This window comes from Candidatus Xiphinematobacter sp. Idaho Grape, assembly GCF_001318295.1.
GTDB lineage: Bacteria > Verrucomicrobiota > Verrucomicrobiia > Chthoniobacterales > Xiphinematobacteraceae > Xiphinematobacter.
Genome location: NZ_CP012665.1, coordinates 57,672 through 115,342 on the forward strand (window position 1 = coordinate 57,672; position 57,671 = coordinate 115,342).

At 47.5% G+C, this 57,671-nt stretch carries 51 protein-coding genes (1 of these 51 only partly in view); 27 read left to right on the forward strand and 24 right to left on the reverse strand.

Annotated elements, in window-relative coordinates; all coding sequences use genetic code 11:
- A protein-coding gene (gene trpB / locus AMD24_RS00255) for a tryptophan synthase subunit beta (protein WP_062100152.1) crosses the window boundary here: on the reverse strand, nucleotides 1-357 show its 5' portion. The gene continues 897 nt to the left of window position 1, outside the view; the window shows 357 of its 1,254 coding nt (coding positions 1-357); the start codon lies at nucleotides 355-357; the stop codon falls past the left edge of the window.
- Complete coding sequence (locus AMD24_RS00260) at nucleotides 323-1,342, reverse strand: A/G-specific adenine glycosylase (protein ID WP_062100153.1); 1,020 nt, start codon at nucleotides 1,340-1,342, stop codon at nucleotides 323-325. Before AMD24_RS00260 ends, trpB begins: the two co-directional genes overlap by 35 nt.
- Before the next feature lie 11 nt (nucleotides 1,343-1,353).
- On the opposite strand from AMD24_RS00260, the gene rnhC reads away from it, so the two are divergent.
- The 5 genes from rnhC to groL all read left to right on the forward strand — a co-directional run bounded on the left by rnhC (nucleotide 1,354) and on the right by groL (nucleotide 8,200).
- Nucleotides 1,354-2,310 carry a ribonuclease HIII gene (gene rnhC / locus AMD24_RS00265; protein ID WP_062100154.1) on the forward strand — a complete coding sequence of 319 codons (957 nt, stop codon included), beginning with the start codon at nucleotides 1,354-1,356 and terminating at the stop codon, nucleotides 2,308-2,310.
- 435 nt (nucleotides 2,311-2,745) lie between these two features.
- Entirely contained in the window at nucleotides 2,746-3,702 is a 957-nt protein-coding gene (locus AMD24_RS00270; protein WP_062100155.1) for a hypothetical protein, read from the forward strand.
- Between the two features lie 461 nt (nucleotides 3,703-4,163).
- On the forward strand, nucleotides 4,164-6,125 hold the full coding sequence (gene dnaK / locus AMD24_RS00275; RefSeq protein ID WP_082382972.1) for a molecular chaperone DnaK: 1,962 nt from the start codon (nucleotides 4,164-4,166) through the stop codon (nucleotides 6,123-6,125).
- 99 nt (nucleotides 6,126-6,224) lie between these two features.
- Complete coding sequence (groES, locus tag AMD24_RS00280) at nucleotides 6,225-6,524, forward strand: co-chaperone GroES (protein ID WP_062100156.1); 300 nt, start codon at nucleotides 6,225-6,227, stop codon at nucleotides 6,522-6,524.
- A 44-nt stretch (nucleotides 6,525-6,568) separates the two neighbouring features.
- The gene (gene groL / locus AMD24_RS00285; protein WP_062100157.1) at nucleotides 6,569-8,200 is read left to right on the forward strand and encodes a chaperonin GroEL; all 1,632 of its coding nucleotides are present in this window, start codon (nucleotides 6,569-6,571) and stop codon (nucleotides 8,198-8,200) included.
- A gap of 103 nt (nucleotides 8,201-8,303) precedes the next feature.
- Here the strand turns inward: groL and rsfS are convergent, their stop codons facing one another.
- The 3 genes from rsfS to AMD24_RS00300 all read right to left on the reverse strand — a co-directional run bounded on the left by rsfS (nucleotide 8,304) and on the right by AMD24_RS00300 (nucleotide 10,082).
- Entirely contained in the window at nucleotides 8,304-8,663 is a 360-nt protein-coding gene (gene rsfS / locus AMD24_RS00290; RefSeq protein WP_235503190.1) for a ribosome silencing factor, read from the reverse strand.
- Between the two features lie 136 nt (nucleotides 8,664-8,799).
- The gene (gene nadD, locus AMD24_RS00295; RefSeq protein ID WP_062100158.1) at nucleotides 8,800-9,396 is read right to left on the reverse strand and encodes a nicotinate (nicotinamide) nucleotide adenylyltransferase; all 597 of its coding nucleotides are present in this window, start codon (nucleotides 9,394-9,396) and stop codon (nucleotides 8,800-8,802) included.
- A 92-nt stretch (nucleotides 9,397-9,488) separates the two neighbouring features.
- Nucleotides 9,489-10,082, reverse strand: a complete 594-nt coding sequence (locus AMD24_RS00300; RefSeq protein ID WP_062100159.1) for a ribonuclease H-like domain-containing protein — start codon at nucleotides 10,080-10,082, stop codon at nucleotides 9,489-9,491.
- A gap of 88 nt (nucleotides 10,083-10,170) precedes the next feature.
- Here AMD24_RS00300 and AMD24_RS00305 point away from each other — a divergent pair, with 88 nt between their 5' ends.
- A complete protein-coding gene (locus AMD24_RS00305) occupies nucleotides 10,171-11,112 on the forward strand; it encodes a ferritin family protein (RefSeq protein ID WP_062100160.1) in 942 nt (313 codons plus the stop codon).
- Between the two features lie 26 nt (nucleotides 11,113-11,138).
- Here AMD24_RS00305 and def read toward each other — a convergent pair whose 3' ends face one another.
- The gene (gene def, locus AMD24_RS00310; protein ID WP_062100161.1) at nucleotides 11,139-11,711 is read right to left on the reverse strand and encodes a peptide deformylase; all 573 of its coding nucleotides are present in this window, start codon (nucleotides 11,709-11,711) and stop codon (nucleotides 11,139-11,141) included.
- Nucleotides 11,712-12,306: 595 nt separating this feature from the next.
- On the opposite strand from def, the gene tyrS reads away from it, so the two are divergent.
- A complete protein-coding gene (gene tyrS, locus AMD24_RS00320) occupies nucleotides 12,307-13,482 on the forward strand; it encodes a tyrosine--tRNA ligase (RefSeq protein ID WP_062100163.1) in 1,176 nt (391 codons plus the stop codon).
- 16 nt (nucleotides 13,483-13,498) lie between these two features.
- On the opposite strand, the gene AMD24_RS00325 is transcribed toward tyrS, so the two are convergent.
- The gene (locus AMD24_RS00325) at nucleotides 13,499-14,191 is read right to left on the reverse strand and encodes a CehA/McbA family metallohydrolase (RefSeq protein ID WP_062100164.1); all 693 of its coding nucleotides are present in this window, start codon (nucleotides 14,189-14,191) and stop codon (nucleotides 13,499-13,501) included.
- Nucleotides 14,192-14,232: 41 nt separating this feature from the next.
- Between AMD24_RS00325 and AMD24_RS00330 the strand changes: the two genes are divergently transcribed.
- A complete protein-coding gene (locus AMD24_RS00330; RefSeq protein ID WP_062100165.1) occupies nucleotides 14,233-14,775 on the forward strand; it encodes a DUF1802 family protein in 543 nt (180 codons plus the stop codon).
- A 77-nt stretch (nucleotides 14,776-14,852) separates the two neighbouring features.
- On the opposite strand, the gene AMD24_RS00335 is transcribed toward AMD24_RS00330, so the two are convergent.
- Together AMD24_RS00335 and dcd are read right to left on the reverse strand one after the other, a co-directional pair.
- Nucleotides 14,853-16,454 (reverse strand): CTP synthase, encoded by a 1,602-nt coding sequence (locus tag AMD24_RS00335; RefSeq protein WP_062100166.1) that lies wholly within the window; start codon nucleotides 16,452-16,454, stop codon nucleotides 14,853-14,855.
- Nucleotides 16,455-16,649: 195 nt separating this feature from the next.
- Nucleotides 16,650-17,219, reverse strand: coding sequence for a dCTP deaminase (gene dcd, locus AMD24_RS00340; protein WP_062100167.1), 570 nt, complete (start codon nucleotides 17,217-17,219; stop codon nucleotides 16,650-16,652).
- Between the two features lie 101 nt (nucleotides 17,220-17,320).
- Here dcd and trxB point away from each other — a divergent pair, with 101 nt between their 5' ends.
- Nucleotides 17,321-18,238: a thioredoxin-disulfide reductase gene (gene trxB, locus AMD24_RS00345; RefSeq protein ID WP_062100168.1), complete on the forward strand. Its 918-nt coding sequence runs from the start codon at nucleotides 17,321-17,323 to the stop codon at nucleotides 18,236-18,238.
- On the opposite strand, the gene AMD24_RS00350 is transcribed toward trxB, so the two are convergent.
- From AMD24_RS00350 to AMD24_RS00370, 5 genes are all read right to left on the reverse strand, one after another.
- A complete protein-coding gene (locus tag AMD24_RS00350; protein ID WP_062100169.1) occupies nucleotides 18,235-20,718 on the reverse strand; it encodes an ATP-dependent Clp protease ATP-binding subunit in 2,484 nt (827 codons plus the stop codon). The genes trxB and AMD24_RS00350 overlap by 4 nt on opposite strands.
- A gap of 12 nt (nucleotides 20,719-20,730) precedes the next feature.
- The gene (locus AMD24_RS00355; protein WP_062100170.1) at nucleotides 20,731-21,825 is read right to left on the reverse strand and encodes a protein arginine kinase; all 1,095 of its coding nucleotides are present in this window, start codon (nucleotides 21,823-21,825) and stop codon (nucleotides 20,731-20,733) included.
- Nucleotide 21,826: 1 nt separating this feature from the next.
- Nucleotides 21,827-22,315, reverse strand: a complete 489-nt coding sequence (locus AMD24_RS00360; protein ID WP_062100171.1) for a UvrB/UvrC motif-containing protein — start codon at nucleotides 22,313-22,315, stop codon at nucleotides 21,827-21,829.
- Between the two features lie 4 nt (nucleotides 22,316-22,319).
- Nucleotides 22,320-23,189 carry a branched-chain-amino-acid transaminase gene (gene ilvE / locus AMD24_RS00365; protein WP_062100172.1) on the reverse strand — a complete coding sequence of 290 codons (870 nt, stop codon included), beginning with the start codon at nucleotides 23,187-23,189 and terminating at the stop codon, nucleotides 22,320-22,322.
- A 927-nt stretch (nucleotides 23,190-24,116) separates the two neighbouring features.
- Entirely contained in the window at nucleotides 24,117-24,581 is a 465-nt protein-coding gene (locus AMD24_RS00370; protein ID WP_062100173.1) for a bifunctional nuclease family protein, read from the reverse strand.
- 598 nt (nucleotides 24,582-25,179) lie between these two features.
- Between AMD24_RS00370 and AMD24_RS00375 the strand changes: the two genes are divergently transcribed.
- Nucleotides 25,180-26,166, forward strand: coding sequence for a malate dehydrogenase (locus AMD24_RS00375; protein WP_062100824.1), 987 nt, complete (start codon nucleotides 25,180-25,182; stop codon nucleotides 26,164-26,166).
- A 25-nt stretch (nucleotides 26,167-26,191) separates the two neighbouring features.
- On the opposite strand, the gene hisF is transcribed toward AMD24_RS00375, so the two are convergent.
- Entirely contained in the window at nucleotides 26,192-26,971 is a 780-nt protein-coding gene (hisF, locus tag AMD24_RS00380; protein ID WP_062100174.1) for an imidazole glycerol phosphate synthase subunit HisF, read from the reverse strand.
- A gap of 760 nt (nucleotides 26,972-27,731) precedes the next feature.
- Between hisF and AMD24_RS00385 the strand changes: the two genes are divergently transcribed.
- The 9 genes from AMD24_RS00385 (at nucleotide 27,732) to AMD24_RS00425 (ending at nucleotide 37,084) form a co-directional block, all read left to right on the forward strand.
- Nucleotides 27,732-29,036 (forward strand): bifunctional UDP-3-O-[3-hydroxymyristoyl] N-acetylglucosamine deacetylase/3-hydroxyacyl-ACP dehydratase, encoded by a 1,305-nt coding sequence (locus AMD24_RS00385; protein ID WP_062100175.1) that lies wholly within the window; start codon nucleotides 27,732-27,734, stop codon nucleotides 29,034-29,036.
- Nucleotides 29,033-29,806, forward strand: a complete 774-nt coding sequence (gene lpxA / locus AMD24_RS00390) for an acyl-ACP--UDP-N-acetylglucosamine O-acyltransferase (protein WP_062100176.1) — start codon at nucleotides 29,033-29,035, stop codon at nucleotides 29,804-29,806. Before AMD24_RS00385 ends, lpxA begins: the two co-directional genes overlap by 4 nt.
- Before the next feature lie 139 nt (nucleotides 29,807-29,945).
- Nucleotides 29,946-30,917 (forward strand): KpsF/GutQ family sugar-phosphate isomerase, encoded by a 972-nt coding sequence (locus AMD24_RS00395; RefSeq protein WP_062100177.1) that lies wholly within the window; start codon nucleotides 29,946-29,948, stop codon nucleotides 30,915-30,917.
- Nucleotides 30,918-31,013: 96 nt separating this feature from the next.
- Nucleotides 31,014-31,574, forward strand: coding sequence for an elongation factor P (gene efp, locus AMD24_RS00400; RefSeq protein ID WP_062100825.1), 561 nt, complete (start codon nucleotides 31,014-31,016; stop codon nucleotides 31,572-31,574).
- A gap of 513 nt (nucleotides 31,575-32,087) precedes the next feature.
- Nucleotides 32,088-32,363 (forward strand): preprotein translocase subunit YajC, encoded by a 276-nt coding sequence (gene yajC / locus AMD24_RS00405; protein WP_235503191.1) that lies wholly within the window; start codon nucleotides 32,088-32,090, stop codon nucleotides 32,361-32,363.
- A 54-nt stretch (nucleotides 32,364-32,417) separates the two neighbouring features.
- Nucleotides 32,418-34,724 (forward strand): protein translocase subunit SecD, encoded by a 2,307-nt coding sequence (gene secD, locus AMD24_RS00410; protein ID WP_082382974.1) that lies wholly within the window; start codon nucleotides 32,418-32,420, stop codon nucleotides 34,722-34,724.
- Nucleotides 34,725-34,814: 90 nt separating this feature from the next.
- Nucleotides 34,815-35,039 carry a 30S ribosomal protein S21 gene (gene rpsU, locus AMD24_RS00415; protein WP_235503192.1) on the forward strand — a complete coding sequence of 75 codons (225 nt, stop codon included), beginning with the start codon at nucleotides 34,815-34,817 and terminating at the stop codon, nucleotides 35,037-35,039.
- 18 nt (nucleotides 35,040-35,057) lie between these two features.
- A complete protein-coding gene (locus tag AMD24_RS00420) occupies nucleotides 35,058-35,939 on the forward strand; it encodes an NAD-dependent epimerase/dehydratase family protein (protein ID WP_062100180.1) in 882 nt (293 codons plus the stop codon).
- Between the two features lie 2 nt (nucleotides 35,940-35,941).
- Nucleotides 35,942-37,084 carry a diflavin oxidoreductase gene (locus AMD24_RS00425; RefSeq protein ID WP_062100181.1) on the forward strand — a complete coding sequence of 381 codons (1,143 nt, stop codon included), beginning with the start codon at nucleotides 35,942-35,944 and terminating at the stop codon, nucleotides 37,082-37,084.
- Between the two features lie 134 nt (nucleotides 37,085-37,218).
- Here the strand turns inward: AMD24_RS00425 and AMD24_RS00430 are convergent, their stop codons facing one another.
- The 6 genes from AMD24_RS00430 to AMD24_RS00460 form a co-directional block, all read right to left on the reverse strand.
- A complete protein-coding gene (locus AMD24_RS00430) occupies nucleotides 37,219-38,454 on the reverse strand; it encodes an LL-diaminopimelate aminotransferase (RefSeq protein ID WP_062100182.1) in 1,236 nt (411 codons plus the stop codon).
- A 136-nt stretch (nucleotides 38,455-38,590) separates the two neighbouring features.
- Entirely contained in the window at nucleotides 38,591-39,208 is a 618-nt protein-coding gene (locus tag AMD24_RS00435) for a superoxide dismutase (protein ID WP_062100183.1), read from the reverse strand.
- Between the two features lie 50 nt (nucleotides 39,209-39,258).
- On the reverse strand, nucleotides 39,259-41,559 hold the full coding sequence (locus tag AMD24_RS00440; protein ID WP_235503204.1) for a mechanosensitive ion channel family protein: 2,301 nt from the start codon (nucleotides 41,557-41,559) through the stop codon (nucleotides 39,259-39,261).
- A 306-nt stretch (nucleotides 41,560-41,865) separates the two neighbouring features.
- A complete protein-coding gene (locus tag AMD24_RS00445) occupies nucleotides 41,866-43,521 on the reverse strand; it encodes a putative manganese-dependent inorganic diphosphatase (protein ID WP_062100185.1) in 1,656 nt (551 codons plus the stop codon).
- A gap of 416 nt (nucleotides 43,522-43,937) precedes the next feature.
- Nucleotides 43,938-44,312 (reverse strand): phage holin family protein, encoded by a 375-nt coding sequence (locus tag AMD24_RS00455; RefSeq protein WP_062100187.1) that lies wholly within the window; start codon nucleotides 44,310-44,312, stop codon nucleotides 43,938-43,940.
- A 48-nt stretch (nucleotides 44,313-44,360) separates the two neighbouring features.
- Entirely contained in the window at nucleotides 44,361-44,789 is a 429-nt protein-coding gene (locus AMD24_RS00460) for a DUF883 family protein (RefSeq protein ID WP_062100188.1), read from the reverse strand.
- Nucleotides 44,790-45,400: 611 nt separating this feature from the next.
- Here AMD24_RS00460 and AMD24_RS00465 point away from each other — a divergent pair.
- A complete protein-coding gene (locus AMD24_RS00465; protein ID WP_062100189.1) occupies nucleotides 45,401-46,570 on the forward strand; it encodes a cysteine desulfurase family protein in 1,170 nt (389 codons plus the stop codon).
- Between the two features lie 452 nt (nucleotides 46,571-47,022).
- Nucleotides 47,023-48,072 carry an anthranilate phosphoribosyltransferase gene (gene trpD / locus AMD24_RS00470; RefSeq protein WP_158404296.1) on the forward strand — a complete coding sequence of 350 codons (1,050 nt, stop codon included), beginning with the start codon at nucleotides 47,023-47,025 and terminating at the stop codon, nucleotides 48,070-48,072.
- On the opposite strand, the gene kdsB is transcribed toward trpD, so the two are convergent.
- The 3 genes from kdsB to AMD24_RS00485 are packed head-to-tail and all read right to left on the reverse strand — an operon-like array spanning nucleotide 48,069 to nucleotide 50,375.
- Entirely contained in the window at nucleotides 48,069-48,821 is a 753-nt protein-coding gene (kdsB, locus tag AMD24_RS00475) for a 3-deoxy-manno-octulosonate cytidylyltransferase (RefSeq protein ID WP_062100191.1), read from the reverse strand. The genes trpD and kdsB overlap by 4 nt on opposite strands.
- The gene (locus AMD24_RS00480; RefSeq protein WP_062100192.1) at nucleotides 48,809-49,363 is read right to left on the reverse strand and encodes a D-glycero-alpha-D-manno-heptose-1,7-bisphosphate 7-phosphatase; all 555 of its coding nucleotides are present in this window, start codon (nucleotides 49,361-49,363) and stop codon (nucleotides 48,809-48,811) included. The genes kdsB and AMD24_RS00480 overlap by 13 nt, the downstream gene beginning before the upstream one ends.
- A gap of 1 nt (nucleotide 49,364) precedes the next feature.
- Nucleotides 49,365-50,375: a bifunctional heptose 7-phosphate kinase/heptose 1-phosphate adenyltransferase gene (locus AMD24_RS00485; protein ID WP_082382976.1), complete on the reverse strand. Its 1,011-nt coding sequence runs from the start codon at nucleotides 50,373-50,375 to the stop codon at nucleotides 49,365-49,367.
- A gap of 689 nt (nucleotides 50,376-51,064) precedes the next feature.
- Between AMD24_RS00485 and AMD24_RS00490 the strand changes: the two genes are divergently transcribed.
- From AMD24_RS00490 to AMD24_RS00520, 6 genes are all read left to right on the forward strand, one after another.
- Nucleotides 51,065-52,108 (forward strand): PhoH family protein, encoded by a 1,044-nt coding sequence (locus AMD24_RS00490; protein ID WP_082382977.1) that lies wholly within the window; start codon nucleotides 51,065-51,067, stop codon nucleotides 52,106-52,108.
- Nucleotides 52,109-52,953: 845 nt separating this feature from the next.
- The gene (gene ybeY / locus AMD24_RS00495) at nucleotides 52,954-53,532 is read left to right on the forward strand and encodes an rRNA maturation RNase YbeY (RefSeq protein WP_062100194.1); all 579 of its coding nucleotides are present in this window, start codon (nucleotides 52,954-52,956) and stop codon (nucleotides 53,530-53,532) included.
- A gap of 846 nt (nucleotides 53,533-54,378) precedes the next feature.
- On the forward strand, nucleotides 54,379-55,512 hold the full coding sequence (gene mnmA / locus AMD24_RS00505; protein ID WP_082382978.1) for a tRNA 2-thiouridine(34) synthase MnmA: 1,134 nt from the start codon (nucleotides 54,379-54,381) through the stop codon (nucleotides 55,510-55,512).
- The gene (cutA, locus tag AMD24_RS00510; protein ID WP_062100196.1) at nucleotides 55,509-55,835 is read left to right on the forward strand and encodes a divalent-cation tolerance protein CutA; all 327 of its coding nucleotides are present in this window, start codon (nucleotides 55,509-55,511) and stop codon (nucleotides 55,833-55,835) included. The genes mnmA and cutA overlap by 4 nt, the downstream gene beginning before the upstream one ends.
- Before the next feature lie 333 nt (nucleotides 55,836-56,168).
- Nucleotides 56,169-56,330, forward strand: coding sequence for a hypothetical protein (locus tag AMD24_RS04385; protein ID WP_158404301.1), 162 nt, complete (start codon nucleotides 56,169-56,171; stop codon nucleotides 56,328-56,330).
- 21 nt (nucleotides 56,331-56,351) lie between these two features.
- Complete coding sequence (locus tag AMD24_RS00520; protein ID WP_062100198.1) at nucleotides 56,352-57,176, forward strand: indole-3-glycerol phosphate synthase TrpC; 825 nt, start codon at nucleotides 56,352-56,354, stop codon at nucleotides 57,174-57,176.
- Nucleotides 57,177-57,671: the final 495 nt, after the last annotated feature.

Here is a 57,671-nt window from a genome sequence, read left to right on the forward strand (position 1 = left end):
AGTCTCAGCAATAACGCGGTGCTTACCCATACGCCTGGCCAACAAGATCTGTCCTATTGCATTATTAATTTTGTGCGCACCCGTATGGAGCAAATCTTCACGCTTAAAGTAGATACGAGCGCCACCCAGTTTCTCCGTTAGCCTCTCTGCAAAGTACAGCGGCGTCGGGCGCCCGCAAAAGTTGTGGAGAATACTCTTCCACTCTTTCCAAAAAGCAGGGTTTCCCTGGATCTTCTGATATTCTATTTCTAACCTCCTCAATGGATCCACTAGCGTTTCAGGGATAAATCTACCCCCATAGGAACCAAAATACCCGCGAACGTCAGGAGAATGAAGCAAGCTCTGAACTTTTGTCATATGTCCCAGTATGAAGCATTTCTACCATTGCTGCAACCCCCCGCCGATGCGGTGCTGGCATTGCCATTTGCTCTAAGTCCCTTAAGGCAACCTTCTGAAGTTTCCTCCTATCCTCTGCTAGCACTGCACACCTCCAAATCCGCATCGTTACCTCGTGACGTGTTATGGAAAACTTAACTATGCAGTCGCAAGGACCCGATGGTCTTCTCCGTAAGGTGGGTAGAATCCACAAACCAACCCACCACCGCTCAGAAGAGCGAATGAGCCAAATTGACTCCTCATCATACAGGAATGCGCGATGATCTTCTACCTTCTGAGGAAGCATGTGAGGACGTTTGACAGGCCTAGACTCCGGAGTGCGGGCCCGACACTCTACACGTAGTGGACATTGAAAGCATAAGGGTTTCCGCGGTTTGCAAATCAAAGCACCCAGCTCCATTATAGCAGAGTTGTGCAATCTCCCACCACCTTTGATAGGAAGAAGAGAAATCGCCATCTCACGCAGATCGCGAATACCGGTAACGGTGTTTACTGGACGAGAGTAATCGAACAAACGGCTGAGTACACGCGCAGTATTAGCATCTACCACCGGCACGCAGGCATCAAATGCGAAAGCAACCACTGCATGAGCAGTGTAGTCACCAACGCCTGGCAAACATTTTAACTCTGCTGGGGTTTTGGGAAACATAGGAAGCTGCGCCAGTATTTTGGCTGCTCGATGCAGATTGCGCGCGCGGCTATAGTATCCCAATCCCTGCCATAACCCAAGCACAGCATCCTCAGGAGCTTTCGCTAAGATCTCAATACCCGGAAACTTTTCCATCCAACGACTAAAATACCTCAGAACAGTTTTTACCTGCGTCTGCTGAAGCATGATTTCTGAGACCAAAATAGTGTAGGGGTCGACAGTGCGTCTCCACGGTAAATCCCTGCCGAATTTTTGAAACCAAGCACGGAGATTGCGCTCCATCTTTTGTTGGGCCATACTCGCACCGTATGCGGTCTCTAGCGTCTCAACCACTTGCTATTCACACTTACACTGCCCCACTCACCCTCCGTCAGGTTGAAAAGCTCCGCCAAATATTGACGCTCCACGGGTTTCAGCTTGCAATTCAGCCTCATACGGTCTTCTGCGCACAGAAGGATAAACTGCGCATAGTTGTCTACCAAAAGGGCCCAAAGGTACTCATCCAGGGCAAGGGTATCGAGGATTTCGTCACGTTTCAACTAGAACCTAATGTATTCGAACAGGCTTCTTTTGGCTATACTGAGGCAGTTCAATCGGAACTCCATGCACCACATTTTGGTATTGATGAAAGTGGGAAAGGCGACTTTTTTGGCCCCCTAGTCATCGCTGGGACCTACGTGGACCACAGCCTTGCGCACATCTTTTCCTCACTTGGAGTGCGAGATAGCAAGCGTATTTCTTCAGATAAACGTATCCGCGACCTCGCACGGCAAATCCGCAAATCTGGCGCCCCGTCGGAGGTCATTGCCATCTCGCCACTGAAATACAACGAACTATTTCTCCGATTTGGCAACCTAAACAAGCTTCTCGCGTGGGGCCACGCTCGCGTTCTGGAAAATCTCTGCAAAAAACAGCCGGATTGTCCATACGCCCTGTCTGACCAATTTGCAGATGTGAGCCTTCTTCAGCAAGCCTTAATGACTTATGGTAAAAAGCTTTGCCTTAAACAACGTACTAAAGCAGAATCAGATGTCGCAGTAGCTGCCGCTTCTATCCTAGCTAGGGAAAAACTTATCGACTGGCTAGATGTCGCGTCTGCACAGCATGCTCTTCGTCTTCCGCGTGGTGCCTCTCTGGCTGTTAAAAATGCTGCCGTGACTGCTGTAGAAAAGCATGGCCTGCATATTCTTCACAAAATTGCAAAGATTCACTTTAAAACTGCTACGGAAGTTTCGCTTCTTGTCCGCCGTTCTCATTTGCCCTAGGTATGAGTTCTTGTCCAGTGGATTGGAAAAATCTTGAGGCTTTCCAGGAGGTGCGGGCGGGGATTTTTCTGATCGATAAACACTCCATTTAAGAATCGAGCTCAGGAAGCTGAGCAGAACCATGTATACTATAATGCCCACAGTGGATAAGGACCGCGTATGTAGTACCCTATGCGCCGTTGCCAGACTTGCGTACATTTGCCTATATGCTCAGCTCTTCTGGTGGCACACTTTTTCTTTCTAGCCCCCTCCTACATATTCCCTTGCCCATCCCTGTTTCCTGTAACTATAAGGAGCTTCTGCCATGATTCCCGTCAGCCTTCTAAGAAAACCTTATAGGCGGAAGAATTTTTTCACAATCGTTTGACTTCAACTGAAGTATAGACTATTCAACTGGGGTATAGACTATCTGTACGGCTGGTACTCTTTTCTCTTATGAATAACATAAACAACACATCTCGTATTATTGTGCCTATAATGACACATCGTTCCAACGGAAGTGATGTAGTCAAGGGAAGTAAATGCTATGAGGAGAAGTGCAAAACTCAGGAGGAATTGGCTTTAGAGAAGAAGAGGGCTGCTTCCTCTCTCTTGAACCAGAGGGTTGCGCTCTCTAAATCCAAACTGGACAGAAAGGATGACAGAAAGGATATTAAGAAAGACGCAGACTTGGAGCGCGTAGATCTAAGATCCTCCAAACTGGACAGAAAGGATGACAGAAAGGATATTAAGAAAGACGCAGACTTGGAGCGCGTAGATCTAAGATCCTCCAAACTGGACAGAAAGGATGACAGAAAGGATATTAAGAAAGACGCAGACTTGGAGCGCGTAGATCTAAGATCCTCCAAACTGGACAGAAAGGATGACAGAAAGGATATTAAGAAAGACGCAGACTTGGAGCGCGTAGATCTAAGATCCTCCAAACTGGACAGAAAGGATGACAGAAAGGATATTAAGAAAGACGCAGACTTGGAGCGCGTAGATCTAAGATCCTCCAAACTGGACAGAAAGGATGACAGAAAGGATATTAAGAAAGACGCAGACTTGGAGCGCGTAGATCTAAGATCCTCCAAACTGGACAGAAAGGATGACAGAAAGGATATTAAGAAAGACGCAGACTTGGAGCGCGTAGATCTAAGATCCTCCAAACTGGACAGAAAGGATGACAGAAAGGATATTAAGAAAGACGCAGACTTGGAGCGCGTAGATCTAAGATCCTCCAAACTGGACAGAAAGGATGACAGAAAGGATATTAAGAAAGACGCAGACTTGGAGCGCGTAGATCTAAGAAAGGGTGGTAAGTTCTTCATTCCACTCGGCCTCTCTCGTCCCGAGATCCTTAAGGAAAAATGGAACGCCTTCAACGCATGGAAGAAGGAAGCCCTTTCCTAAATAAGGGAAGACTTGCTGAAAGTGATATAGTCAGTCCATGTTAACCTAGATGAAGAAGCTGCTTTTCGCGTGCTGCTCCGCACGCGGAGAGCAGCACGCGGGCTTCTGATTGTTGTTCCCGCCGGGGCCCTTCCCCTCCCTTCCTCAAGAAGGGAGTTTTTTTGTCTCGTCTTGCCACGTCCGCCGTTCTTCAGAGTTAAGGGGGCCCCTTTAGATCTTCTAACGACTCTCTAAACAGAACGAAAATAACGGAATACGGAATATAATAGAGTCAGTTAGTAACTTAGTATAGCTTTCTGTCCCAAGAGTTGGGTCATTGTGGCCCTTCTGTGGCCGCGAACACCTGCTATGTCCATGATGGCTTTGATATGCAGTTATTCGTTTCAAGATTCTTTACAAGAATTCTCGTTTTTGGAACAGATTATGCTGCATAGAACCCGTAAGGAGAACATTTACGAAAAATGTCTAAATCCTCTAAAATCTTAGGAATTGACTTGGGAACGACGAATTCGTGCATGGCAGTTATGGAAGGTGGAGAGCCTCTGGTATTAGAAAATTCTGAAGGCGCTAGAACCACACCCTCAGTGGTGGCCTTTTCCAAGAATGGAGAGCGTCTAGTAGGACAATCTGCCAAACGGCAAGCCGCTACCAATCCAGCTAATACCATATTCAGTGTCAAGCGGTTTATGGGTCGCAAATTCGATGAGATACAAGACGAGCTGCACCGCATTCCATATAAGGTTATTAAATCAGCTAACGGCGACGCCCACATCCAAGTCGAGGTAGAGGGTGAGATAAGAACGTTCTCCCCCCCCGAAATTTCGGCGATCATCCTAGCAAAGCTTAAAGCTGATGCCGAGGATAAACTGGGAGAAAGTATCACACAGGCAGTAATTACTGTTCCAGCCTATTTCAATGACTCACAGAGAAATGCAACCAAAGATGCTGGGCGTATTGCTGGCCTGGAAGTTTTGCGCATCATTAACGAACCTACGGCAGCCTCTTTGGCTTATGGTCTTGACAAGAAAAAAGATGAGAAAATAGCGGTTTACGATCTTGGAGGAGGCACGTTTGACATTTCCGCATTGGAAATAGGTGACGGCGTTTTTGAAGTGCGTGCCACTAACGGTGACACCCATCTTGGAGGGGATGATTGGGATAACCGCATTATGGATTGGGTTATAAAGGAATTTCAAACAGATGTAGGAATGGATCTTTCTAGGCAAAAAGATGCCATCCAGCGCATTAAAGAAGAAGCCGAAAAAGCAAAAATCGCCCTTTCTAGCACTCAAGAATATGAAATCAGCCTGCCCTTTATCACGGCAGATGCTTCTGGGCCAAAGCATATTCAGAAGAAGCTCACTCGCGCAAAATTAGAGCAGCTGACGGATGACCTATTCGAGCGTACCATTAAACCAGTGGAGAACTGTCTAAGGGACGCGAAATGGGAAAAGTCCAATATTGAAGAACTGGTCCTTGTAGGGGGTATGACCAGGATGCCGAAAGTAGTTGGAACTGCGCGGCAGCTTATCAGCAAGGAACCTCACAAGGGTGTAAATCCGGATGAAGTAGTAGCAGTAGGAGCAGCAATTCAGGGGGGTGTACTTAAGGGGGATGTGAAAGATATCCTGCTCTTGGATGTTACTCCTCTTACCCTTGCTATTGAAACTGCTGGAGGTATAGCTACAGCGATGATTCCCCGTAATACTACAATTCCTACGCGTAGGTCTCAGGTGTTTTCGACTTACTCTGATAATCAGCCTGGAGTAGAAGTTAAGGTTCTACAGGGGGAACGCCCGCTGGCCCGCGATGATAAACAGCTTGGCGTATTCCATTTGGATGGAATACCACCGGCTCCCCGTGGTGTCCCGCAAATTGAGGTGACATTTGATATCGATGCCAACGGAATTCTCAGTGTGTCTGCTAAAGATCTAGGAAGTGGGAGGGAACAGAAGATTTCTATTACAGGATCTAGTGGCCTTAGCAAGGAAGACATCGAAAAAGCCCAGCATGCTGCGGCAGCCCATGCTGAGGAAGATCGTAAGATGCGGGAGGAAATCGAAACCCGAAACAATGCTGACAACCTTGCCTATCAATGTGAGAAGCAGCTAAGAGAGCTTGATGTCAAAGCAGATAGTGAGACCAGAAAAACTGTCGAAGAGGCAATTGCCCAAGTCCGAGCGGCTCTTAAGGAAGGTGACATAAATGCCGTTACTAAAGCGTACGACAATCTGCAGCAGAAGTTTCAAGCAGTCAGTGCTGAACTTTATAAAAGGGCTGCTTCTTCTCAAACGCCAGACACATCCAGCAGCTCTGACTCTGGAGATGCGACACCTCAGACTGGAGGTAAGCAGGGTGGAAATGTCGTCGATGCAGAATTTGAAATGATGGATGAAGACAAAAAGAAACGTCCGGAAGAGTAGTTCGTAATTTTCAACACTTTAACAAGTGCTCTATCCCTGGGGTAGGAAAGTGCTCTTGTTAGAACCCAAACAACCTAACACATATACAAATCTAAAACTATGGCAGCTAGTAACTTTAAGCCTCTTGCTGACAGGGTACTTGTAAAGCCCAGCGACGAGAAGGAACAAGTGAAACACGGCATCATTATCCCGGACTCGGCCAAGGAAAAGCCACAGGAGGGAAAAGTGATGGCACTTGGAACTGGAAAAATCGATGATAACGGTAGGCGGATTGAGTTTACCGTCAAAGTTGGGGATACAGTTCTCATCTCAAAATATGGTGGTACAGAAGTACAGCTCAATGATGAAAAGTATCTCATTCTTCGTGAAGATGACATTTTGGGAGTTATTGGTATTTAGGCACCACGTGTAGTTTATAAAATTCACTCATAGTAGATATTCTTATGGCAGCGAAACAATTACTGTTTGACGAAGAAGCTAGGCAGGCTCTCCTGCGCGGTATATCAAAACTGTCCAAGGCAGTTAAGGCGACTCTTGGTCCTTCAGGTCGAAATATTATCTTGGACAAGAAATTTGGAAGCCCAACTATCACTAAAGATGGTGTAACTGTTGCGAAGGAAATTGAGCTAGAAGATCCATATGAGAATATGGGTGCTCAACTGGTACGCGAAGTAGCCTCCAAGACTTCTGATTTGGCAGGTGATGGTACCACAACTGCAACGGTGCTCGCCGAGGCAATCTATCGCGAGGGGTTGAAAAATGTAACCGCAGGTGCGAACCCTACCCAAATTCAGCGTGGCATCCAAAAGGCAGTTGATGCTCTTGTCAAGGAGATTGGCCAGATTTCTAAAAAGGTTAAAGACAGCACTGAAATCGCCCAGGTAGCGACTGTCTCTGCCAACTGGGACTCTACTATTGGACAGATCATAGCTGACGCCATGGAGAAGGTTGGTAAGGATGGCACCATTACGGTTGAAGAGAACAAATCGATTGAAACTGTCTTAGAAGTGGTAGAGGGTATGCAGTTCGATAAGGGGTATCTTTCTCCATACTTTGCAACTAACACTGAAAGCATGGAGGTAGCTTTGGAGAATGCTTATGTTCTTATCCATGAGAAGAAAATTAGCAGCTTGAAGGACTTGCTTCCCTTGCTTGAAAAGATAGCAAAAGCCGGTCGTCCGCTTCTGGTTATTGCTGAAGATGTAGAAGGAGAGGCTCTTGCTACACTGGTAGTGAATAAGTTACGTGGTACACTGCAGGTTGCTGCCGTTAAAGCCCCTGGATTTGGAGATCGCCGTAAGGCAATTCTTGAAGACATCGCTATTCTTACTGGTGGGCGTTGCCTTACAGAAGATTTGGGTATACGGCTAGAGAACGTTCAGGTCGAGGATTTAGGGCGTGCCAAGCGGATCACGATTGACAAAGAAAACACTACCATCGTGGAGGGGGAGGGTAAGAGCTCAGATATTCAAGGTCGTGTGGCCCAAATTCGTCGTCTAATTGAAGAGACTACCAGTGACTACGACCGTGAAAAACTACAAGAGCGTCTCGCTAAACTTGCAGGGGGGGTAGCTGTCATCAATGTAGGCGCCGCTACGGAGACTGAAATGAAGGAAAAGAAAGCTCGTGTTGAGGATGCGCTACACGCTACCCGTGCAGCTGTTGAGGAAGGTATCGTTCCCGGTGGTGGAGTTGCCCTCATCCGAGTACAGAGGGTCTTGGATAGCCTTCACTTCGAGGGGGATGAAAGAATCGGTTCGAATATTATTCGTCGGGCCATCGAATTTCCACTGCGTCAGCTGGCTGACAATGCTGGAAAGGAAGGCGCTTTGATTGTTGAAGAGGTGAAAAAACGTAAAGGCAATGATGGCTATAATGTAGCCGCCGATTCCTACGAAGACCTCGTGAGAGCTGGTGTGGTAGATCCTGCTAAAGTAACTCGCACTGCGCTGCAGAATGCTGCTTCTATCAGTGGGCTTCTTCTCACTACGGAGGGCCTTGTTACAGAGATTCCAGAGAAAGAGAAGCCAGTGACACCACCTGCTCCAGGCGGAATGGGAGGTATGGACTACTGAAACTAGTTCCAAGAAGGGGTTTAACTACCCCATGCCCCTTCGGGCAGCTCCGATTTTTCGGAGCTGCCTTTTAGCTCTTTTTTCCAAATTGCTGCTCTTGCCCCTAACGATCCAGCCATGGGCCCCTCAGGCGAGGAGCATCTCGCCAAAGGTTCTCAATAGCATAAAATTCCCGCTTCTCTTTTAGAAAAAGGTGTGCTACCACTCCACCGTAGTCGATCACTATCCATTGGCTAGCAGGCGAGCCACTTACTGACAATGGTTGCAGCTGCAGGCGATCCCTTAGTTGCTCGCGGATAGAAGAAGCAATCGCCTTGAGTTGTGGCTCCGAGAGCGCGCTACCAATGAGAAAGAAATCCGTCCATGAGGAGATGCCACGTAAATCTAAGAGCACTAAGTTCTCTGCCTTCTTTTCAGAAGCTGCATGGGCACACATTTCTATCACACCAAATCTCTCTCTCATAAAATCTCCTAGAGGATAACCAAAATGGCTGGTGTAGAAATAGTAAAATCCTTCAACTTAGCCCCACCAAATAGGGAGTAGAATCCAGAGTAGTGTTACGCCATGTCCTTTTTTGCCCTAGCAAAAGGAATAGGGACTACAGGTCCTTCCATCCATCTTCCAGATGAAAGCAAGTCCGATACCACCTAGAGCTAAGCAGCAGCTCATGAACAGGCTCTGGGAGTAGGTATCGGATCGAGTAGCCTCGAGAAAGTCGGTTCCGTATCTCTGAGGAGGAAATGTCCAGTCTCCTCCTAATGGTAGGAAAAGTGGTAGTCCCCGATGTAACCGCTCCCCTGCTCAAGACGACAAAATGGATCTGACGACACAATGTCTTATACTCTTTCCACTTGGAAAGAGTAGGGAGATGGTCGTCCCCAATGAAGTAAAAAAATTCTGCAGTAGGATAACGTCTTCGCATCTGACGGACTGTATCAATGGCATAGGAGGGACCGTCGCGTCCCAACTCACAATCGTCCCATTCCAATTCAGGCTCTCCTTTAAGAGCGACTTCAAGTAGGTGAGCACGAAACTTACCTGGAACAGGAGAAGGCAAGGAGAGTTTGAATGGGGAAACTTTGGCAAGGATAAAAACCACTTTGTCTAGGCTTAATTGCTCTAGGGCATCTCGAGCCAAAATTAAGTGACCATGATGGATGGGGTTAAAGCTCCCGCCGTAAAGACCAATCTTCATAGGGGCGAGTAGAGAGAGCAAGCCTGTAATTAAGAGGTAAAACAATCACAAAGACCTTCTAACAAGTTCCCAGAGACTTTTTTCAGATACGGTTATAAGCAGCGCCAATTGACGGAAATTTTCCGCTTACGAAAAAAACGGTCCGTATAGAACAATTCTCCATGCTGGAGAGCATATTCATGTACCAAGCGGGTTACCTTTACGTCAAAACAACAGTACTCCGCAATCTGTAGGAGTTTTCCCTCCCTCCACCATCGAATAGCATCCAATCCATCTGCTATCTTCCCAATACCCAATGTTGCCTGAGCTAGTGCATTCAATGCCAAACGGTGTCCGACTGCCCTTTCTACATCGACCATTAAATCTAACGTTGGCAGATAGTGCGGCAGGTCCAAGACCGTATATCCCATAAGAACTTCATAGTCAAAGTGGAGGATATTGTAGCCGACTACCATATCCGCCCGTTGAAGCCGTGTAACTAATTCCCCCACCTGTTTTTCTGGGTAAATAGTATAGTTTCCATCCTTGGTACTAAATATTACTGCCAAGGACACTTTCATTAACTGCTTACGATTCCATCCCCCTACATCACCTGCTGTCCTCTGCGTTTCCAAGTCAAAGTAAACTATGTCTTTTGTCACAAATTTATAATAGAATCCGCCAGCGGCTGGGTCCCCTTCTCCCATAAGACTTATTAGTGTGGCCACGGTACATATACGGGATAGACCGTTTGCCTGTCCTTTTATTTTCTACTCCTAGATAAAAAGCCTTAGAATGAGAACCTTCGAAAGCCTGAATTCCAAAGAAATTCTCGCCCTCGCAATTTCTTTGGAGGAAGAAGATGCAAGAATTTACAGAAACTTCGCAGATGCACTCCAATCTACTCACCCTAAGAAAGCTTCTGACTATGGAAAACTTGGAAGAGAAGAAAGTGGCCACCGTCGCCATCTCCTAGAAATCTATCAAACACTCTTTGGTTTCACCACTATACCCTCTATTCGCCGACGAGACATTCGAGGTTTTATATCTCGTAACCCTGTTTGGCTAATTCATCCATTCAACGCTGAAACAGCTGCACGTGAGGCGGAAACCATAGAAACAGAAACCAAGCATTTTTATGAACTCGCCGCTCGGAAGAGCGATGATATCACGATCCAGCAACTTCTAGAAGATCTTGCTGAGGCAGAACGTTCTCACGAACTTAGTGTTAAACGACTGCGGCGGGCAGAAGAAAAGAAAGCGAATAACGCACGTCTCTTCGTGTTGCAAGTAGTTCAGCCAGGGCTTGTGGGGCTAATGGACGGCTCCGTTTCTACGCTCGCTCCAGTATTTGCCGCTGCTTTAGCAACACATAGAAGCTGGGAAACGTTTCTGGTGGGGCTTGCCGCCAGTGTAGGTGCTGGAATTAGTATGGGATTTGCAGAGGCCCTTTCCGACGACGGAAGTCTCACCGGTCGCGGTCAACCATGGGCCCGTGGAGGTGTCTGCGGACTCATGACTATCCTTGGGGGAATTGGCCACACTCTCCCCTACTTGATAATCCATGAGATAACCATTGCTACTCCTGTTGCCATTGGTGTAGTCGTGGTGGAGCTTTTTACCATTGCATGGGTGCGGCACAGGTATATGGCCATCCCATGGACCTCAGCGCTTTTCCAGGTGGTTGCTGGAGGGTTGCTGGTTTTCTTCGCTGGCATGCTCATTGGAAATGCCTAGCAACAACCCTCCTCTTTAGCCACCAATTAATTCTCGGTCTTGAGCTTAAGCAACCTTTCTACAGCAGGTCTTAGCTCCTCTAGGGTACCTGGATCCATGCGGTCTATAAAAAGGACCCCTTGAAGGTGGTCAAATTCATGCTGAATAGCACGGGCTAGTAGCCCTGCGGCATGAAATTCCATCTTTTTTCCCTCCAAATTTTGCGCATGGAGAAAAACGCGAGAAGGACGAGGTACCAGCCCTTGAATGGGATAGGATCCCTCTGCAATCGGAAAACTAAGACATCCCTCCAGGGCATACACTATCCCCCCATAGGTTTCGATTTTCGGATTCACCACCACAGCTGGCATTGAGAGCTGAGAGGGAGCAGAGCCTACGGCTGGGAACATTGCGTTTAGGCATGTGTCTTGAGGTAGGTTTAACACAAAAAGCTGCAAGGGCGACCCCACTTGTTGAGCTGCTAAGCCAATCCCGTTTGCATTGATCACAGTTTCGGTCATATCTGCCACAAGTCGAAGAATACGCTTGTTTATCTGGGCGACATTTTTACCCTTCACACGAAGAGTAGGGTGTCCATAGCTGACAATTTTCAGAATCATATAGATTGTCTCGTCTCAAGTTTTCCACAATTCCTTTAATTTTGTGCTTCTGTATCACCGTCTAATCTGGTCTAGGTCATAGCTTTGTTAGAGTGAAACCCAAAACTGGATTGGAAGTGACAAGCCCTTCAACAAGCTTGCTGGTTGGCAACGGGGGGTCCCTGCCAAGGAGGGATTTTGGTTGTCCCATGCGGCAAAAGTCTCAGGGAGATAATCCATGAGTTAAGACTCTCACTAGAGCAAAACGTGGCCGTAAATTCAAAAAGAGAGTCCAGCCATCTTTTAGTTGCTAGAGATGTATGGAAGGAAAAGAATTGCTGCAACCCATTAACCTGATCCCCAATCTGAACTATATACTCGAGCTAGAGTGCACAACCTCCCGTAAAAGCAGTAGCCCAAAAGCCCTATCTCTCACACTCTACCAAGTCCAGCATGTGTTGCGCTCTCAATTCCACAAGAATCTGACCAAGATTGAGGATCAGCTATTTCCTGACAAGGGGTGATAGAAGCTAGGAAAGAAGGGATCCACACTAATTCTAGTGCAAAGCAGATCACATGGGACAGCGCAAACTGCCTTTAACTATCAATATACTCAATGAGATCCGATATTTTTACAACTCTTGCCGGTAACTGCTTGCAGATCCTTAAACCAGAGGAGTTACAGATCAGACTAGCAGCAAACCGTCCTCTTAGAGTAAAATTTGGAGTGGATCCTACTACACCGGATATTCATCTTGGCCACACTATCGCTCTCGATAAACTACGCCAGTTTCAAGAAGCAGGCCATGACAGCATCTTGATCATGGGAGATTTTACAGCCACAGTCGGGGATCCTAGTGGGCGCTCGATTTCCCGTCCCAAATTGACTTATGAGGAAATCATGTCCAATGCTCTTACCTATCAAAAACAAGTATTCAAGATTCTTGATCAAGAACAGACGCATGTTGTCTTCAACAGCAAGTGGTTCAGAACAATGTCGCTTGAAAAGATAATCCATCTGAATAGCCTTGTTACTATTCAGCAAATCCTCCGAAGGGAAGATTTTAGGGATCGCATAAATCAAGGGTTCCCTATACGCCTCCATGAAGTTCAGTATCCAATTATGCAGGGATGGGACTCCGTGCAAGTCCTGGCAGATATTGAATTGGGTGGGACGGATCAGCTCTTTAATATTATGGTGGGGAGGCATCTGCAAAAAGAAGAGGGGCTGCTTCAGCAGATTGCCATGCTTCTTCCGCTGTTGGAAGGGATGGATGGTATCCAAAAAATGAGTAAGAGTCTTAACAATGCCATAGGTATCGCAGAAACTCCGGAGGTGATGTTTGGAAAGCTCATGAGTATTCCAGACGCCATAACGGGGCGCTATTACGAATTATTACTTCGCGACTCCATCCCCTCATCCAGCATCCATCCTATGGATGCCAAGAGGGAACTCGCTCGTCGGATAGTCAGTAAATACCACTCATGGGAAGCGGCGAGAGTAGCTCTGGAAAGCTTTAACCTTAGATTCAGTAAGAGAAACCTTGAGGGCCTTAACCTCCCCCCCTACTCCCTTGCAAAAGGGAAATATGATCCGACATCGATTGTTATCTCGGTCTATTCCAGGTGTTTTGGCATACATAAATCTCGCGGAGCAGTACGGCGTCTCATCGAGCAAGGTAGTGTACGATGGAGAGGGGAAAAAATTTCTGATCCGCATGTACAATTTACCTTTGATTCCTCAGGAATTCTCAAGCTAGATAGAACGCACGCAGTCCGTTTATCCGTTTAAGGTAAAGCATTTCTCCTTATGGCTTGCTGGTCCTTTTGAAAACACGGAACCAGTTTCCAGAATACTTCTTTAGGCCCTCCAAAAGGGGGGAGTAGTGTCCGCCAATTTGGGCAGATTTTGGGAGTTGAGACAAGACACTAGCGACGGAAAGATTCTCTAAGTCTAATACCGTCCAGCACGTTCCTACGGCTGTTTGATGATGAGCATCACTCCCGGCAACCATTCCCAGGGAACGTGTCATGGCATATATGTGAGCTTGCTGGTTATATTTTTTTCGGAGAACTGCTGCATTGAATACTTCCAATACTTCCAATTGCATCTGATCCATAATTTCAGGAGAAATGCTGGCACGCCATCGATCAAAAGGGTGGGGAGGAATAGGGACTCCTCCCCGTGCGCGAATCTCTTCTGCTACTTGAAGAGCAGAGGCTCCTCTCCGATCAGGGATGGTACTTCCAATGCACAGCAAATGTCCATCGGCAGTAGAAACCTCTACCCCTGGAAAGACTAAAAAATCATCCACTGGCAACCCATCCTCCCGCATGAGTCCATTTTGGACACAATACCGAAGAGACTGGCAATCATTATGATCAGTGATAGCGATCCCACTTAGTCCACGGGACTTAGCAACTTCTACGAGTTGCTCCGGACTACTTGAAGCATCTGTAGAAAAAAATGAATGAGTATGAAAATCAAAACGATAAAGCATCTTTACTGTGCTACGCTGCAACGCGTAACTATCTATCCAAAATGGACATGTTTCCAGCATTTAAAGAGTGGGCACTAGTATGTGAAGCCCTTGGAAGAGGGCAACAAAATATCTTAATCCGAAAGGGAGGGATTTCTGAAGGCAAGTCTGGGTTCCGGTTCAAGTATAAAGAGTTTTTTCTGTTCCCCACTTGGTTCCATGGGCAGCTAGAAAAAACAATACTACAAGACAATCTATTCCCGTTTTTTGCGGGAAATACATTGGAAATCCGCTATTTAGCCTCTGTAGAGTGGGTGCGATTTATACGGGACAAAGAAAAAATCGTCCACCTTCGAGAGTTTCACATCTTACAGGACTTTGTAATCCAGGAGCGTTTCCAGAACAGAGGGTGGGGCATCCATGTAGCTCTAGTACGAGTATTTCGCTTGAATCCTCTGCACTATATTCCATATGAGGAAAGGTACGGTGGGTGCCGCTCGTGGGTAGAAGTTCCTCCGCAACGGGAAACTCCTGTCCTGGTACCCGCAGTGGGTGACGAACTACACCAACAACGTAAGCAAGCGCTAGAAACAATCCTTAGCTAAAAAGGCGTTATACTCCTTCCAGAAGGATCGACTTCCTGAACCTGGCTGTCCGATAATAACTAGATATGGAGTCAAGCTTACGGTTGGTTTGCAATGCAGGCAGCAACGAAGCCTTGGAAGAGGGGATGTGGATCATTAGGTTTGGACTGAAATTCTGGGTGAAATTGACAGGCAAGGAACCAAGGATGGTCTCGTAATTCGACCAGCTCAACCAGATCGCCATCAGGTGATATGGCACTAATCACAAAGCCATACTTCTCCATCTGTGCCCGATAATGTACGTTGAACTCATATCTGTGTCGATGCCGTTCCTGAATTTCCGTCCGCCCGTACACCCGATAGGCGAGTGTATTTTTTTGAATGATAATTGGGCATCTTCCCAACCGCATAGAGGCCCCCTTGTTCTCAACTGTAAGTTGCTCACTGAGAATAGCAATAACAGGGTGAGGAGTTGCAGGATCAAATTCCGTGCTGTTGGCATGCTTTAATCCACATACCCCCCTGGCAAATTCAATAATTGCTACCTGCATGCCTAGACAAAGCCCAAGATATGGGATGCGAGATTCCCGCGCAAACTTAGCAGCAAGAATCTTACCCTCTACGCCTCTATCTCCAAAGCCGCCAGGCACAAGAATTCCGGCCGTCCTACGCAGATATTTCTCTGCCCCTTCATGTTCAATACGTTCTGCATCTACCAAAGTTAAATCAACTCCACAGTCATTGCTAGCGCCGGCATGCGTCAGAGATTCATAGATACTTTTATAGGCGTCTTGAAGTTCGGTATACTTCCCAACAATGGTAATACACACACGAACCTTTGGATGGATTACCCGGTACACAAACCCCTCCCAGCTGGCCATATCTGGCTCCGGTGTCTGGAGTTTTAACGCCTTACAGACAAAAGAGTCCAACCCCTCAGCCTTCAGATTAATGGGAAACTCGTAGATAGTATGCTCCACATCGCGCGCCTCGATTACCGCTTCATAAGAAACATTGCAGTAGAGGGAAAGCTTTTGGCGTACTTCCCTATCCAAGGGCTTTTCGCTACGGCAGATAAGGGCTTGAGGTTGAAGGCCAATCTCACGCAGCTTGGCCACGCTTTGCTGTGTAGGCTTGGTCTTTAACTCCCCTGCAGCCCTAATAAAAGGGATCAAAGTTACGTGAACAATGATGGCATTACCAATGCCAACTTCGAGAATGAATTGCCGGATCGCCTCAAGGAATGGTAGACCCTCAATATCTCCAGTTGTGCCTCCGATTTCCGTAATCACTACATCTACGCTAGACGTCCAACTAAGGCGACGAATACAGGCCTTAATTTCTTCAGTGATATGTGGAATTACCTGCACGGTTCTCCCAAGATATTCACCTCGCCTTTCCTTGGATAGGACTGCTTCATAGATCTGTCCGCTAGTAACGTTATTGGAACGGGAAAGAACACACTGCGTAAATCGCTCATAATGGCCAAGATCTAGGTCGGTTTCAGAGCCATCTGCTAACACATAAACTTCCCCATGTTGAAACGGATTCATGGTACCAGGATCCACATTGAGGTAAGGATCCAACTTTTGGAGGGAAATTTTCAATCCTCTCCGCTCAAGAAGAGTCCCAAGGGAAGCAGCTGCGATTCCCTTTCCAAGGGAACTTACGACACCCCCAGTCACGAAAATATATTTCACGCGGAATTAAGGAGAGTGTGGCTAACTGGAAAGCCCAATACCCCTAAGGAAAGGCTATGTTTACCGACACAGCTACTAAGCGACATGCCATACTCACACCATCTACCTTCTCCTGGCATAAAGAACGCGGAGTCCATGTACTTAGACGTCTAGACAGATAGACACATCATGGAATTCTGATTCCACAAAGCTTTTTTATATCCGGGGCACCGTAATGCCTTTTTGCCACATATACTTTCCACCACGATCTGCGTAACTCACATTGCAGGGCTCATGTGCAAGGTAAAAGATCACTTGAGCAAGTCCCTCGTTAGCATAGACCCTTGCAGGCAGTGGAGTAGTATTGGAGATCTCCAGTGTAACATATCCTTCCCACTCTGGCTCGAAAGGAGTAACGTTAACGATGATTCCGCAGCGCGCATAGGTAGATTTCCCGACGCAAATAGTGAGTATCTCCCTTGGGATCCTGAAGTATTCAACACTTCTGGCTAGTGCGAAAGAATTAGGAGGTATAATGCAGATGTCCGCTTTGATATCTACAAGAGAGCAGCAGTCAAAGTTCTTTGGGTCGACTACTGTATTGAAAACATTGGTAAAAACTTTAAACTCGTCCGACACCCGCAAGTCGTAGCCGTAGCTAGACAACCCGTAGCTAATAACCCGCTGACCATCCCGGTTAGACCGGATTTGCCTGTCTACGAACGGCTCAATCATAGAGCACTCAATGGCCATTCGGCATATCCATCGGTCCGAACAAACTGACATAGTAGGCACATTCTCCCAAAAGGGGTTGAGGAAGTAAACCCTTTATATGGGAGGTTGTGCTACAACAATGCAAAAACTTAAAAGACGTTCCCCTCCCTTCTATGGAAAATGTTATTATTGTTGGCGGTGGATGTGCTGGTCTCACCGCAGCTATTTACACCGCCAGAGCGAGCCTGTCGCCTCTAGTTATAGAGGGCACCCAACCTGGTGGGCAGTTAACTCTCACGACTAGCGTAGAAAATTTTCCTGGTTTCCCTCATGGGATTGAGGGCCCAGACTTAACGCAACGTATGCATGCGCAGGCAGACCGTTTTGGAGCAAGATTCGAGTACGGCGTACTGGAGGATTTTGAAGCTTTTGATCGAATCCAGCGGGTAAAAGTCGACGGTACTTGGCGCGAGAGTCGAGCACTAATCATTGCCAGCGGCGCCTCGGCCAGGTGGCTAGGTCTAGAACAAGAGGAACAACTAATTGGCCACGGTCTTACTTCCTGTGCGACCTGTGACGGGGCTTTTTACAAAGATGTACCAGTGACTGTCATCGGCGGAGGGGATTCTGCATGTGAAGAAGCCCTATTCCTCACTCGTTTCTGTTCTACTATATACCTAGTCCACCGCAGGGATACCCTGCGTGCCTCATGTATCATGGCAAAACGAACTCTCACACACCCGAAAATTCAGCCTGTGTGGAATTCTACTGTGCAGAGATATCTCCTGGATGCATCCGGTATGATGCGTGCCATTTGTGTTCGCAATACCATCTCTGGGGCCCAAAGGGAGCTTAAAGTTAAATGCGTCTTCATCGCTATTGGCCACACCCCGAACACGGCGCCTTTTAATAGTAAGCTGGAACTCGACAAGGCTGGCTATATTGTGCTAAAGCGCGGGACGCAAACTAGCCTACCTGGTGTCTTTGCAGCCGGTGACGTAGTCGACTCTATCTATCGCCAGGCCATTACAGCAGCAGGCCAAGGGTGCTCCGCCGCCATGGACGCGGAGCGCTGGCTAGCTGCCACTTAGTCAGTAGTAACGGCCACAGAACCCCCTTTCGCATGAAAGGAGAGGCTCTCCCCGTCCCTTCTTACATCTACCTGATCCCCGCCTTTCAGAGTCCCACGTAAAAGCTCTTCCGCCACAGGGTTTTCTAAAAAACGCTCAACAGCTCGTCGCATCGGACGAGCACCATAAGCGGGATCGTACCCCTTTTCGATTAAGAATTCAATCGCAGTTGAGTCCAAGCATAGATTGATTTTCTTGGCACGGATGCGCTCTATGACCTTCGCCACCTCCAGATCGACAATGCGTTCCAAATCCAGGCGCGTGAGTGAACGAAAGACAATAATGTCATCCAGCCGGTTTAAAAATTCTGGCTTAAAAACCTTTTTAGCTTCTTCTAGAATTTTCTCTCGCATGGATTCGTAGTTATCCTGGGGCTTGGAGACCCCAAATCCTAAGGCCGTCTGTTTCTTGATTAGCTCTGCTCCCACGTTGGATGTTAAAATGACAATCGCGTTCCGGAAATCCACCTTACGGCCAAGGCTGTCCGTAATCTTACCCTCCTCTAGGATCTGCAGAAGGAGATGCATTACATCCGGGTGAGCTTTTTCGATCTCGTCGAAGAGCACTACCGAATAAGGGCGGTGGCGTACAGCCTCTGCAAGCTGACCTCCTTCTTCATAGCCGATGAAGCCAGGAGGAGAACCAATCAGGCGTGTAGCAGTGAACTTTTCCATATACTCGGACATGTCAAGCTGGATTAAGGCGTCCGCGTCTCCGAACATAAACTCGGCTAGTGTCCGCGCAAGGAATGTCTTACCTACTCCAGTAGGGCCCAAGAAGATAAAAGAGCCGATGGGACGCTTTGGATCCTTAAGATCCGTACGAGAACGTCGCAGGGCCCTGCAGACAGTAGCCACTGCCTCGTCTTGACCAATAAGCTGCTTCTTCAAATCATTCTCCATTGCAAGAAGTTTGGAAGCCTCCTTTTGTTCCATGCGACTTAGTGGCACCCCGGTCCATTTCGAAACAATATGGAGAACATCTTCCTCTGTGACGCAAACCTCCTCTTCCTTACGTCTTTCTCCCCACTCAGTAAGAGCAACTTCTAACTTCTCTCTGGCTTGCCTTTCGCAGTCACGCAACGAGGCAGCCTTTTCAAAGTCCTGCAACTTAATAGCCGACTCTTTATTTGATCGAATAACCTCGATCTCATCTTCTATATCCTTTACGTTGGGTGGCCTGGCCATTGAGGTGAGACGAGCGCGAGCACCTGCTTCATCCATCACATCTATGGCCTTATCTGGTAGGAAGCGCCCAGTAAGGTAGCGCTCTGAGTATCTTGCCGCCGCTTCTAAGGCCCCATCAGTAATTTTAACGCCGTGGTGAGCTTCATACTTCGGACGTATACCCTTAAGAATCTGGATAGTCTGTGTGGCAGATGGCGCCTCCACCTTCACTGTTTGAAAACGGCGCTCTAGAGCAGCATCCTTTTCAACGTATTTTCGATATTCACTAAACGTAGTTGCCCCAATACACTGAAGCTCACCTCGACTTAGAGCAGGCTTGATAATGTTAGAGGCATCCATTGCTCCTTCCGCAGATCCAGCTCCGACAATAGTATGCAACTCATCAATAAATAAGATAACGTTCTTGGTTCTCCGAATTTCGTCTATCACCGCCTTAATCCGCTCCTCAAACTGGCCACGATATTTCGTTCCTGCCACCATAAGTGCGAGGTCCAAAGTGACTACTCGTTTGTCCCTCAAAATTTCCGGAACGTTTCCTTTAACTATTGCCTGGGCAAGTCCTTCAACAATAGCAGTTTTTCCAACTCCGGCCTCCCCGATAAGAACTGGATTGTTCTTTGTACGACGACAGAGAATCTGAATTGTCCGCTCAATTTCATCATTCCGTCCAACGACCAGATCTATCTCCCCCCTTTTAGCACAGTCAGTAAGGTCTCTCCCAAAAGCGCGTAGAGCTGGGGTCCTGCCACCTCCCTTCCCTCCGCCACTCCCCACCGCTTCAGCCACCATAGGCTCTCCCTCTCCTTCTACGACATTGAAATTAGGATCTAACTCCCTTACGATCTCGTTCCTGGTGCGTTCAAGATCTACTTCCAGATTCTTTAAAACCCTTGCAGCGACTCCTTCTCCCTCGCGAAGCAACCCTAGCAGCACATGTTCGGTACCAACATAGGAGTGCTGGAAGCTCTTTGCCTCTTTACCAGCCAGGGCAAGAACTTTTTTTACACGGGGAGTATAAGGAATATTTCCTACTATTTTAGCTTCCGGACCGGACCCCACTTGCTTTTCTACCTCCATACGCACCATTTCCAAATCTAAGCCCATTCTTTGGAGTACACTAACCGCCACACCCTCTCCCAATTTAATTAGTCCCAGCAGCACATGTTCGGTACCAATGTAGTTATGGTTGAAGCGATCTGCTTCTTTACGGGCAAGTGCTAACGCTTGTTGTGCACGCGGTGTAAAATTGTTCATTATAGGGGTTCCCTACCTTTTTTCCGGCATAGTGTTAATTTTGGCAACATCCGGCTGAGACATAGAATTCAACTTTGTCCGAATAATGGAAGAGCGTAATGCGTCTCGAGCTTCAACTTCCATCTTCTGTACACCTTTTTGAAGGTGCGCCGGCTGGGTTTCAATGAAAAGCTCATCCACGAGATGCCTACTGCCATCGTGAAATAAACCCAAATCTATCCCAAGTTTAATGATAGAGAGCAAATTGAGCGCTTCCTTTGAACCAATCGAGTGAGCATGGCAAAGTATACCGTAGGCACGCCCAATTTGGTCCAATAATATGACAGAACGCTGCTCCACAAGGACTTGTCGCGCGTTATGCTCATGCTCGAGGATAGTTTCAATTACCTTATTGAGTCGTTCAATAATCTCTTCCTCTGACTCACCCAGTGTGGTTTGGTTGGAAACCTGGAAAAGATTGCCAACAGCCTCAGATCCTTCACCATGGAGTCCGCGGACAGCTAACCCGATCTTGTTAACTGAATTGATAATTTTATTCACTAGATCGTTCATCACTAGTGCAGGTAGATGCAGCATAGCGGAAGCTCGTATACCGGTACCGATATTGGTAGGGCACGCCGTGAGATATCCAAGTTGATCGTGAAAGGCAAAGTCAAGCGTCATTTCTAGCTTACTGTCCGCCTGGTTAATCATATTGAACACTTTGGTTAGCTGGAGACCGGAACAGATGGCCTGCATGCGCAAGTGGTCCTCTTCATTGATCATAAAACTGAGGGTTTGAGCAGTGTTCATCACAATGGCACTTCCCACTCCCTTAGCTGCATGTTCCCTACTAATGAGATGACGTTCTACTAAAATTTGTTTTTCCAGCGAAGAAAGCGATTCCAGGTTCTCCGTAAAGGCATCTTGCATTTCTGGGAGAGATTCAACAACAGGCTTGATTGTCTGCACCACTCCCAAGCGCTCCGATTTTTTAGCCCAACCAGGGAAAGGCTTGCCACGCAAGTTCCTAGCCAAGCGCACCCTGCTACTGATGACGATGTTCCGATGAGGTCCTTCCCCCTTCAGCCATTCACCTGTATTGGCAATGATGTTAGAGAACTTCATCTCATGTACACTCCGACTCTAGCTGATGAATCTTATCCCGAATTGCTGCTGCTTTTTCATACTCCTCAGCCTCTACAGCCTGTTGCAGTGTATCGTTTAACGCTTTCAGACGCTCTTGATAGGAGCGAAGCTTGTGGTACAGAACAGGTACCTTACCGTTGTGTCGAACTCCCTTATGCATGTTTTTCAACATACCTAAAAGTAGCCTCGAAAAGGCATCATAGCAATTACTACAACCTAAGCGTCCAGTTTTCTTAAATTCTGTTTGCGTAAATCCGCAGATAGCACACTTTGGCACAGGAGGCTGCACGTCTACACTCGGAGCTGTTCCTAGCCCCACCAAAAGTTCTGCCAACTCAAAACCCACAGGATCACTTACCCCCTTGTTCTTTGAACAAGCTTCACAGAGATTGACCTTCTGCATCTTTCCCTCAACGATTTGAGTCAGAAAAACTGTTGCTTCCTTGCTTTGGCAAACGTCACATCGCATATGATCAATAAATCACAGTACCCACCCTTCGTGTCAACTGGTGGAATTCACTAGTTAAACGCTGCGTTATGGGACCAGGCACTTCCACTCCTATCCGCCGACCGTCTAACATCGCCACTGGAATGACTTCCGCAGCAGTACCAGTTAAAAAGCACTCATCTGCCACAAAGACCTCATGACGGGTAATATCAGCCTCCTTTAGGGAAATTCCAAGATCTAATGCCAGATCGAAAATGACAGAACGGGTAATTCCTGCCAACGCCCCAGCAGTTACCGGTGGGGTAACTACCCCTTCATTTCTCACGATGAAAATGTTGTCAGCCGTACACTCTGCGACGTATCCCCACTCGTTTAGCATAAGACCCTCCTCAGCCCCAGCCTGAGAAGCCTCTATCTTGGCCAAAATATTATTAAGGTAATTGAGAGACTTAACCATAGGGCTAAGCGCAGTTGGGGTGGTCCTACGAGTCGTGCAGGTCACGACCTTCAGCCCCCTCTTGTAAATTTCCGCGGGATATAGTCTGATGTAATCAACAATGATGATCACTGCGGGGAGACGGCAGTGTTCTGGGTTAAGTCCCAAGTTGCCGACTCCCCTAGTCAGAAGCAATCGGACGTATCCACTTTGCAGTTGATTAGCTCGAACAGTCTCTAACAGTGCTTGTTTCATCCCCGACTTAGTTAATGGAGGTCTTAGGCAGATAGAGTGGGCAGAGTTAAAAAGGCGATCTATGTGAGCCTCCAACTGGAATATTCTACCGTCATAGAATCGGATTCCTTCAAAAACTCCATCTCCGTAGAGTAAGCCATGGTCAAACACGGAGATTTTCGCGTCTTCTTCCTCATAGAGGGTACCGTCAACATGGATCTTCATAATATGTTCAGTCGTTGCATTTAGTCTTGTTTGGTGCTTTGTCCTCTTTCGGACAGGAAAACCTCATTCCCACTACGGGACGAAACTCTCCTGATAAGGTGTGGATTCCTGTAGATACCTTAGGGTAGAGCAATTCTTTCTTGGATAGAAAGGTAACCTCTTTTGTCGGTCGGACATGCTATGAACCTTTGTAGCCTCTTTTTCACTTGGGTTTAGCGACCTTATCCCCTTTGGGCTTCTTACCAAGTTCAGGTAAAAAGAGTGGTTCTCTTGTTGGTCAATATGTCCGTGAACGTCCTGTGCACTGGCCGAGGGCAAAGTTATGGCTTTCTTTCTGCTTTTCCCGCATGTGCCGTAGAACAGAGGAATGCTTCTGGCTATATTCTGCCTGCAGCTTCCTCTTATCCTTTTTAGCACACTGCCTTGTATAACCTCTTGAAGTTAAGGCAATTCCTTCTATTCTTTTGCATTTTTAATCCATGCAAAAGCACTAGAGAAAGATGTTCCTGCTCTAGTTAGAGCTCTCTTTATAGATCCTGTGTATCTTGATAGCTATTGGAGGAGGTCTTAGCTTGACCTTCCAGGCCTACGGTAAATATAGGAGCTAGGCTCTGCCGTCGAATTTTCTTTGGCTGAACGGATACAAGAAACCGACTGCTTTCACGAATCTGAATTCATGGCAGAAGACGTCCTATCCTAGCAGGGGTGCAAGTAAAGAAGGGGGTCACTACTTCTTCTCGAATAAGCTAGCCCCCTTCCGTCACCCCATTGAGAAGGCGATGGCTGCTCACGTCTTTTGGCAAGCCGACGGCCTTAGGGAGGGGCCCCATCCCCCCTTTAGTCGACAAGTCACAAGCCAAGCGGGTAAGTTTTATATAAGCCCATACTTCAACTGGGAACGCATGCAAGTGAAGCTATGATACTTGCTTATCCCTGATCTCCTTCCCGCCGACGTTCCTCCTCTATGCCACGGAGAACATCGGACATATCTTCTACCTCATCCCAAACCTCTTGACTGACATAAATTGGTGCGCATTGCTGCGCAGCCATCGCGATACAATCGCTGGGACGTGCGTCCAGCTCAATGATCTTCTGCTGAAGTAGCTCATTTTCTGCAGCAATAATCAAGCGTCCATAGTAGGTAGTTCCTTTTAGTTGGTTGATGATTACCCGATCTACGCGAGCACTAAAAGCGGTTAGCATAAGCCCGACAAGATCATGTGTATGCGGCCTGTCTTTCTGAATTCTACTGAGAAACATACTAATTGCACTTCCTACTCCAATGTCTACATAGATCACAAAAGTCTTTTCCTCGTTGCCAAGGAAAACCGCACAGCTACTATCAGCAGGAATCACCCCACGCACCTTCACTTCCTTCACTGGCTTGCTCATATAACCAAGATATCTACCAGCAGAGTCAAGTTAGTACAACCTCCCATGGGTTTTCCGCGCCAATGTCGCCTACATGCGCACACATCTAGTAAGCAAACACAGACGATTTTCTCTGCCAGAGAGTTGCGAGGCCGCTAGAATTGCGTTCCTTCTTCCATCGCCCGCAGCATAACCGTAACAATCCAGTAGAAGCCAGATTTGTTCTTCCGCCAAAGCCGCAGAACTGACACATATTCTGGCTCCATCTACGTGCCTGCGTAAGTCTCCATTCCCCAGAGACTTTTTGCCAAAAACGTAAGTAAAATACCATGCAGAATCTGTGACAATCTCACATGGTAACATTGGTCCTTCTCATTTATCCTTGTGTACATCTCAACCTGGAGAGGGCAGACAACAGGTAGTAGGTATGACTCGGTGAGGTAAACCCTCCATCCAGGGAGCCTAGCGCTAACGAATGGCTATAAAAATTTGCCTGATTCTTTGTTGACAAAATATAGAATGTTTAGCACCCTGAGGGCAGGTTTTGTTTGAGCAAGTGGCTCGCAAGCTGCCGCTGCGGAGGTGCTGGCTGGCTGTGCGTGAATTACCTGGGTTTATCTTGAAGACTCCTATCCACATTGCTGTCACTGGTGCTGCCGGACGTATCGGTTATTCCTTACTCCCTAGGATCGTTTCCGGGGATCTTTTTGGCCCTGATCAGCCCGTTGTTTTGCAGCTTATCGAAGTGCCGTCTGTTCTCAAGTCACTGGATGGCGTTCTTATGGAGCTTCTCGATTGTGCTTTCCCTCTGCTGGAAAATGCCATAACCACTACTGATTTAGAAGAAGGATTCCGAGGTGTCAATTGGGCGCTACTCGTTGGAAGTGTGCCAAGAAGGGCTGGCATGGAACGCAAGGATCTATTGAGTATCAACGGGAGGATCTTTGTGGATCAGGGGCGTGCTATTCAAAGGAATGCTGCATCAGACGTTCGAGTGCTAGTGGTTGGTAACCCATGTAATACGAATTGCCTAATCGCTATGAATAATGCACGGGATGTTCCTGACAATCGATGGTTTGCAATGAGTCGGCTCGATGAAAACCGTGCTAAGGTTCAACTTGCAGAAAAAACTGGTCGACATTGTCGAGAGGTTACTAATGTTGCTATCTGGGGCAATCATTCCAGCACATTGTACCCAGACTTTCTAAACGCTCGCATTGGAGGTCGTTTGGTTTGTGAAGTCATTTCGGATGTGGGGTGGCTAAGGGGTGGTTTTATTCAAAGCGTTCAACAGAGAGGTAGTGCCATCATTCATGCTACGGGGCTTTCTTCTGCACAATCTGCTGCACATGCAATTGTAGAGACTATTCGCAGTATCGCCGAGCCAACGAGTACCGGAGACTGGCATAGCGTGTCTTTATGTTCAGATGGAAGTTACGGTATAGAGAGGGGCCTTGTTGCTTCCTTCCCCGTCCTCTCTAGGGAGGGCTGTGTAGAAATCGTGCAGGGACTCCAAACAGATCCGTTTGGCCAATCAAAGATAGCGGCTAGCATAAGTGAGCTCAGGGAGGAACGTTCAGTGATTAGGGAACTACTGAAAAATTAGGCTTGTAGAGCCCTGCGGCTCACGATCACAGCGGGTGGTTTTGCACGTGGTGACGCACTGCAATTCCCTTGAGGAGAAGGAACTCCTTTACAGCCTGGAGAGTATACCTTCCAAAGTGGAAGATGCTGGCTGCTAGGACGGCGTCAGCGCTGCCCTCTGTCAGGACTTGGGCTAGGTGGACCAAATCTCCGGCACCGCCGCTGGCGATTACTGGAATCCCAATGGATTGGCTCACTGCCTTGGTAAGCTTGCAATCATAGCCGCTGCAAGTTCCATCTGTGTCCATACTGGTCAGGAGAATCTCACCCGCCCCCAAGTCCTCCACACGATGGGCCCACGCGACAGCCTCCAATGGAGTTGGCTTACTCCCCCCGTGGGTATAAACGCGCCAACCGAATCCCGGCTCATGCCGGGCATCAATTGCCACCATCATACACTGCGAACCAAAGTTCTCCGCACCCTCCCTGATCAAATAGGGAGTCTGAACGGCTGAGGTGTTAATACTTACCTTATCAGCTCCTGCCGAGAGCACAGCCCGCACATCTTCTATGCTGCGAATCCCACCTCCTACTGTAAGGGGGACAAAACACACCTCAGCCACCTCCTCTATCAGAGAAATGAGGGCCCGCCGTCCGTCGAGAGAAGCGTTAACATCTAAGAAAGCCAACTCGTCTGCCCCCTGCGTATCATACGCCTTGGCACACTCGACAGGATGGCCGACATCTTTCAGTGCTGAAAAACGCGTCCCCTTAACTACGCGGCCATCACTAACGTCAAGGCAAGGAATAATGCGCTTTGCGAGCATACTCTTTCAGGAAAGCAAGACTCCTATTCCCATATATCGAACCACCGTGCGCAGCAAGCGAAACACCCACAGCCGTCGCGATAAAGGAATAAATTATAAAACAATAAAAAACAATAAAAAGCCCAAGGCGGGAGCTTAATGGGTTAGTACTGAAACTGGTCGATAATTTACTCAGTGCAGCTCTACCCCACAATTAGGGGCTGATTTTACCAGCATCGTAAACGCCACAAGCAGCAGAGGTATTACGTGCAGTAATCTAGTAGAACCCACTTGGCTCCAATGAGTTAAATCCAGCGCCTGTGATCCTTACCTTTCTGCTGATCTTTCCCTATTTCATTTTAGGGGGTGTTTCCTGCTAATGCAGCCTATCTGACTTGCGCCTGGAGCTAAAACCCTTAGCTACAACTCGCCCCAAGCCCACCCCTAAGAGCTTCTCTCAAGGGACTACTTGGGTCCGGCGAGACCATGGCCCTTACTCCTTTCTCTCAATTCCATATCAAATGCGGAAGACCCCGTGGCATCAGACAAGCACTTCCTATGCTAATCGAACTTGCCTTTCCCTAGTTTGCATTATGATACCCACCACTACCAGCTTACTTGCGCAGAATCCGGGTAAAACGCCCATCATTGGTGGTCCTCGTGCTTTTTAAGACAAGCGATCGACAAAACAAAATCTGGGCTTCCTCTAGCTTGGACATGGACCCACTTCTCCTTTCCTGCTAGGAAAGCTGTTCCTGCATCGAATGCACTCTCTTAAAGCGTGGAAAAACAACGGACGCTTGCACAATCAGCTACCCTAACTGGTATCTCCCTCCACACTGGAGAAAATGTCCGCCTCACTGTCTATCCTGCCAACCCAGGCCACGGAGTAAGGTTTCGACGCAAGGATCTACCTGATCAACCTATCGTAGAAGCAAAGGCTGAAAACGTGAAAACTGTCGAGCGCGCTACTACTATCGTTAAGGGAAGTGTCCAAGTGCATACTGTTGAGCATATTCTCTCTGCACTCGCCGGTATGGGAGTTGACAATGCACTTGTAGAAATGGATGCAAATGAACCCCCTATTGGGGATGGTAGCGCTCAACCCTTTGTACAACTCATCCGTAAAGCAGGCATTCTTGAACAAGAAGCAGTGCTTTCTCAGTTTGAAGTTCCAGAGCCCATCCATGTGGAGAGCCGAGAGGGTTCTTTGTTAACTGTTGTGCCTGATAGTAAGTTTCGGATTTCTTGCACACAGGTAGGCCCTGGGGGACGGTTCACTCAGTTTCTATCTTCCATTATTACCCCAGAAACATATGAGAAAGAAATCGCCCCCGCACGCACGTTCGTCTTCTACGAAGACGTGAGAGCGCTGATGCAAAATGGATTGATAAAGGGGGGAAGTTTGGAAAACGCGATAGTGGCCCGTGGGGATTCTATCCTTAGTAAAGAGCCGCTTCGTTTTCCAGATGAGTTTGTGCGACATAAGATTCTGGATATTGTTGGTGATCTTGCCTTGCTGGGACGTCGACTTTGTGGTCATGTGATTGCCGTTCGTCCGGGACATGGACCTAACACAGAGCTAGCTAAACTACTTGTGAAACGACACGTGCAACTGCTAGCCACAGCCACAATTCCAGTTATTTCCAGATCGCCAGTGCTGGACGTTAACGAGGTGATGAGAACGCTGCCTCACCGATACCCCTTCTTAATGGTTGATCGTGTTGTAGAGCTTAGAGATGACATGACAGCTGTAGGAGTTAAATCCGTTACCATCAACGAACCATATTTTCAGGGGCACTTTCCAGGACATCCAGTCATGCCGGGCGTTCTTCAGTTGGAAGCCATGGCTCAGGTGGCGAGCATTCTTATGATGAGAAAAACGGAAAATTCAGGAAAAATTGGGTACTTCATGAGCGCTGATGATGTCAAATTTCGCAAACCAGTAATGCCAGGAGATACCCTATTCATCCATGCGAAGATGGTGCATGCTACCAAACGCTTGGGAAGAGCGTATTGTAAATGCTTTGTCAACAATACAGTGGTTTCCGAAGCCAGTTTGTTATTCGGCCTCGTTGCATCATGACAAAAATCCACCATACTGCCATCGTGGACCCTACGGCAGTTCTGGACGAGGGATGCTGTATTGGCCCTTATTGCAATGTAGGTCCTAAGGTTTTTCTTGGAAAAAGCTGCTTACTTTACAGTCACGTGGTTCTTCATGGTCCCTGTGCAATAGGAGCACGAAATACCTTCTATCCTTTCTGTTCTATCGGTCAGCGCACGCAAGATCTTAAATATGAGGGCGAACCCACCCTTCTAGAAATCGGGGAGCGCAACACCTTCCGGGAGGGCGTTACTGTTAACCGAGGTACCACTCCAAAATCGAAGACTGTAATTGGAAACTACAGCAACTTCCTGGCGTATAGCCATGTGGCCCATAACTGCAAAGTTGGCAATCATATTGTTTTTTCAAACAGCGCCACACTCGCTGGACATGTTTGTGTGGGGGACTACGCGATTATCGGCGGCCTAACTGCGGCACACCAATTTTGTCGCATTGGTCAACATGCTATCGTAGGAGGGTGTTCTAAAATCGTACAAGACGTTCCCCCCTTCATGATTGCCGATGGAAACCCAGCAGAAATCCACGGAGTTAATGTTATAGGGTTAAAGCGCTTTGGATTCGGAGAAGGTGAGCTTCTAACATTAAAGGAAGCTTATCGCCTTCTCTACCGTTCTAACCTTAATGTGCAACAGGCCCTAGAAAGGATCCGACAGGAGATGGAACCTAATAGGAATATCAATGCTCTTATCTCTTTTGTTACCTCTAGCAATCGAGGTATCATACGATAGTGTGCGTGTTTTCCCCTTTTGATGTAACTCGATTACGTAGTAGTCAACACTTAAGTGGGCTTCATTCTTACAGCAAAAGAGGAGAAATCAGGAGAAAACGGTGTTGAATCCCTCTTAATTCGGATTATAAGAATCCGGCATGGATTACTTGGAACGGGCCAGGCATGTTATCTCTATCGAGATAGAAGAAGTACATCGCATCGGGCAACGCTTGGGCGCCAATTTTTTAGGTGCAGTAAATTTGATTAAGGATACACTCCAAAAAAAAGGGAAGATCGTTGTAGTTGGTGTGGGGAAATCAGGTCATATTGGAAAAAAAATTGCAGCCACCCTTACCAGTACGGGCAGTATGGCTGTTGTTTTAAGTTCTCTGAATGCGCTGCATGGTGACCTCGGCATTATCGCCAACGGGGATGTGGTTCTTTTCTTGAGTTACAGCGGCGAAACGGAAGAGATAGTTAGTATTCTCCGAGCCATCATGCACTTTGATGTCAATCTGATTGCAATGACTGGTAGTACCAATTCTAGCCTAGCTAGGGCTAGTGATATCGTATTGGACGTAGCCGTTTCGCAGGAAGCATGCCCGCTCAATCTTTCTCCTACCTCTAGTACAACAGCAATGCTGGTAGTTGGAGATGCGCTAGCAATGGTACTTCTGGAAACAAACTGCTTCAGCGCAGAAGACTTTGCCAAGTTTCATCCCGGTGGCCGCTTGGGGCGTTCTCTTTTGTTAACGGTAAGAGACATCATGCGCACTCGTGAAGAAATGGCTCTTGTCTTACCTTCAGCTACCGTCTTGGAGGCCGTTCAAAAGATGACATGTAAGCGATGTGGTTGCGTCACAGTTGTGGATTCCTCTGGCCATCTTGCCGGAATTTTTACCCAAGGTGATTTTGCCAGACATTTTCCTAGTTCTCCTGATATTGGGAGTCAAATGGTCCATAAGTTTGTTACGCGGCATCCTGTAACGATTGCTGATAACGAACCTGCCGCTGAGGTTCTCCATGTTCTACAGAAACATCGGATTGATGATCTAGTAGTTGTGGATGCTTCCAACCGGCCAATTGGATTAATTGACTCGCAAGACCTAACGCGCTTAAAGTTAGCCTAGGTGTTGTAACTGAAATACCCAATGCGGAACATCTCTTGGGAGTGAGGGAGTTTCTCCATTTGACTGTAAGGACCGGACCTATTGATCTCACACACTATGGCTCTCGCGAATGATCTACGTAAGGGAATGGCTATTCGTTACAACAAACACCCGGCCATTATATTGGAGGTGCAACACCGAACTCCAGGTAATCTAAGAGCTTTTGTTCAGGCACTAATTCGCTATATCAGCACTGGAAAGTCGGCCGAGGTAAGGTTCTCTTCTACCGAAAAAGTAGAGCTTGTAGAGATAACGCGCCAAATCCTTGAGTTTAGCTATACCGATTATCATGGATATCATTTTTTGGAACCAAAAACTTACGAGACAGTTAGTCTACAGGAAGATCTAGTGGTTTCTATCAAAGAGTACCTTACAGAAAACCTTTTAGTGACTGTCTTAAAAATAGAGGGAAGTCCGGTTCAAATCGAATTACCTTCTTCGGTTAATCTGAAAGTCATAGAATCCCCAGAGGGAGTCCGTGGGGATTCGACTAATAATGTGCTGAAGCCCGCAACTTTGGAGACTGGAAAAGTAGTCCATGTACCCCTCTTTATTAAGGAGGGGCAAGCAGTAAAAATAGATACCCGTACGGGTGCCTATCTAGGCCGAGCTGATTAGGAAAATTAGAAATCCGGAGATTAAAAGAATGAAAGCTCCTGTAGAATCTCAATGGTATAAAGGCGCAGACGAGAGATAGGAGGACAGTGTGTGATCGCCTAATAGAAATGGGGGGTTCTGCTTTATAGAATTTCACATTATCGCCGCCACGTTGCTCGTAACCGAGTCTATCCCAATACAATTGGGAAGGAAAGCATCTGAGCAAATGGTTCCAATCACTACGGTTGCTCTGCGAGACACACTCCTCCATTCGCAAGTAGTTGAACTCCTATTTGGTTCACACCTAGATCTAGAGATCTTATAAAGCCGCCTAAAGCTTTTGCTCCTTAGCAAGCCTAGGTGTCTTACAAACAATCCATGCCAGAAAACCCCTCCATTTAGTCAACGCAAACACACCCTGTACGGCAACATCCTTCAAACAACCGCGTCTGATCTTATCAAACTTATATGATACCTTTTTGCACTTTAGCCCAAGCAGCCAGTGTAGCTTCTCAAGCAACTACTGGGCCGGCAATGCTTAACCAACTCGTCCTCTTTCTTTTTGTCGTTGTTATCTTCTATCTTCTAATGGTACGCCCACAGCAAAAGAAACACAGAGAGCATCAGCGCCTACTACGGGGTCTTAAATCAGGAAATAAGGTTATTACCAACTCAGGTATACATGGCCTTATTTCCAACGTGAAAGACAAGACAGTTATCCTGAAGGTGTCAGACAATGTAAAAATTGAGTTTGAGAAGTCGAGCATCATAGAGGTTGCACAGGCACAACCCCCAGACCAACCTAGTTAAGAGGGGGGTAATTCCCGGTTGAGAGCCAATAACTGTGGAACCTGACAAGATCCTGTGTCACCTATCCTCCTATTTGCTTTTTGGTTGATTGTTGTAGCTCTGCTTGGATGGTACTGTATAGAGGATTTTTCAGGCCGCAGGCCTATTCTTGGTCTAATCCTCAGCGGTCTTTTAATATCTTTTTGCCTACAGCAAGTATGGCCTCCGTCAGGAAAAATTCCATTGGGTCTGGATTTGCAGGGAGGTAGTTCGTTCCTAATCAAACTAGTCTGTCAACCTGGCGAAAAAATTACACGGGAGATGTTGTGGCAGGCGGTGGAAGTTGTCCGTCAACGCATCGACTTGCTTGGGGTAAACGAGCCTATTATTGCCCCACAGGGAGAGAATTGCATCCTTGTTCAGGTTCCGGGAATAGAAACTCCACAGCAGATAGAGGAAACGAAGACCCAACTGCAGCGGATGGCGAAGCTAGAGTTCGCATCTATTCACCCTGAAAGTCAGCGTCTCATCCTGCTAATTGAGTCCGGCCAGGGAATAATTCCACCAGGCTACATCGTTAAGACGGAACAATTTAGAAACTCTGAGGGGAACGTCCACACAGTTAGACACCTTGTCAGAAAGCGTCCTGAAGTTACGGGAAACCACGTTGCTTCTGCTCATATTTTCTTCGATCAACAGGGGTATGGAGTAAGTCTTCGCTTAGATAGCGAGGGAGCTAAGCTTTTCGATGGATTGGCAGAAACTCACTTGGGGCAACCTCTTGCAATACTCTTAGATGGACAGATCCAATCCACTCCTATTCTGAAGGCACGCCATTACGGTGGAGCAGCTCAGATCACCGGTAATTTTACGGAGCAACAGGCAAGATATTTAGCAAATATCTTACAGAATCCACTCCGTATACCCGTAGAAATTGAGGAAATTCGCAGTGTATCGGCCACTTTGGGACGAGATTCGGTGCATCAGGGACTAATTGCTGGGTCAATGGGAGTAACACTGGTAATGGTGTTCACGGGAATATATTACCGTTTAGCTGGCCTGATTGCTCTCTTTGGGTTAGCTGTAAATATGCTTCTCCTTCTGGGTATGATGGCCATGTTTCGCTTTGTTTTTACGCTACCCGGAATTGCTGGCGTCATCTTAACAATTGGTATGTCTGTGGATGCTAGCGTGCTTATCTATGAGCGTCTTCGGGAAGAGCTAAGAACTAGAAAGGCACTGGATGCTGCGCTCCACGGGGCGTATGAGAAGGCATTCAGCGCCATTTTAGACGCCAACGCTACGACACTTTTGGCAGCAATCATCCTCTTTTGGCAAGCAACTGGGACGGTGCGAGGATTTGCGATAACACTTACGCTAGGAATTATAACATCGCTCTTTTCATCACTGATCGTTACCCGTACCCTTCTCCATTGGGTTGTCACCAAAGGATACCTCCGGAAACTACACCTACTGGACTGGATTCCTAAATGGCAATTTGACTTTCTGGGGAAGCAGAAACTAGCTGTTGGAATTTCGCTGTTGCTCCTGATCGGTACCGTGGTATTCCTTACCCTGCGAGGGAGGGGGAACTTTGGTATTGACTTCCTTGGGGGAGATCTCCTCGTCATGCAGTGCCGGCAACCTTTTTCTATAAAAGAAGTGCATCGTGAATTGGAACAGCTAGGTTTTGGAGAAACTATTTCCGTTCAACTCGCACATGGTATTGGTCCTGAAAAACTCGTCATCCAAGGCCCCAAAGGTTCTTCCAAAGCAATTATCGCCGCTCTCTCTGACACATTTTCAAACCGAGGGCTACAGGTGGTACAACAGGACACTGTTGGCGCTCGGGTTGGGAGGGAATTCGCCAAAAAGTCGACCTTTGCTCTAGGACTGAGCATAGCAGCCATTCTCTGCTACGTTGCCATGCGCTTTGAATTTGCATTTGCTCTAGGAGCAGTTGTTGCAGTAGTGCATGATGTTCTCATTACGATCGGTCTCTTCGCTTTTACAGGCGGCGTTTTCTCTCTTATCCTGGTGGGAGCCGTCCTAATTGTTGCTGGGTACTCCGTCAATGACACAATAGTGGTCTTTGATCGCATCCGAGAGAAATGGAGTGGTAGTAAATCCCTAAGAGTCGTCGAGGCATTGGTAAATCAAAGTATTAACGAAACCCTTGGGAGGACTGTTTTAACTGGTGGTACCACTTTACTTTCTGTGGCAGCCCTTTATTTTATTGGAGGAGAAATTCTTCGAGACTTCGCTTTTACAATCCTAGTTGGTGTGTTTGTAGGGACCTATTCCTCAGTGTTTGTGGCATCACCAGTCGCCGTTTGGTATGCACGCCGCAAAAGGAAAATTTTTGGGGCCAGCTATAAGTAAAGGTTGCCATGGGAATAGAGCTTCACTCCGCCTTCCTTTAGAAGGAATCATTGACGTTTCAGAGGGCTTCCACTAAGGTGGCGCCTCCTGTTGCAAAAAAAGAAAGTAGGTGAAATTGTGGCTGAAGTAGTTGTTCGTAAAGGAGAACCCATCGATCGGGCGCTGAAGCGCTTGAAGGGCAAGATCGATGCGGATGGGATATTAGATGAAGTGCGGCGTCTGCGTGCCTTCGAAACTCCAACCCAAAAAGCTAGGCGGAAGGCCAAAAACAATGCCAAGCGGAGTAAGATGAAGCTCCGCTTCCATATGCATTGAAATTGTTGGGTTGACTGTATGCCTAGAGCTTTGGTCATTGGATGTGGGTTCGTTGGGGAGGTCATAGCCGATTTGCTTTTTCGGAGTGGTTGGGATGTTTACGCAACCTGTAGAACCGAGCAAGCAACTGAGCGGCTTGCTCGTAAACCTTATCCAGTAAAAGCTTGTGATGTCATACAGAGTACAAGCCTCCAGTCACTCTCTGATTTGCAATTGGATGCAGTTTTTTTCTGTGCTAGCTCTCGAGGAGGGAATGCGGAATCCTATCGGGCGCTATACCTCCGAGGAAGCTACAATATTTCTAGAATTCTTCACCCCAAAAAAGTCCTTTTTACCAGCAGTACTTCTCTTTATGCCCAGGAGAGTGGGGAGCTTGTGGATGAGCAAAGCCTCACAGAACCTAAGCACTCGGCGGGTAAGATTCTGCTGGAGGCAGAAAGCGTGATACTGGGATCTGGTGGAACCGTTGCGCGACTAGCTGGGATCTACGGCCCAACACGTAGTGTGCTCATGAAGAAATTTCTTACAGGGGAGGCTCGATTGGAAGGCGATGGGCAGCGTTGGATAAACCAAATTCACCGGGAGGATGCAGCGCGGGCTTTAGTGTATCTCCTATACGCTCCAGCAGGTATTTACAATGTCTGTGACAACAGGCCAGCTATGCAGTGTGAGATATATCAGTGGCTGGCAAACTTTTTTCAAATGCCATTGCCTCGGCAAGGTCAAACAAATCCAGAACGTAAGCGGGGATGTACCAACAAGCGTGTTAGCAATCAGAAACTACGCGACAGGCAATGGGCTCCACACTGGGTGTCGTATCGAGAAGCTATTTCTAGTATCGCCCCCACACTCGTTGAAGCCCCAAAGAGAGGTGGTAGACCTGGGAAGGAAGTGCTTTAGTATTGAGAAAGGCCGCTACAATATCTCCCCTTTCTAAGGGGAACTCCTCCTTTGGACACTTGACTGTCAATAGAAGATTGACCGATAAAAGTTTTGGGAAGGAAGCACGCCATTTTGAGATTTCTCTTGAAGAGGAGGGTTTACAGTATGAGGTTGGGGATTCAGTCGGAATTCTTCCGACGAATGATCCACAGTTGGTAGAAAGAATTTTAAGAGTACTTCAATTCTCTGGTACAGAGTCCGTCCAGACGTCCGGTGGGAGTGTGGTCTCATTGCAGCAGGCACTGCTCGGTGGGTGCGCCCTTACCAGACCCTCTAAACAGCTTTTATCGGCAATTGCTAAAAGAGATCCCTCAGCTGCTTTTCTTAAAGACTTGCTAGACCCCAGTGCGATGAAAAAGTTGGGCCAATATCTCTTCGGGAAAGACATACTGGATTTTCTGGAGAAATTTAGATCTATCCGCTTTACGCCAGAAGAATTTGTCGGGCTTTTGAGAAAAATGCAGCCACGCCTCTATTCAATTGCCTCTTCTCAGAAGGTCTATCCATGTTCTATTCATCTTACTGTAGCTGTAGTCCGTTACATGAGCTATGACCGCCTGCGCCGTGGGGTATGTTCTACTTTTCTTGCTGAGCGTGCCGCAGTAACTCCTTTGTTTATACACTCAGCCAGGCATTTTCGTCTGCCGAAGGATCCAGATGTTCCCATAATCATGGTGGGACCAGGGACTGGCATTGCGCCCTTCCGGGCGTTTTTACAGGAACGTAGGGCTATTGGAGCTAGGGGAAAAAATTGGCTATTCTTTGGGGGGAGAAGGTACGCTTCGGATTTTTTTTACCGGAATGAACTAGAAGCTTACTGTACAGAGGGAATGCTCCATCGCCTGGATGCTGTTTTTTCCAGGGATCAAGAGCTTAAAACCTATGTTCAACACCGCATGCTAGAAAAAGCCAAAGAGTTTTACCATTGGCTAGAATCTGGTGCTTATTTGTACGTCTGCGGGGATGCTGCACATATGGCGAAAGAGGTCGAAAACACCTTACATGCAATTGTAGAAAAGGTTGGGAATAAAACTAGCGACCAGTCGGGAGAATACGTCAAAAAACTGAAAAGTGAAAGGCGTTACCGATGCGATGTCTATTGAAATCTATCCCTCGTTCTCCGCAGAAGCTTTGCAATGAGATAGGAGTCATGGGAGTAGGAAAGGATACCCGTAGCGGAGAAGATGCCTTTGGGCTTCCAGGGTCTCAACTCCAGGATGGCAGGGTTCGTACGCTCTTACCATTTTAGGCTTTTGAAACGTTGAGCAGCCTCTAGAGCATTCAGGCGACTGCCGAAAGCAGAAACTCGGAAATATCCTTCGCCATGTTTCCCAAAGCCACTACCGGGAGTAACCACAATGTTTGCCTCCTTAAGAATATGATCGAATGCCTGCCAGGAGGAAACCCCATGCGGACCGCGTACCCAAATATAGGGAGCATTAACACCACCAAAAACGGCCAGTTGAGAGCTATGCAATGCCTCTCGGAGTATACGCGCGTTACCCATATAATGACTCACCAATTCGTGGACTTGAACCTTACCTGCAGAGGAGTACAAAGCCTCAGCAGCCCGCTGAACGGCATATCCTACACCGTTGAATTTCGTGCTAAAACGCCGATTCCAAAGAGGATGTAGCGCTTTGCATTCGCCTGTTCCTGTATCTGCCTCCAATTCCTTAGGAAGGACAGTAAATGCACATCGTACCCCCGTAAACCCGCCATTCTTAGAAAAGCTACGGAATTCTACAGCACACTTCTTCGCACCCGGAATCTCATAGATTGAATGGGGGAGTGTAGAGTCAGTAATGAAAGCCTCGTAAGCTGCATCAAAAAAAATAATAGCGCGGTGCCGAACTGCGTATTCTACCCATATAGCAAGCTGCTGGTAGGTGGCCGCAGCGCCTGTTGGGTTGTTGGGGCAGCAAAGATAGATGAGATCTACTGGCTTAGTAGGAATATCTGGAATAAACCCATTTGCCTCAGTGCAGGGTAAATAGACGAGACCTTCGTAACGCATTCCCAAGGCATCTACTGCTCCAGTATGACCAGCCATGACGTTGGTATCTACGTAAACAGGATAAACAGGATCCGCTATTGCAATACGGTTTTGATCCCCAAAAATATCAAGAATGTTGGCACAATCACATTTAGAGCCATCTGAGATGAAAATCTCGTCCTCATCTAAACGTATGCCACGGCTGCGATAGTCATTCTCCACAATGGCATGGCGGAGGAATCGATAACCCTGTTCCGGCCCATATCCACGGAAGGCTTTCCCACTCCCTAATTCATCTACTGCCCTATGAAATGCAGCACAAGCAGCAAGTGGCAGAGATTCGGTAACATCTCCAATTCCACACCGGATAAGACAAACGTCCGGACAGGAATCACAAAACTCCCTTACGCGACGGCTAATCTCGGGGAAGAGATACCCTCCTTTGAGTTTCAAGTAATTGGAGTTCAGGAAAGCCATATGCAAAAGGTACGGCCCCACTTCACCTTTCGGAAGAAAGCCTCTCAGGAGAGAGTAACCCTCGAATGGTAGGCCAAAACGAGACACCAACGAGCAAAAGAGCTACGCCGCACCCTCCTTTTGTACCTAAAAAAACTCAAGAAACCTTGGCTGCTAAATAATATCTCTCTGCCTGATCCCAATCCATAACATTCCACATAGCCTTCACATAGTCAGCACGACGGTTCTGGTATTTCAGGTAGTAGGCATGCTCCCAGACGTCGAGACCAAGGATTGGGGAAAACCCCTGAGAAATCGGACTATCTTGGTTGGAGGTAGAGATGATCTCGAGCTTGCAGGATTTGTTCACTACTAGCCAAACCCAGCCACTACCAAAGTGAGCGATACCTACCGCTTCAAATCGAGTTTTAAATTCTCCGAACCCATGAAACTGACTAGCGACAGCGGATGCTAGCTCCCCCACAGGAACGGGGCTAGAATCCGGGCTGATGATTGTCCAAAAGAAAGTATGGTTAGCATGTCCTCCACCGTTATTTCGAACAACTGTGCGAATCTCCTCAGGGAGGCTCAGGAGATGCGAGATAAGCTTCTCAACGGGCCGGTCCTGCAGTTCAGGAAAGCCTTCCAGTGCCTTATTCAGATTCGCTACGTAGGCACCATGATGCTTATCATGGTGAATCTCCATGGTCGCAGCGTCGACGTACGGTTCTAAAGCCTCAAATGGATATCCAAGAAGTGGTACAGTATATGCCATAGTTCGAAATGAGTGAATGGCCGCCGTTGTAGCCTACCTCCCCACTTTAATCAAGTAAGATTGTGATTTTGTAAACTACTCTCGATATGCACACGGACTGGAGAAGTACTATCTAGGTGGATATCCCGTTGAGCAAAAGGCATTTGAATCCCTTCTGTCCGAAACAGTTGGTCGATTCGGAGGCGAAGATCGCTTCCTGGCTGTCGTGGATCCACCTCGATGCCTAATTTTACCCAGTAGTAAACGCCGAATATAAGACCGTCACTTCCAAATTGCTCAAAAAACACGCAATGTGGCGGCTGTTTTAGAAGGTACGGAGTTTCGTTCAGGGCCTGAGTGACCAACTGCATAACTCTTTCTACAGAAACACCGTAGGCCACAGTAAAAGTGAAACTGAACCGATGGTTAGGCTCTGTGAGCGTCCAATTGACGACATTTTTTTCTAGCAAGAGGCTGTTTGGGATTAAGACCTCTACCCCATCTCCGCGACGCATGCGAGAGCAGCGACTACCAAGAGCTGTGATTGCTCCTGTATGAGCATCTACTTCCACAATGTCACCTACATTTACCTGACGTTCAAAAAGTAAAATAATCCCACTGATAAAGTTATTGATAAGATTCTGGGCTCCAAAGCCTACACCGATAGCAAGCGCTCCGCCCAAGTAGGCAAAAACTGTAAGAGGAATCCTGACCCAGCTTAGTACGCAAAGGGCCAGGAGAAGAATCATAGGATAGAGCACGAGTTTCTCCAACAAAGCGATGCGTGCAGCAGGAAGTTGAAAGCGAATTTGAGCAGCCCTTACAGAGGAGTGAGCAACTTTTCCCAGAAGGGAGTAACCTACTAAAAAGAGGGTTAGGGCGATAATAATATGTCCCACAGTAACGGAGTGTTCTTCGACGACTACCTGGGTCCCGCCGACCATTTTAGTTTCTCTGGAATGCAAAACCTCGTAATTGAAAGTACCAGCAACCGTTGCATACAAGGCACCCCATATTTCCTTGAACCCAGTAGGCAATGGCAGCGGTGGAGCCATTTGCTGCAGTTGGCGTAGCCAATCTGAAAGTCTCCACTGAAGGGTTTCTACCCTCCAGAGAAGCCGCTGTTGCATCTCATTTTGTTCCTGAAACAACTTAAGCTTTTTAGTAAGAAACTCACGGTCCGAACCTTTTAGTCTCCGCTCATCAATATGCCTTTTGATGCCTTCAATGGTAAGCTGCTTGGAACGTACTTCTTGCTCCAGATGTGGTTTCCATTTTTGGATTAGCTCCAACTTTGGTTTGAGAGCAGAAGCTTCCCTCTGTGCATCTGCAGTAGAAATCTTATCGCCCAGTTTTGTGAGGGACTTCCAGTAAGCCGTCTCGGTGTCTAATATGTGAAGGTAGCTGCGTCCATCCTCGATTATTTCCTCAACTGTTTCGATCTCTGCTTGCGCGAGCTCATATTGTTGGCGGGCCGAGATAACTTCTGTGCTGTCGGAAATTCGATCTGATCGGATTCTGAGATAGTTTTCTCGCGCTTTGTTCAAAGCAGCTTGTGAAGATTGGTCGCGTTTATGCGCTTCCTGAATGTAGTGGTTGATATCTGCACGCTCCTTTTCTAACTGATTTAGAGCTTCTTTCCCTTGCTGGGGACGGATGGCAGTAATATTTGCTTGAATCAACTTTTTATCGGCGGTTGCCTCTTGCTTGAGTGCACCTATTCGCAAAGTCAGAGTGTTTTTCCTGGCAAGATCAGCCAAAACTAATAGCTCTACCCCCCTTTTTTGCAATTTAACTAGTTCCCGCCTCCAATTGTTGTTTCTACTGGGATGAGGGCCAAATTGCCGGATCGTTTGGTCCAACTTAGACAAGTGACCCACAGATTGTTGAGTTCTATCTAACAAGAATTGCATTTCACCTTGAGCTGCCTCTAGGGCTTGCTGAGTAGCATAAAAGCGCTCTCGAATTAACTCAACGTCTGTGCTAGAAGACCCAGGTTCTGTACCTAGCTTTACCAAAAATTGACGTGCTTCAGCATTCTTTTGAGTATGATGAAGCGTCTCCAGGTTTTCCAAGTAACGCTGTGCGTTTCGCAAAACATTTCCAGCGGCAGTAACAAGATCTAGTTGTAACGTTGAGGGAAGACTTGCGTCGGAGAGAGCACTAGCCGTCTCTTCACCCTGCATGCGTGTCAACGTAGATTGGGCTTCATCGATTTCCCGTTTGGCGTCCTGCAATTGTTCGGTGAGAGTTTTTTCGGATGATGTCGAAGCAGCAGATGGGAGAGAACCAGAAAGGCCTGGGAATTCTGGAAGTGCTGATGCAGGTACAGGAAACACATACAGGGAGGCGAGAAGGAGTAGTCGTAACATAGACACATTTCCTAAAATTTTTTCTGGAAAGACCACAGGGAAATTTATGTGAGAGGCCGAAGAGATCCTTTTGACACGTAGGTCAAGTTAAACAGTCCTCTCTCGGAGAGGGTTGGATCAATTTGTAACCTATCAGAGAAGCTGTAACGAAATGTAATTCGTGCCCATGAAAGAAGGACATGGTGATGAGAGTTCCGTAATGCAAATACTCGCTCCTTTACAGGCATGTGGACGGCGTTGCCGAAGATAAGACCGAGCGAGCAGAAATTGGGAACGAGGATGAACTTTTTTCCTTTCAACTTTTAGCTAAGCAATCTTGTTAAACAACCCGCTCAAGTAGGGCAACAGCTGTTTCTTTCTAGAAACAATTCCATCTAATTGCCAAATGAAGGGACTATTCATCGGATAGTCAATTTGGTGTAGGTAATCTTCTCGACCACGCAAGACGAGAAGAGAGTTTTGTGTATTAATATCCGTAACGAGGAGGGCGGAGAAGAGGTAGCCATGCTTAAGGCGGTAAGCTTCCAGCGCATTCGCTAGACTTTCCTGTTTTCCGGGTAAATGAGAAAAGTTTAATTCTTCAATTTGAGAAACTGTAAAAGTGTAGCCTTGCTCACAATACTCCTTACAGTCTGCGACAATGGCCTGCTGCGCGCTTGTAGTCAGCAGAGGCGATCCCGTAGAAAAGATGTCATCTGCAAGTTGGGAAGGATTTATTCCTGTAGCCTTCGCGAGATTACCTAAGATTTCGCGGTCCTCGGTGGTAGCAGTGGGCGAGGTAAGGTTGAGCGTATCAGAAACGATACCTGCCATCAAGATTCCCGCTACGTTTTTTGGGATCGATAGTCCTGCCATCTGGTAGCAGCTGGCCACGACAGTGCAAGTAGAGCCCACAGGGCGATTGATAAAGAGGATGGGTGTCTCGGTATTGATGGATCCCAAGCGATGGTGATCCAGAATTTCTATGATCGGCACCTCACTAGCTCCTGTAACTGCCTGACTTAGCTCATTGTGATCTACTAAAATTAACTGCCTGGGGACAGGCTTCAGAAAATCGCTCTTGGAGAAGACCCCTAGCACTGTCCCCCCTCCCTGTTCAAGCACAGGAAAGATAAATTGAGGGGAAAATGCCAGAGATCTACGTGCTTCTTCTAAAGAAAGGTTAGCACGGAGAAACTGGGAATTCTTATGGAGCATTTGTCGAGCACGAACAGCACAGCGCATGTGGATAATGGCACTGGAAGTATCCAACTGGGTTAGAAGGAGGACAGTTGCATTTTTCTTACAAATCCCCACTAATTTTTTTGTAGGGACGGCACCTTCCACAAGGAGAATAGCTCCGATCCCCAGTTCAGCTGCCATTTCCAGAACAGGAGGACGGTCCCCTACAATGACAATAGTACTTTTGAGATCGGCAGATTGAAGCGTAGCGGAGAAAGAATTTTCCGCCCCTGCTCCCACCAAAAGCGAATAGGTCTCTGGCTTGGAGGGGGGAGACGATCCAACATTCTTGGCATTAAGGCTCTCACGAATATCAGCAAGGCTAGCATATACAGTACAGCCTGCATGGACTGTTTTCCTATCACCATTGAGGAGTAAGTAATCAGTGAGTTTGGGAGTGGAAAGCATACCGACATAGCAACCAGTTTTATCTACCACTGGTAAACTACGCACATGGCGTGCCACCATCCGAGAGAGTGCGTGTAGGATAGGTTCATCCAGTTGTGCTGTCACTACTGCTCTCTCCATAACATCTTCGACACGGGGAGAGACATCACTTAGAAAAAGGGGAGCAGAGAAGCCAAACCTTCTTAGAACGTAGTCTATCCTCTGGTTGGTGTTTCCACAGCGCGCCGCTGTGATCCCAGTTTCTCCATGGGCACGTTTGAACGCCGCGTACGCTAAGGCCGAGCAAATAGCATCCACATCTGGATTCCTATGTCCGACAATGAAGGTTCTCATTGTGAATAACTAAACCCCCCATTGTCTGTGCGCCCCTCCTAGCTATGAACCTGCTGAACGCACTACTTCGCGAACTTTTTTACCGACATATGCCAGAACTGTTGGCTTAACTAAAGGAACCAGAAACCTAAAGGTTGTCAACAGAACTCCCCACAAGGTGAAGGACTTCAGTGGTGCCAGCGAATGGTCACCCCTCTCTTGAGAGTAGAGGTTTTTCTTCCTTCTCCCAAGAAACCGAGCGAGAAGGAAGCCAGTTATACTGGCTAGCCCAAGGAAGAGATTTAAGTGGATGCGCACTGACCTTCGAATTTTTTTTGCGACATTTAGCTCTTGGGCCAATGTAAAAAGACTGTTTCCTACAGCTAGTCGGCTTTGTCTGATTTCCGCCAAAATGAGTTGTTTGGTGGGAAAAGAGTTCACTTGGTGAAGAGCCTTAGAGTCTTCAGGTCTTCCTTCACCTCTGCGAGGGTGGCCGTAAAAATTGGTTTGTGCTTGCACCTGGTAAAGATGCTTACACATGCTACAGCGCCCATCCCATGGACCACAGCAAGCACCAGCAGCAACCATTCCCATGCCTCTCCAGCCAGCCTGGCTAGGGACAATATCAAGAACGAAAGTAGAAGCAAATAGCTGATCAGAAAGAGGAGGGTTGCGATCACGAAGGTAACGACCAAGCGAAAACAGCGCCTACCTGCCTCGCGGCCCTCCCACGCCGCCAGAAACAACCGCGCAGTAAAATGTCGAACCACCCCCCTCGCTAGAGCCCTTAGCTCACCAAAACTTCCTCCCATTCCTCAACTCTCCCGAGATGGTAAACCGGGCATGGATGCGTTTAAAAATTAGCGTCGCCAAAGGACGAATCCTAAGACAAAGCCAATTCCTGCTGCGATTCCGACGGACTTCAACGGATGAGAATGAACATAATCCTCAACATTAGATTGGAGAGTTTTCGCCTTAGCGGAAACCTCTTCAAGGGCAGCCTCGGTTTGCTCTCGGCAAGTATGGATCTTCTGAGAAGCCTGGCCACGCAGGGTTCCGCAAGCGTCAGAAGCAGCCTCGCTGAGATTTTGGGCTGCTTTTCCAAGGTGATCCTTGCCACTGGAAAGTACAGCCTGAGCCTCTTTTTTCACTGTATCACCTACGTGTTTCGCGGCCTGGGCAGTGGCTTCCCATGCCCTACGGGCATGCTCTGAACTGCTTTCTAATTTCTTTTTTGCCGATGCTGAGATAGCTTCCGAGGTTGATATGGTTTCAGTTGGATCTGACATAGGAATTGTTTCAACGTTCCCCGGACTCTACTCCCCATATCAGGTAGTTGGCAAGCATGATCGAGACTTGGTACCAATATTGGATTCGCCCTTTTATTCTAGCAGAACTAGCGAGCAATCATACTTCCCTTCATGGGGTGTCCCCATCAAGATGTTTTGTACACTGGCCTCAGTTGCTTCGCGCACTGTCTGTGTATGCCACAACCAGGGGTCTGGGCAGCTGAATGGTGGCGTAGTCCAACGTAACGGATTTACCTTACATGTTGGCTTACACATTGGACGAGAGAAGCATTAACAAGGAAATTGACGGCCGCCTTTTTGGTAACCTTCTCTCCAAAGAGCTGAACCCGTTCCTTACTTGATATATTGCTTTTTTGGAGAAACTTGCCATATCACGACAATTACTATACGGTGGCTAGCTTCTCTCCCTGAATGAAAAAGAGGCAGGGGGCCGCTCTCATTTCAACCAGAACAGCAATACCTATCCTCCAAGGCGGGATATGCTAGGGATATGCTAGCTAAGCATGTCCCTTGATTCTCTCTTCAGAGTGCATCGAAATTATGAAAAACGCAGCTAAGAGTAATACCAAAACGCAAAAAATAGGAGGACAATGGTTTATTTAGACTACAATGCGACTACCCCTCTGGCTGAAGAAGCGCTTAATGCTATGATGCCTTATCTGGCCAATAAGGATACTTATGGTAATCCTTCTAGTCAACATAGAGTAGGAAGGCGAGCTAGGGCAGCTATCGACAATGCTCGCGAGGTACTTTCTTCCTTGCTAAAAGTGCACCCGCATGAAATCATCTTTACAGGCGGGGGTACGGAGGCTAATAACCTGGCTGTTCTTGGTCTGGCTCGTGCCAGGCTTCCAGGGAGGGGAACTCACCTTATTACTTGTGCCACAGAACACCATGCGGTACTGCACTCCTTCGAGTACCTTCGTCGTGAGGGTTTTGAGGTTACTATCCTTCCGGTGGACCGTTTTGGGCAGGTAGATCCTAATCAGCTTAGTGCTGCGATTCGTCCAGAGACTGCGCTAGTGTCTATTATGTCAGCAAACAATGAGACAGGGACTCTGCAACCCATTTCAGTTTTAGCGGAGATCTGTCGGGAACAAGGGGTGTTCTTCCATAGCGATATGGTACAAAGCTTCGGCAAGCAGCCGATCTCTCCTCACGAAGTTGGCGTAGATGCACTCTCAATTGCTGCCCATAAGTTCTATGGCCCCAAGGGGGTTGGAGCGCTTTTTCTCCGCTCAGGAGTTTCCATGGAGGCGATTCATTTTGGAGGCTCCCAAGAAGGTCGACATAGACCAGGTACTGAAAATGTAGCCGGTATTGTCGGACTTTCCTCAGCAGCAGCTATGGCTACAGGGTTTATGCCTGGGGAGGCTTCTAGACTAATGGCATTGCGCGAACGTCTGTGGGGAGGCCTGAGCGATATTTACCCGGAGGCGGTGTGTAACGGACATCCTAAGGATATTCTGCCAAATACACTCAACGTCAGCTTTCCTAATGTGCAAGGGGGCGAGACCTTGCTTATTGCTCTCGACCTGGAAGGGATCTGTGTCTCCAGTAGCTCGGCGTGTATGGTAGGTTCTATGCAGCCTTCTCATGTTCTCCTTGCCATGGGAGTTCCTACAAGTCTCGCACAATCGACCATTCGTTTTTCCCTGGGGCATTTTACTACGGAAAAAGAAATAGAAACTACCGTACATGCTATGCAACGTGTTCTACACCGTGTCGCAGGGTTGCGGATGGATAAAATGTGCAAATAGGCTCTAGACACTTTTGTTCCTTTGGTTGAGTCTTGTTCACTTTATTCAAAGCAATGACTGAGGGTTGTGGTGCTTCCTGCCACCTTTTACTCATTAGGAGATTCTAAAGGTCAAGGACCCCGCGATATTAGACCCTAAATAGTCAGCATCCCTAGGTTAAGAATAATCTCATTAGTCTCATATGAGATACTCATACTAGTCTTGTTTCCTTGATTTCTCCCATGCAACTCTATCCTATCGGACCATTGAGGGTATATTTTATGTATACCTGTGTTAAGGGATGCAGATGCAACTGGTAGCTACAAGGATGAAACAAGAGGGGGCGGTATGCTACCAGGAAGATGAACGATAATCTAGACTAATATAGGAGCTAGGAATTGTGGTGTAGCTGTGTCGTATCTGATTAGCATTGGGACATTCCAGTTTGGAGTGGTTATTAGTCAGCAAATATCGTGAATGACATATGGATAAGGAGAGTCTTATCTGGAGAAGAGTTAAGTCGGCAAGAGATACAAGAGGCGTGCTGTATGCTTCTCGACGAGAAAGGTGCTCCTGAAATGAAGGCAGGGTTTTTGCGCGGACTGCATCGCCGTGGAGAAACGCCAAGCGAAATAGCCTCATTCGCAGAAGTATTACTGGAGCAGAGCATTAATCCTGTGCCAGCCGCTCTCCGCCATTCTGGCGTTCTTCTAGATGTCTGCGGGACAGGTGGAGACGGGCTCGGACTTTTTAATGTTTCAACCGCAGTGATGTTTGTTGCTGCGGCATGTGGAGCTCTAGTGGTGAAGATTGGCAACCGGGGCTTTACCTCGCGTAGTGGTGGTGCGGACGTGCTAGAGGCTCTTGGAGTCAACATATCTATGCCTATCGAGAGGGTCCCCATAGTGCTTGAATCTACCGGTTGTGTATTTCTCTTTGCAGCAACCTATTATCCGGCGTTTCAAGCAGTTGCCGCAGTACGTCACCTTCTTTCCAGAGAAAATATCCCCACCGTTTTCAACCTTTTGGGTCCTCTCCTTAACCCTGTTCGTCCCAACTACCAGTTAGTGGGGGTCTGTGACCCACTGTTAATGGAGAGCTACGCCTACATTTTAGGTCTGCTTGGAAGAAAAGCGGCATGGGTAGTTTGCGGCAATGTTGAATCGTCGGATAAAGTCATGGATGAAGTTTCTATAGCAGGGCAAACAACAGTGTGCACTCTTCAGCAAGACGGTAGAAAAAGGATTTTTCAGATCTCTCCCCGCTATTTTGGGATTGCCGCGGCTCGCCTGAGCGATCTTCTAGGTGGAGATGCTGGGGAGAACGCACGTATACTTCTGAACATCCTGAAGGGATCAGACTGTGGTCCCCGAAGGAACATGGTCTTAGCAAATGCTGCTGCTGCTCTCTGCGCCTGTAAAATTGCAACTAATCTTCTCCATGGTGTAGAACTTGCTTCTGAAGCTATCAATTCTGGGGAAGCATTCCTCCGACTACAGAAGCTAATCAAGTTCAGCTACTAAACAAAGTTGTTGTGTTCTGCCTGAAGAATTGCTTCTACTTTCCCAATGTCATTGGGGGTATCTACACCTATGGAGGCACGCTGCGTAAGGAGCACTTGAATCCGGACGCCATTTTCTAGTGCTCTGAGTTGTTCCAGCTTTTCCCACCGTTCTAGTGGAGAGGGTTTCCAAGAAACGAATTTTAAAAGAAACGCTTTTTCAAAGCCGTACATCCCTACATGCAGTAGCCGACAAGGGTAATCCTCTTCATGCTGGACAAAGGGGATTGCACTGCGAGAAAAATAGAGTGCATGCCCTTGACTATTGATTACTACCTTGACCATGTGAGGATTGTTCGGATCGGCCCACTTTGGGAACGGAGTTGCTGCTGTGAGCATTTCCAAGTGCTTGGAGTTGTCAATGGTCTGTACAAGGCGCTGTAGGAGATATGGATCCAAAATTGGTTCATCACCCTGAACATTGATGATGTGGGTAACCCCCCCTGGTAGCCTGGCAGCCACTTCAGCAACACGATCGGTTCCGGTAAGGTGCGTATGGGAAGTGCGGACGACTTGTGCACCAAAGTTCTTTGCCGCTTGAAAGATCCGCTCATCATCTGTGGCAATGTAGACATCATCTACTTGCATACAACAGCAACACCGCTCCCACACATGTTGTAATACGGGCTTCCCAGCAAGAAGGCATAAAGATTTTCCAGGAAATCGTGTGGAAGCCCATCTTGCTGGGATGATAATGACTAGACGTCCCATAGTGCTGATTTACGCAGAATAAAATCTATAGCCGCCACAGCATCCTCGAAAATTTTATCGGCTCCGCAACTCAGATGTTGTGTGCCGTATCCAGTAGTTACAAGGAGGGAGGTCATGCCAGCTCGTCTTCCACATTCGATATCAGTAGCCTTATCGCCGATGAAATAAGAGTGTGGTAAATCCACAGAAAATGCTTTTGTAGCCTCCAGGACCATTCCGATATCGGGCTTGCGACGCCGTTCTATTCCACCAGGGACTGCAGGACAGAAGTAAGTAGCATCAACCTGATAATCCAGTTGACGCATTAATTCACAGTGAACTGCCTCATACTCAGAGAGTGAAATCTTCCCATATGCAATGCCACTTTGATTGGTAATGACAAAAACCAACCATCCCTGCATCCGCAATCGACGAAGCGATGCACACATCCCAGGGATGGCATGTACATTGACAGGATCATGGCAAAAATGGACTTCCTTCATTAATGTCCCATCACGATCAAAAAAAACAGCAGGTTGCTCGTTATTATTTTCCGTTGCCATCTTACTGTTCAAAGCTTCCCTTTAGTTCCTCCGCAGTCAGGGTAGCTGTACCCAACTTTCCGACTACTATACTAGCTGCATGGTTAGAAATTTCAGCAGCTTCCTCTGGTGTAGCACTAGCACATAGTGCCAAAGTATACATGGCAATAGTGGTATCTCCCGCTCCGGAAACATCAAAAACCTCCTTGGCGTGAGCGGGAATATAATGAGGGGAAAACCCAGGACGGATCAGAAGCATACCCTGCTCACCCAGCGTAATCAGCAATTGCGGAAGTTCCCAGCGTGCTTGTAGCCTTCTGCAGGCTTGTAACAATTGTCTATCTTCTACTGGATTAGCAATGTTAACGAGCGCAGACGGAACGCCTGCAAAATCGAAAACCTCACTTCGATTCGGTTTTATAACAGTCACACCGGTCCAATCTAAAAGATTTCTAGAGCTTGGATCAGCAGCTATGAAAACACCTTTCCCATTAGCCATATGACATAACTGATCTTTCAACTCTTGATTGAGAAAACCCTTGCCATAATCTTCGAAGATGATGCCGTCCAGTGAAGGCAGCAGTTGCTGGAACATCTCTAGGACCTGCTTGCTTGTTGTTCTTGTGTCAGCAGTAGAGAGACCATTGTTTTCCCTGTCAATCCGGACTATCTGCTGGTGGAGAGCAACAATGCGGGTCTTCACAACCGTAGAAAAATTCTTTTGCTTAACAAGATAGCCTGTTAGGATTCCTTCGTCCTTCAGCAGCCGAGCTAGGCAGTCTCCTGCAGAGTCCCTGCCAATGAGACCAAAGATGTATACAGTTTGGCAAAACGGCTTGAGATTTCGGGCTACATTCGCGGCTCCACCGGGGTAGTGAGTTTCACTTTGGACTTCTACCACTGGGACAGGCGCTTCTGGAGAGACCCTACACACCCTTCCCCAGACAAACTCATCTAGCATAATATCTCCGATAACAGCTAGTCGCTTGGTGGCAAATGTGCAAAGAAGTCGTTGTAACCTGTGGACATTCATTTTCTTAGCGACCTAAGGATTACCTTTTATTACAACAGCAGCATAGTTTAGTTGAGATGTCTAATATAGCCTGCTCTTCCGTGACATAATAATCGAAAATGTTTCTCGGTTCCACGTAGAAGCTCCCTTAGGGGGAATGTACGCGGAGGATCAATCACAACCTTGCGAGTGTACAGATGTCCCTGTACGATAATCATCGGACAGATTCCAAATCATATCAGGACTGCAGAAATTCCCATGATGGATAGACTCTCTCTTTTTCTCCCAAGAGCAGGGTCTAGTGGCTTGTGGTCTGCCACGCTACTTAACCGACCCCTTATGAGCCAATAAATTTCTCATAGATGACAGCGTATTACCACAAAAGTCTCAACAGAGTTGGGCCTTCCAGGCAAGAGCGTAGGAAATGTGATGCCTCACGGGATAAAAATCCCAGCCAAATGGAGGCAATCTGCATGGCAGTGTAGCTCTCAGCGCGGCATACACATCTTATGCTCCTTGTACCAGGCCCAGTTTGGGCGCACAAAAAACAGTATGCGTCCCTCTTGCTCGCTTCCCTACTTATGGGAAGTAAGGTCTCATCGTGTCAGAGGAGGTTACGCTTATACAAGCGCGCATTGGAAAAAGAGGGACCTGTGCGGGGAAGACTAAGCCAGCACTTGTACTTGTTAAGGTACACATAGTCAGATTGTATGGAATCATTAGTCCTAGAATTTGACAGCGCTCGCATGCTACGATCTCTCTATGGAAACGAGGAGCGTTTTCTGTATGACATGGAAAGTAAACTCGGCGTTCGAATAATAACTCGGGATGGGTGGATACGTATTGAGGGTAAGCGGTCTGCCGTGGAGAGGGCATGTTCCGTTTTCCGGGAGTTAGAAAATGCCAAAAAGCATGGAATTAACATCCGACAGCACGAGTTTCAGCACGCGCTTTTTTCCTCCACAAGGCTACATGGCGGGAATACTCTCTCTAACCTCGTGGAATCAAAGATACTATGCTCTCCCAATAAACCTCCGGTCGTTCCTAGGACAGCAGGGCAGAAAGCATACATAGAGGCCATTAAGAATGCTGACATTACTTTTGGGCTAGGTCCAGCCGGGACTGGAAAAACCTACCTGGCTATGGCGCTAGCCGTCGCCGCACTGAAACAAGACAAGATTGGCAGGATTATACTTACACGTCCGGCGGTTGAGGCAGGAGAAGCTCTGGGATTTTTACCGGGAGACTTGAAAGATAAAATCCTTCCATACCTACGGCCCTTCTATGATGCCTTGCATGATATGCTGGGAACTGATGAAATTCAGCGTAGCATATGCAAGGGTGTGATGGAGATTGCTCCCTTGGCCTACATGCGGGGACGGACCCTCAGTCATGCCTTCGTTGTCTTGGATGAATCTCAAAATACGACCACAGAACAGATGTTTATGTTTCTAACCCGTCTGGGAGTGGATTCGAAGTGCGTTATCACTGGGGATCGAACACAAATTGATTTACCGAGAAACAAAAGAAGTGGCCTCCTCGAGGCTGTAGCAGCCCTAAAGGGAATCCAGGGAATTGAATTCCACCACTTCTCGGAAAGGGATGTTATGCGGCATCCGCTTGTACAGCCTGTAATACGTGCTTATCAAGCCTACCGTGGGCAGGGGCCGGAGAGGCAGGGCAACAACACATCCTATAAGCGCCCCCCGCAAAAAGAAAAGAGCCCCCAGCACGACGAAGTAGGGGGGGACTGAGCCTTTAAATCCGGTCGCGGAGACCGCGAAAGAAGGGATTCCACTCCCTTCCTATTCTCCGCAAGCATCGGGATAGGGACAACCCCCACTCTACGAGGAGTCACATAGGGGGTTCTGGTGCTTTTCGCAGACGTGCAGAATAAATTATTATAAAAGGATTTCTCATCCTTCTGTGTTAGTCTAACTTTTTCCCCTGCAACCATGCCTGCGGTTAGCAGCTCTCAATTCCCTACGAACAGAAAGGCTGACGCTGGCATCTCTCTGTACAGTTTGGCAATGATAAGGTCTCTAATGGATGTGTCTAATAGGATGTATAGAAGAGAGCAACACTAACCCTCGTTTATACTGTTTTCAGCGCCTTATGCGTTTTTCTGCTAGCGTTTTGCTTCTAGGAAATAGGTGCACAACCCTACATACAGAAACTTTTCAAGACTTTAAGAGCATTTGTGTGCAGACCTGTTTCTCCTAATTTCCTTAGGTTATCAGTAGGTATAGGCTGCATATGAAATCCGGCTATCATTTTTGGCAGGATCATGGACCCAAAATTTTGTGGAGGAAAACCCTCCTGGCCGAGCAGAGTATGATCTTCTAGGAGGGGGCCCGCAGGGTATAAGTTAATCTAACAACGGGACGCTAGCAAACTGGAAAGGTAAGACCATGAACAGGTATGTCCCTGAGATGCGCGCTTTGACACACAGGAAAACGGCTCTCGTTATCCCGAAATGAGAGTCTTTCCGGCTCTCTAGAGCCTCTCCACTTCTTAAAAAATCGCTGACTCAGGGCACACTCTCCACAAGCACATTATATCTTGGAGATGGTAGAATACTCCGATTAATCTTGCAAGTATGCTCCGTTCACATATTACCTCTGCCCGCGGCGTTATGAGGAGAGGAAGAAGACCTGCTGGTGGGTCTGCGCACAGTCCATGGAAGCAAACTGGTATTCACCTGGATCTGGTCAACTATCAGCGAGAGGTGCGCGTGGATATGCCTCTTTTGAGGCAGATGGGGGTCCTGGCTCTGCCTCACTGTTCTGATAAGGTGGGTGGGTCTGGATCTGTCTTGTCGGACCTTCCTGTAGTTGAGGTAGCTATTGTGTCCGACGCTGTTATCTCGGCAGTCCATAGGCAGTTTCTCGGAGAAGACTCTGCTACAGACGTTGTAACATTCCCGTACGGAGAGGTCATTGTTAGTGCGGAGACTGCTTCTGTCAATAGTAGCTTTTACAGACATTCTCCAACGGTAGAAATCGCTTTCTGTCTGATTCATGGGCTTTTGCATCTTAATGGCTATAGCGACCATACTACACTGCAAGCTGCAAAAATGAGGAGAAGGCAGACTAAGATCTTAAAAAAGGTGCACCAAGAACTATGGCTGGGGGATCATACACGGCACTACTGGCGGATCCTTTTACATCTAACATAAAAACGGCTGCTGTAGCAGCAGACCGAATACAATCAATAGACAGGCAGAGGTGTAGAAGCTTGGTACACTAAGGAAGATAATTAAAAAAACCAGTTATGCACGCGGGCGTACTTCGTCCATATCGATGGATGAGAATGCCAGAGGCCATTAAACTCCCGTCTATAAATGGAGGGGTCCATTGTGAGGCTATTAGAGACGAAGTGTTTCGTAATCCAATCGTTTCTGGCAGAAGAATTTCCAGAACGGAACGAAGGAGCAAATTGGAATGGATTTGGGGCCTGATGTCTCTCAATGATCCCAGAGAAGTAAATACTACGCTGTTCTAGCTTCCAAAGGGTCTGCGGGTTTTTTTTGGAAAAGGCCAAATAATCAGTGTTAGTAGGAGGAATGCCCACACGATATTAGACACCTCTCATTATTCCTTAGGCTGGAAGAAAGAGGGACAGGGCTACGTCAATCCGGGATGCACGAATACATTCCTGATTCTGCTGTCATCTCCTTGGCCAATCCAATCAATAGGAATCGCCCCCCTTTAAGGAGGAGGTTATGTCCATTAACCCATAGGGATTTGAAGAGTAGCATTCAACTATAGGCTTGAGCATCAGATACTTGAGAAGAATCAGTTGAGTACTTTTAGTACCCTAGGGGTCGTCGGCACCGCTGAGGTGGCCAGCTTGAACGTGGGTCTAGTGTAAGGGGGATTTGTTGGACCTGAGCTCTGATGTTAGATTGATTCGTTTTTTCAGTCGAGCACTGCCTCCTGACCTGTACCCCGCCGGAGTCCATAGCGGGGTACAGGTCAGGAGGATGATTGACCTTACGGTCTTCTCCAGCTATTTTTCCCCCATGCATGCCAGTCAGAATTCGAAGGCTCCTTCCTATCTAGGCGTGGGAGGTGGCAAGCGTGTGCTTGTTGGCATGAGTGGTGGAGTAGATTCCAGTGTTGCCGCTTATCTGCTTAGGGAGGGAGGCTGGGACGTGATTGGGGTTACCATGAAAGTCTGGCCGCAGGACTGCTTATCTCGCACGGAAGATAAATGTTGCGGACCACAGGCGGTCGCGGATGCACGTAGGGTAGCGCATGTTCTTGACATACCTCACTATGTAGTGGACGAGGCTATGGACTTTGAGCGTTTAGTGATTGACTATTTCTCTAGGGAGTATCGCGCAGGACGTACGCCCAACCCATGTATCATATGCAATGAGAAGCTTAAGTTTGGAAATCTCTGGGAGAAAGCTAAGTTTTTAGATGCTGACTATGTTGCCACCGGACACTACGCTACTATTCGTCACACAGAAACTGGGGCTATACTGTGCAAGGGAACAGATTTATCTAAGGATCAGTCCTATTTTCTATTCAGTCTTTCCCAAGAGCAACTTACAAGAGTTTTGACCCCTCTGGGAGGGATGACTAAACCCGAGGTTCGTGATATTGCACGTCAATTGGGTATGCAAGTTGCGGACAAGAAGGATAGCCAGGAAATATGTTTTATACCTAATAATGACTATAAAACCTTCCTCCAGAGCCACCTTGGTAAGAAGGAACTCCGTACGGGGGGCATCTACAATACCTCTGGCAAATATTTGGGACCTCACGATGGGATCGAAATGTATACCGTCGGCCAACGTAAGGGCCTCCCAGGGGGGTCTCCACAGCCTCTGTATGTTGTGGATATTGATCCCGCCCACTCCCGAGTCATTGTGGGATTTGAGACAGAGTTGATTCGGGAGGAATTTGAGGTCGAAGGGATGAATTGGCTGGGAGTTCCCCTGGAGGGGAGTATAGAAGTAAGTGTTAAAATTCGCTCTACTCACCGTGGCACATTGGCTGTATTGCATCCAATGGACGGCAAGCGCGCTTTGGTACGATTGCAAGAACCACAACGTGCTATTGCTCCAGGACAAGCTGCCGTTTTCTATCATCATGATCAGGTAAGGGGTGGTGGTTGGATTTGTCGCAAAAAAACGTCGGCAGGATGATTCAGCTTGTTCTAACCACATTCCCAAGTTCTGTTCAGGCTAGACAAACTGCACGCCAGCTTGTGCAAGCTCGTCTGGCTGCCTGTGGCACCGTCCTCCCGGGAGCAATCTCTATCTATACCTGGAATGGAAATTTAGAAGAGAATCGGGAATGCCTCCTTCTACTGAAAACTACTACGGATTGTGTGGAAAGACTTCAGGTCGAAATTCAGAGAATGCACCCCTATAATGTGCCAGAAATCCTATCGTTTAAGGCAGATTCCTGCTTTGCTGCCTATGCTGTTTGGATCAGGCAGTCTTGCACACAAAGTGAAGGGGGATGAGGGGATGGCAAACCTGTCTTTTGGAAGAGCACAGAACTAGGCTTTTTCTAATTGCTGCTTTTTAGGACGCTAGTTGCCTTGGGAATAACGACCAAAAGGCAAGAGGGACGGTTTGTTTCTCCCTTAACGCAAATTCCCGTCCCGCTGCGTCCTTTCCACAGCCGCGGAAAAACTAAATTGACATCCGTAGTCTTTATTATCGCCTCCGCCCAACAACCCAGCCCTTGACATGCCAGCACGCACTCCGGAGAGTCCAAGATTAATGTCCTCTTCTTTCTGAAGAGTTCGTATCCTGGTCAGACTGGGTAACACTCCCCTTTGGTCCACTGCTTCATGAGCGTTTGGGCCGTTTCCAGAAGCAATCGCCTTCTGCAGAATTTTCGGCTGGGAGGGGAAGGACTAATTCTTGCAATGTATGAGTACTTGGAGGTAACCCTAAGTACTACTTTCCGTTTCCTGGAAGGACAAACAGATTCTCACCCGCTACACCCTTAGATCTACAAAGGCGAACTTGCTATGACTTTCCTTGAAGAAATCTTGAAGGCCGTGCGGAAAGAGCTTAGTTCGGCAAAAATACAACGCACGCCTGCAGATTTACGGTCGATGGTAGCAGATGCACCACCAGTTATTGCGTTGGATCAGAAATTGAGGAGCAGCTTTTGTCTTATTGCTGAAATTAAAGAAAAATCTCCTAGCGTGGGGCCTATGCGCGCTGAAAATGTCAAAAGTGCACCAGAGGCCTACGAGGAGGCCTCTATCGTGCAGGCTATCTCTGTGCTTACAAACTTCTCCTACTTTGGCATGTCCATCCAGAAGCTGGGAGAGATCCGCAAGAATTCCTCAAAACCGATTTTGCGCAAGGATTTTATCGTAGAAGAATACCAAATCTGGGAAGCTCGCGCCTTTGGTGCAGATGCCCTGCTGCTGATGGCAAATGTGCTAGATGTTCCCCGCCTTCGTGGTTTCTATGATCTATGCCGTGAGTTAGGTATGGAAGCTCTTTTCGAGGTCCATACCGATGAAGAAATTCATCTCCTTCCACCAGACGCAAAAATAGTGGGAATTAACAGCAGAAGGTTTAAGGATAAAGGGGGCTTTGTTGGGGTTACAGGCATGTCAAATGAAGATCTTAGCGTCAACCTAGACGCTTTTCAGCTCGTCGAAAAGCTACCGGTGGCGGCTATCCGAGTGGCGGAGAGTGGACTTTCTCCCTCGATGTTGGGCCATGTGCGTGGGAAATTTCAAGCTGCCCTGGTCGGCACTTCGTTGCTGCGTGATAACCTGGGGGTGCGGGCTGGCCTTGCAGACTTTGAAAAACAACTCTCTTGCGGTAAGTCTTAGCTCGATGCTGTAACTTTACGTGCACCTTCTCTGGTACTGGTTCCTGTTGGAAAAGACTGTAAGCTTGTAAGTTACTCTTACTTCCAGTAGGGTCTCGCCTGTCTCATCCGAGCGAGTGCTCATATGTAGGAACTGAAAGAATGGGAAATTAAAACTGCAACATTCGGGAAATCTTTCGCGTTGTTTCCTCCGTGCTTGCTCATTGAGCTGTGGTGCACCCATACCCCGCCCATTCTGCCAGATTTTTCTTGTTTTGTCCAAATGTCTCCTCCGGACGACCGTTCCATCCATTTTGCTGCTTATGCTTATTCAGGACGGACTTTTAACTCAGGGTATACCGGGTTTCGTATGGAGCAGGTAGCCTCAGCCGTTGTAGAATATCAGCTGCTGTCTCTCTGTAAGCACAAATGACCCCGCGTTGTTTTTCGGCATTTCCTTGGCGGATGCGACATTTTCAATGGTCTTGAGATGCTAGGAATGATCATCTTTTCTGCG

What these genes read in the sequence shown, in the direction of transcription:
- AMD24_RS00260 (WP_062100153.1), bottom strand. Translation starts at nt 1,342, where the DNA reads ATGGCCCAACAAAAGATGGAGCGCAATCTCCGTGCTTGGTTTCAAAAA.
- rnhC (WP_062100154.1), top strand. Translation starts at nt 1,354, where the DNA reads ATGCGGTCTCTAGCGTCTCAACCACTTGCTATTCACACTTACACTGCC.
- AMD24_RS00270 (WP_062100155.1), top strand. Translation starts at nt 2,746, where the DNA reads ATGAATAACATAAACAACACATCTCGTATTATTGTGCCTATAATGACA.
- dnaK (WP_082382972.1), top strand. Translation starts at nt 4,164, where the DNA reads ATGTCTAAATCCTCTAAAATCTTAGGAATTGACTTGGGAACGACGAAT.
- groES (WP_062100156.1), top strand. Translation starts at nt 6,225, where the DNA reads ATGGCAGCTAGTAACTTTAAGCCTCTTGCTGACAGGGTACTTGTAAAG.
- groL (WP_062100157.1), top strand. Translation starts at nt 6,569, where the DNA reads ATGGCAGCGAAACAATTACTGTTTGACGAAGAAGCTAGGCAGGCTCTC.
- rsfS (WP_235503190.1), bottom strand. Translation starts at nt 8,663, where the DNA reads ATGAGAGAGAGATTTGGTGTGATAGAAATGTGTGCCCATGCAGCTTCT.
- nadD (WP_062100158.1), bottom strand. Translation starts at nt 9,396, where the DNA reads ATGAAGATTGGTCTTTACGGCGGGAGCTTTAACCCCATCCATCATGGT.
- AMD24_RS00300 (WP_062100159.1), bottom strand. Translation starts at nt 10,082, where the DNA reads ATGGGAGAAGGGGACCCAGCCGCTGGCGGATTCTATTATAAATTTGTG.
- AMD24_RS00305 (WP_062100160.1), top strand. Translation starts at nt 10,171, where the DNA reads ATGAGAACCTTCGAAAGCCTGAATTCCAAAGAAATTCTCGCCCTCGCA.
- def (WP_062100161.1), bottom strand. Translation starts at nt 11,711, where the DNA reads ATGATTCTGAAAATTGTCAGCTATGGACACCCTACTCTTCGTGTGAAG.
- tyrS (WP_062100163.1), top strand. Translation starts at nt 12,307, where the DNA reads ATGAGATCCGATATTTTTACAACTCTTGCCGGTAACTGCTTGCAGATC.
- AMD24_RS00325 (WP_062100164.1), bottom strand. Translation starts at nt 14,191, where the DNA reads ATGCTTTATCGTTTTGATTTTCATACTCATTCATTTTTTTCTACAGAT.
- AMD24_RS00330 (WP_062100165.1), top strand. Translation starts at nt 14,233, where the DNA reads ATGGACATGTTTCCAGCATTTAAAGAGTGGGCACTAGTATGTGAAGCC.
- dcd (WP_062100167.1), bottom strand. Translation starts at nt 17,219, where the DNA reads ATGTCAGTTTGTTCGGACCGATGGATATGCCGAATGGCCATTGAGTGC.
- trxB (WP_062100168.1), top strand. Translation starts at nt 17,321, where the DNA reads ATGGAAAATGTTATTATTGTTGGCGGTGGATGTGCTGGTCTCACCGCA.
- AMD24_RS00350 (WP_062100169.1), bottom strand. Translation starts at nt 20,718, where the DNA reads ATGAACAATTTTACACCGCGTGCACAACAAGCGTTAGCACTTGCCCGT.
- AMD24_RS00355 (WP_062100170.1), bottom strand. Translation starts at nt 21,825, where the DNA reads ATGAAGTTCTCTAACATCATTGCCAATACAGGTGAATGGCTGAAGGGG.
- AMD24_RS00360 (WP_062100171.1), bottom strand. Translation starts at nt 22,315, where the DNA reads ATGCGATGTGACGTTTGCCAAAGCAAGGAAGCAACAGTTTTTCTGACT.
- ilvE (WP_062100172.1), bottom strand. Translation starts at nt 23,189, where the DNA reads ATGAAGATCCATGTTGACGGTACCCTCTATGAGGAAGAAGACGCGAAA.
- AMD24_RS00370 (WP_062100173.1), bottom strand. Translation starts at nt 24,581, where the DNA reads ATGAGCAAGCCAGTGAAGGAAGTGAAGGTGCGTGGGGTGATTCCTGCT.
- hisF (WP_062100174.1), bottom strand. Translation starts at nt 26,971, where the DNA reads ATGCTCGCAAAGCGCATTATTCCTTGCCTTGACGTTAGTGATGGCCGC.
- lpxA (WP_062100176.1), top strand. Translation starts at nt 29,033, where the DNA reads ATGACAAAAATCCACCATACTGCCATCGTGGACCCTACGGCAGTTCTG.
- AMD24_RS00395 (WP_062100177.1), top strand. Translation starts at nt 29,946, where the DNA reads ATGGATTACTTGGAACGGGCCAGGCATGTTATCTCTATCGAGATAGAA.
- efp (WP_062100825.1), top strand. Translation starts at nt 31,014, where the DNA reads ATGGCTCTCGCGAATGATCTACGTAAGGGAATGGCTATTCGTTACAAC.
- yajC (WP_235503191.1), top strand. Translation starts at nt 32,088, where the DNA reads ATGCTTAACCAACTCGTCCTCTTTCTTTTTGTCGTTGTTATCTTCTAT.
- AMD24_RS00420 (WP_062100180.1), top strand. Translation starts at nt 35,058, where the DNA reads ATGCCTAGAGCTTTGGTCATTGGATGTGGGTTCGTTGGGGAGGTCATA.
- AMD24_RS00430 (WP_062100182.1), bottom strand. Translation starts at nt 38,454, where the DNA reads ATGGCTTTCCTGAACTCCAATTACTTGAAACTCAAAGGAGGGTATCTC.
- AMD24_RS00435 (WP_062100183.1), bottom strand. Translation starts at nt 39,208, where the DNA reads ATGGCATATACTGTACCACTTCTTGGATATCCATTTGAGGCTTTAGAA.
- AMD24_RS00440 (WP_235503204.1), bottom strand. Translation starts at nt 41,559, where the DNA reads ATGTTACGACTACTCCTTCTCGCCTCCCTGTATGTGTTTCCTGTACCT.
- AMD24_RS00445 (WP_062100185.1), bottom strand. Translation starts at nt 43,521, where the DNA reads ATGAGAACCTTCATTGTCGGACATAGGAATCCAGATGTGGATGCTATT.
- AMD24_RS00455 (WP_062100187.1), bottom strand. Translation starts at nt 44,312, where the DNA reads ATGGGAGGAAGTTTTGGTGAGCTAAGGGCTCTAGCGAGGGGGGTGGTT.
- AMD24_RS00460 (WP_062100188.1), bottom strand. Translation starts at nt 44,789, where the DNA reads ATGTCAGATCCAACTGAAACCATATCAACCTCGGAAGCTATCTCAGCA.
- AMD24_RS00465 (WP_062100189.1), top strand. Translation starts at nt 45,401, where the DNA reads ATGGTTTATTTAGACTACAATGCGACTACCCCTCTGGCTGAAGAAGCG.
- kdsB (WP_062100191.1), bottom strand. Translation starts at nt 48,821, where the DNA reads ATGGGACGTCTAGTCATTATCATCCCAGCAAGATGGGCTTCCACACGA.
- AMD24_RS00480 (WP_062100192.1), bottom strand. Translation starts at nt 49,363, where the DNA reads ATGGCAACGGAAAATAATAACGAGCAACCTGCTGTTTTTTTTGATCGT.
- AMD24_RS00485 (WP_082382976.1), bottom strand. Translation starts at nt 50,375, where the DNA reads ATGAATGTCCACAGGTTACAACGACTTCTTTGCACATTTGCCACCAAG.
- AMD24_RS00490 (WP_082382977.1), top strand. Translation starts at nt 51,065, where the DNA reads ATGGAATCATTAGTCCTAGAATTTGACAGCGCTCGCATGCTACGATCT.
- ybeY (WP_062100194.1), top strand. Translation starts at nt 52,954, where the DNA reads ATGCTCCGTTCACATATTACCTCTGCCCGCGGCGTTATGAGGAGAGGA.
- mnmA (WP_082382978.1), top strand. Translation starts at nt 54,379, where the DNA reads ATGCATGCCAGTCAGAATTCGAAGGCTCCTTCCTATCTAGGCGTGGGA.
- cutA (WP_062100196.1), top strand. Translation starts at nt 55,509, where the DNA reads ATGATTCAGCTTGTTCTAACCACATTCCCAAGTTCTGTTCAGGCTAGA.
- AMD24_RS04385 (WP_158404301.1), top strand. Translation starts at nt 56,169, where the DNA reads ATGAGCGTTTGGGCCGTTTCCAGAAGCAATCGCCTTCTGCAGAATTTT.
- AMD24_RS00520 (WP_062100198.1), top strand. Translation starts at nt 56,352, where the DNA reads ATGACTTTCCTTGAAGAAATCTTGAAGGCCGTGCGGAAAGAGCTTAGT.